Source organism: Flavobacteriales bacterium (assembly GCA_020635855.1).
In the GTDB taxonomy this organism is placed as follows: domain Bacteria; phylum Bacteroidota; class Bacteroidia; order JACJYZ01; family JACJYZ01; genus JACJYZ01.
Map to the genome: position 1 here is coordinate 1 of JACJYZ010000003.1, position 57671 is coordinate 57671.

The following is a 57671-nucleotide window of genomic DNA, read 5'->3' on the forward strand; positions in this document are numbered from 1 at the left end:
GCCGAAACCGGGGAATGCACTTGCGAACGGAATGGGGATGAACAGGAAGCCCACGGAGAAGTCCACTTCAAGGCTTCCGTCGATGGTCACATCCGACACCTGTTTGCGTTCCATGGTGATCTCCATTTCCTTTCCGGGGTATTCGTTCCGGACGTCTTCCAGGCCATACATCATGGGGACCTTTTCACCGGGTTCGAAATAGGTGAACTCCTGGGACGTGCCCAGTACCCATGATTCCGGATCATCCGGGTTACCGCCGTACGTTGCGATCAGTTTGGGCTGACCATGCATTTCGTTTAGCACAAAGCGGAAGCCCTGTGTCAACCAAACGTTGTTCACGGCGTATTGGAAAACAAGTCCCGGAACTACCAGCCAATCTTTTCGCTCGTCAAGCGGACTCATTTCAAAGGCATCGCCCAGGTTGTTTTCATAGTGTTTGTCAAATGGATAATCCTTGGCTGTGTAGAATTCGTTCACAGTGAAGCCCGGACTGGTGTTACCCTCATAAATATTCCGGGCAACCACCTTTGAATATCCGATGGATGGGGAAGGCAAAAGCGATTCACCCATGGGTCCTTCAAAATTGTCTTTGCCTTTTCCACGGATGATCTTTTCATAGAATCGTTTGGCACGGCGTTGCGCACGGTATTTGATCACCGCATTTTCTTCGCGGATGGCGTCGGGTTCCATGGTGGCCACACCGCTGCTGATTTCGTTGCCGTAGTCATCCTTTGTTTTGTAGGCGTATTCGGTTCCATAGAGGCGTGCGCTTTCGCTGCCGTCTTCACTAAAACCTTTGTCGTACAAAAGAATTCGCTTTACACGCACACCACCGCCGTCTTTGTCAATGATGGGAATGCGCAGGTACGAAAGATCGTTGTTGATGGACGGGCAGATGCGGAAATCGCTACCGAACGGGAAGGTGGTCAGTGTGTAGTATCCCGACTGTAAAAACGCGAGGATCACATCCTTCATTTTCTTTCCGGGTTTGTCGTTCACGGTATTGTCTTTGACCAGTGTGGAACAACCGTTGCGGTTGATGTTTCCGATGCGGTTTGATACCACATAGCCTACGCACGCTTTGTGCAGGGCATCGTCGTCCATGTCAAGATAGAGTTGTCCGCCGGCATCCACGCCCACGGCATCCACCTGGGCGTAGCCTTCCACATACTCCGAGTTGCAGTGGTTGTTAGACAAGCTGGCATCACCCTGGTTGTCGAGGAGTTGATACAGGAACTTGTAATAGATTTTCTCCTTTTTATTGTTCAGGAAAATGGAACGCATGTATTCGGCGATGCGCTGTTTGTCGTTCACAGGGTCCTGAAGCACTACGTCGCTGTCGATATTGAGGTAGTAGCGATTGCCGCTGTGAGAGGCGATGCTGACCATAGCCATGGCCTTTTCAGCCTGCACATAGGCATAGTCTTTCTGCTCATATTGCACATGAATCTCACCACCGGAGGGCAGTTTGATCACTTTCAGTTGCCATGCTGCGGGGTCGAAGTTTCCGGCCGGTTTTTGATTCAGCCAGGGCCTCAGGTTTTCATGTTGTTGTTTACCATCTTTTTGATAGTTACCCCAGGCGTCGAGGTTTAACGGGTTGTAAACCGGTGTTTCGTCTTTGCCGCTGCCATAATTGCTGAGTGCCGCATATGGTGACGGATAGGTAACGGTCGGGTACACGTATTCGAATTCATACGGACTGATTTTGGCAGGGATCACATTCTCATATTCGAACCACACCCTTTTCAGTGTGAGTTTGCCCCGTCCGTTGGTGCCGTTGGGAAGTCCGTCAAGCGTGGTGGCGTTGAAGTTGCCGGCCCAGGCTTCGGGTCCGTCCGAAGGTTGGTTGTTGTAATATTCAAAACGAACGGTTTTAACGAGCTGATCGGGTTCACCATTGGTGCTTCGGGCATACAGCTTGATGGCGTCGAGTCGTTTCAGTTTGTGGCTTCCTTTGGCTGTTGAGCTGGTGGAAGCTGTTTCTTCATTGTGGGATGCCTCAAGGCCGTCTTCACGATCTGAAGTTTCGAAAACAGCATAATGGGTTTTGGTTTCGATCACATCCAGGATGTACTGCTCTTTATAACCGTACATCACAGAAGCGACGTTGTCTTTCGGGTCGGAAATCTCTCCCGTCTGGTAGCTCATTCCATTATAGGGAATGCGCCACTTGTACCAATCATCCAGGTTGTCGGACGTTTTGTCGCGTGAACCTGAAATGCGTTTATAAGAGAACCTGGTATATCCGCCGAAATCGTCCGGGGTGGGTCCGTCAAGGGTTCGGTCGATGTAGTCGGATGTGTTGATTTCGGTCAGCAGGAATGCGGTTGCGTAGGGTGCTTCTCTTTCTTCGCCGATGGCGAATTTTTCACTATCGGGATCTTTGATGCCGTGATCTGAAAAGAGGATGTTGTTGCTGGAGATGTTGCCCTTTGGTTCGGGGTATTGCGCATTCAATTCCGAGCGGGAGTATACCGGCAATCCGAACACTTTGCGGGAGCCATCGGGGGCATACACGGCGAATTCACCGATTCCGTTTTGAATGGCGGAGTTGTTTTCTTCCCGGTTGATCAGTGCATCCAGGGCTGCATCCTTGCTATAGGCGTAAATGTGTGCGTTATTGATTCCAACGGTAGATGAGATCTTCTCGTTGGTGTTGTAGGCGATGTAGGAAGACCGACCGGTTCTGGTTTCGTTTACGTCGGTATTGAAGACGTCCATGGACTTGGGAATTTCGTGCATGGTCAGTTGGAAATTCTTAAGTCCGAAAGCAATTTCCGTTACATCCGAAGCACCTTGCAGGGATGCGTTGATCACGTTGTCATTGCCGAATTCCACACTGCCGCCTTTGTCGTTATTGAACCGGAAGAAATACGCTTCATCTTCATCATCGGCATCGGCGAACTTGTAGTCTGCGGATTCACCTTTGCCCACTTTACTCCAGTCCTTTACCTCTACGCTTTGTTCACCAACGCCTACTTCAGCGCCGCCCCCAAGGTTGGTTCCGATGTGGAGTTCACCGCTCAGGTTAAAGAACAGGGTGCTGCTTTCCTTGACATTGGGTACAAAGTGCCCCACGTTCTTTTGGTGGAGCCGGAATCCGCCTCCGAGGCCTTCACCGGACACGGCAAACGCATCCGCATTGCTAATGGGAATACCGATGTTCTGGTCGCGCTTGTGGAAGGTTTCTCCTTTTTCCACGAAGTAGTCCATGATGTGGTCTTCACCGGTATGCGCGGAATGCATGTATCCGTAAGCTTTGAGTCGTTGAAATTCGTCCGGCGATTGCCAGCCTACGGAACCTCGTACACCGAACTTAAGGCCGGCGGGCAGGAAAGAGGGTTCGCCATCCACGTTGAACTTGGTGTTCACCAGGTAACCTTTCATGGCGGAGGTTTCAGCTGCGCGGATGTCGTCTTTGAGAAGGGACATTCCGTATGATTTGGCAGTTTCTTTTATCGTGTTGAGCGGAACTTTTCTCAGGCTCCGGAGTTTGTCCTTGATTGCCTTGGTTGCATTTTTCTTTACCTCGGCGATGTTTTTGGCTTTGGCAAGCTTTTCGTCATTCTTGGGTGTATTGCGGTCGCCTTTGTTTTTGTTTTTCAGGCGCGACAACAGCTTCATCGGGTTCACGCTGAAGTCGAATTTTCCTTTCCCATTGCTCGCATTATAGCCAAGGGTGGCAATGCCTTTCACGCTGGCAGATATGCCCTGCACGATGGCGAAACCCTTGTAGTTGTTGTAGCGGAGGGAAGCGTTAATGCCTATATCAAGACCCAGGCCGCCCAACTTCTTGAGATCGATGCTGAATATTTCGGGGAAGCCGATATCAGTGCCGGTTGTTACGGTCAGGTTGGTCTTCACCTTGTTCCAGTACTTCACGTCTTCACCGTCATAGTCATCTGGGAAGCCGCGTTTGTTCCGGTTGATGGCGCCCGGGTTAAGGGTCCATCCGTAACCCACCCACGAAGCTTCTTCTTCCGGGGATGTGCCGCTGTGGTACGAAAGTGACAGCGGGTAACTGCTGCCATTGGGCCCAGGCACATTGATCACCGGAAGGTTGTAGGTGAAATCTCCCGTGAATTCATTCACCATGTTGGTGGTGGTTACCGGTTCGAAACTGGTGAACTCCGGTTGGGATGGTCCGCTGGTGAGGGCCCATGCGGTGGAGGGGAATAGCAATTGACCTGAGATATTCAGGGCCATTGCCAGGGCGAATGCTTTGACTGCCTTGTTCTTTCTTAAGCGTAGTATCATGTCACAATTGTTTCAAAGTGGGTATGAGATCGATGTTGGCCTTCTTGAATTCGAAGTAGTTTTTTCCCAGGCCAAAAAACGGATCGTCATATGCGATGGAGATGGATGTTGATTCGTGGAGTGGAGCGGCATGTTCATTTCCGGGGACGAATACGAGTATCACATTCCTTCCGGGTGTCAGTCCGTATACATTCTCCAGGTGTGCCAACACGGGCGTATAGGTGCCTTTGTCCGTTGAGAGGGTCACATATTCCTGCATGGAAAAGTTCATCTCAAGTGCCCGTGCATTGTATTCTTCAATCTTGCTGACGTCCCTGAACATGATATCACCTTTGGTTTTTTCTTTATCGGGTCCGAGGGTCAGCAGGAACGTGGTGCTTTTCTTATAGATGTTCAGGATGCTGTCGCATTGCGCTTTGGAATAGGTCGGGTGTTGTTCAATTTCGCGGTGAGCCAGCCAGTCAGGGGGCATGAACTTCACGCGCATTTCCACGCCGTTTACCTTTTTTGATTGTACCAATCCATTCCCTGGGTCATTCACATATTGCATGAGTTCATCCCAGGAAGCCACCTGATGCATGTGGCTGCATGAAGCATTCAGCAACAAGCATGCGCATGCGATCCATAAACCGGACATCCTGCGGGGCCATCGGCGCCGCAGCGGTAAAAACAACAAACGTTGCATCAGCTTTGACCTTTATAGGATTTGTTCAGTGCCGCCAGTACTTCATCGGTGATGTCGATGGCGTCTTTTGCGTACAGCAGGTTTCCGGAAGTGGTGGTGCCAAGGATCATGTCAAAACCTTTGTTCTGACCGAATTCCTCAACAAAACTGTTGATCTGATTCAGCACAGCCTGGGTCATTTCATTGTCTGCATCCTCCCGTTTTTGTTCGATGCTTTTCATGTACCGGGTCAGGTTCTGTTGCTGAAGTGTGATCTTTTCTTCTTCCGCTGTTTTTTCACCGGCGCTCATTTTCTTCAGGTTAGCTTTGTAGCCATCAATGGAGGCCTGCAGTTCGGATTTGAGGGTTTCGATGTTGGTATCCCAGCTTTTGGATTGGGCTTCGAATTTCTTCTGGGCTTCCTTCATGCCTTCGAATTCATAGACCAGGTCGGCAGAGCGCACATAGGCAATGTGCGGTTGTTTCCAAATGTTGTAGAGGCCAAGACCCGTGTTCAGCAGTACTGCCAGCAGGATCAAGGTAATCAGGGTGGATTTCCGGTTTTTCATGAGGTTAGGGGTTTGCCGCGAAACTACTTGACAAAACTGACCTCAACCAGATGGGCTTAATGAAATGCCCTTGCGGCTTAACGAATGGTATGATTAACCTTATAAAAGGGCATAGACCTTGTTCTCTGTAAGTGTTTGCAGGTAAATGACGGGTGAAAAGGTTAACTTTTACAACACGTTTCCGGGGGTGGGGATACGTTTGGGTTAACGCAGAACACTTATACGTTGGGTGCAGATCCGGGTGCCGGTTTGCAGTCGTACCATATAGATGCCTCCTGTTGCCGGATTAAAATCATACAAATGTGTTCCGGCGTTCTGCTCTTCATTGGAAAGTGTGACCACCTTCTTCCCAAGTATTGTGAAGACTTCAAGCACGACATGCTCGCTTTTGTTGAGGGTATAAACAAGATGGGTGCCGGCGGCGGTGGGATTGGGGAAAATATTCAGTCTTGTACCGGTATCCTCCGTCGAATATATGCCCAGCAAAGGATCTATATACAGGGTGTCATTTTGAAGGTTGAAGGGAATGTGGTTGCCTGCAGAATCAATGGCTACCGCTTCTGTGAATGACAAGGGCATGATAAAATATTCGGAAGGGGAAGGAGATACCTGGAACCGCACCGTAGCGATCTGGCCATACCCACTCTTACCGGTGTGGTTGATTCGGGACATAGCACCGTCCAACTTGTCCAACATTTCCTGAGGTACGGAAAGTGTGATAGCGTCTGTTCCCGGGGTGATGTACCATGAAGGCACATAGGATAGTTGCAAGGTTGAAGATGTCAATCGTTTGGTAGGCATGCCGAGGTCGAATGCGAGTCCATAGAGATGTTGTACCGGTACCTGGTTGTCGCCGAACAGGATCTGAGCTTCAACCCATTCTCCGGGAGCTACATTCCTTTTTATTAATTGTACCCGCAGGGTTGGATAAGATGGATTAACAACCGGAGCAGTGTTTGATTTGCTGTGCACTTTGCCATAGTTGAGTTTGATGGCAAGGGTGTCATCGGCATCAATGGTTCCCGAGCCGTCGCAATCGGCATGCTTTAAGTCAAAGCCATTGAATTGTTGTTTGCCCCAATCGGTGCATACCTGTGCGGTCCACTGGGTAGAGATCGAACTTCTGGACGGACCGGATTCGCCATAGTAGACACCGATGTTCAAAAGGTCCTTGTTGTCTGCAACAAAATCACTGTTGGCGTCACCTGGCCAAACAGATTGGCACAATGCGGAATTACAGGTTTCGTATACCACGATACGGCGGTCAACACCGATATTGCGGAGCACCTGGTGTATTCCTGAGGGCCAATTCAACAAGATAGAGTCAACACTTTCAAGGTTCTTGAATCCCAGCATCACCTCCAAGGTATTCTGGCTTCTGTAACCGGTCTGGCCGGAAACCTCCCTTGTAATGATCTGGGGTTTTCCATCGAGTGTCACATACGCAGAAACTTTGGTGCCGATGGCGGATCGGTTGCTGATCACACCCACAAGCTTCAGTTTCAACCAATGATTGCAGTTGCCTCTGTTGGCATAAATCATCGGGTAGGCATCCAATCCAACCACAATCAGATCGGGATCTCCGTCATTTTCTATATCTCCCCATGCACATGTGGTTGAAGCCCATGATTCCGCCGCAGTGGAATTAAATGCGGGGAAAAGGGTTGAGCTGAATGTGCCATCACCATTGTTGTGGTAAAGGGAATTTTTTTGTGCGAACTGTGTGTTGGGATTGGTGTAGTGATGGGTAACGAACAGATCCAAATAACCGTCGTTGTCATAGTCGGCCCAGGCACTGCTCCATGAAGGTCGTTTGCTGGTGAGTAAGTCACCGGCGTTGGACACCTGGCTAAAGGTGCCGTCACCGTTGTTGTGAAGGAGCAGGTTGTCTCCGGTGAGGGAGGTAACGAACAGGTCCATCCATCGTTGTCGTAATCTCCCCAGGAACCACCCATCAGTTGGTGGCTGGTGATGCCGTTGAAAGCGGTTGAGGAAACGTTTGTGAAAGAACCGGTGCCATCATTCTGCTGCAGCACCAGCGAATCGTCCATCAGGTATAGCCAGTCCTGGTCGCCATCGTTGTCGTAGTCGACCCAGGCCTGACCGTTGCCATGTCCTTGCGTCCATGTGCTTTCGAGGGAAAAGTCCACACCCGCATTGTTCCTGATCAGGTGATTGGTTCCTCCGGAAGGTCGTACGGTGACAAGATCCAGGTATCCGTCGGCATTGTAGTCCACCCAGGAGATGCTACCGGATTCGATGAACATATTGCTGTTCAGCAGGTCGGAACGATCCTTGAAATTCAGGCCGGAGCCCTCCTTGTGAAAAAGGTGTGTTTTTCCGTTACTGTTCTCTGCGCCGGATGCGGCATCCGTGAGTCCGTCATTGTCGTAATCACCCGTAGAGATACAAACTATGCCTCCTGAATATCCAAGGGCTGAGGAGTTGGTGAAATAGTCGAGGTTGCTGGGTTTGATGGTAAAGAAAATTCCAATGGAATCGTTTGACAGTACGAGGTCATCCCTCAGGTCACCATCAAGGTCCATCCATCCTCCGCTGAACCATTGTTGTTTCCAACTTATGGGTGGATTATTGAAGACTTTTTTACCATGTACATAAATGGTTGAATCAAAGTCGCCGTTTTTTTCAAACACCAAGATGCTGTCAGAAGAAGTGCACCCATTCGTTCCTGTGACGGTTAACTTATACAAGCCGCCTTCGGTAACGGTGATTCTGTTTTCGGTGCTTCCGTTCGACCAAAGGTAGGATACGAACAGCGGGTCGGTATATAAGGCAATGGAGTCGCCGGTACATATATGCATCAAATCGTCATCAAACCGCATACGAACAGGTGTGCCGATGAGGGTCACATGGGTGATGGCGGTGTCGTTATGAATGGTGGTGTCTGTGGTTCCGTTGGGTTTATATGTCCATGCATCAATCTTGTATACACCTGCCGTGTCAAAAGTAAAGTTGCCGAGTGTGAAAGGGGAAGAGGTTTGGCCGGGGAGCAGGTTGCCTGTCCACGCTTTGTCCGTTCTGAATTTGTCATTGATCCGCCATTTGACGGTCACATTCTTGATGGCATCCGCACCGTAGTTATGGATGGTGGCCATTACGGGTTGGTTCTCAAAGCAGATGAGTGTGTCGTCTATGATGACGGAGCTGATGCCTGCATCGGGAACGGCACGTATTTTATCCTGCGCTACTGCTTTATGGGTGGGGAATAAGAGGGCGGCTAGGATAATGAGTTTGGAGGCCAGGTATTTCATATATGTAACGGATCGGAGGTATGGTAAGCACGCTCCTCAAATATAGCAAACGCCATTCATATATGAAATTTATCAGATCCTCGCCTGATACGTATACAACCTGTGGTACCTTCCTTCTTTAGCGATAAGTTCGTCGTGGGTTCCTTGTTCTGCGATTTGCCCTTGTTCGATCACCAGGATCTGGTCGGCTTGCCTTATGGTGCTCAGGCGGTGGGCGATCACGAATGTGGTGCGCCCCTTCATGAGTTCAGCCAGGCTTTGCTGAATCATGGATTCGCTTTCGGTGTCGAGGTTGGAGGTGGCTTCATCGAGGATGAGGATTTTCGGATCGGCCAGGATGGCGCGGGCGATGGCCACACGTTGTCTTTGCCCTCCGGACAGTTTCACGCCACGTTCGCCAATTACGGTGTCGAGGCCCTTTTCGAACCGGTCGGTGAACTCGTTTACGTATGCTGCTTTGGCTGCTTCGATGATTTCCGTATCGGTGGCACCGGGCCTTGGAAAGCGGATGTTTTCACGGATGGTGCCTTCGAACAGGAAATCATCCTGCAACACCACACCCAGGTGTTTGCGGTAGCTGTCGAGGGTCATTTTGGCCAGGTCGTGTCCGTCAACGGTCACCTTACCGCTGTCGGGTTGCATGAACGACGCGGCCAGTCCGGCGATGGTACTCTTTCCTGAACCCGAGGATCCTACCAGAGCGGTCACACTTCCTTTCGGTGCTTCGATGGTAATATCATGCAGTACTTTTTTGCCCTCTTCATATGCGAATGAAACATTCTCAAATCGGATATCACCATGAACTTCGGTCAGCACATCGGTTCGTTCGGGTGCATCCTGTTCGGAATCCATGTTCATGATCTCCTCGGTGCGGTCGAGTCCGGCGAAGGCTTCGGTAAGCTGACTGCCGATGTTGCTCATCTGCACGATGGGTGCGATCATGAAGCCGAGGTAAAGGGTGAATGCAAGGAAGTCGCCGGTGGAGAGTTCGTTCCCGATCATCATATAGCCCCCGATGCCCATGATACCGGTGGATGCCAGCCCGAGAAGAAACGTAGCGGAGCTGGTTACCAGGGATGTGGAAGTGAGGCTTTTCTTGATGTTGTTGAAGAGGCGGTCCACACCGGTTGCAAATGTGTTGATCTCTTGCTCTTCAGCGTTGAAGCCTTTGATCACGCGGATGCCGTTGAGGGTTTCGGTGAGGCGGCCGGTGACCTCTGCATTGATCTTTCCCCTTTCACGGAAGATGGGGCGAATGAATCCGAATGCCTTCAGCGCCACGAATCCGAACAGGGCTACGGGGATGAGTACGTAGGCGGTCATGGTCGGACTGATGCGGATGAGCAGCACCAGGGATGCGATGGCGGTGAGGGTACCGCCCACCAACTGCACCAGGCCCGTTCCCACAAGGTTGCGCACGCCTTCCACATCTGTCATGATGCGGGACACCAGTTCGCCCGATTTGGCATTGTCGAAAAAGTTCACGGGAAGGCTCAGGATTTTTTGCTGCACCTTCACCCGGAGTTGCGAGATCAGGTGTTGGGCTTCCACGCTCAACAAGCGGGTAAGCAGAAAAGAGGTAATGGATTGAACGGTCACGGCAGCGGCAACCACCAGCAGGATCTGGTAAAGTTTACTTAGGTCTTTGTTGATCACCACATCATCCATCAGGAATTTGGAAGCACCCGGCAATACCAGGGCGGCAAACCTGCCGATGATGATCAGGATGAGGCCCAGGAAGAGGAGCTTCTTGCGGGGCCAGATGATGGTTTTGAATACGCTGCGGAGGTTGGTTTTCTGTTGACTCATGTATATACCGGTTCTTGAATGTCAGCAAAGGTATGAGTAATGGGGGATTGTTGGGGGAGGTGATGAGTCTCAAGTCGCGAGTTTCAAGTCTCAAGTCGGTGGTCGGCGGACAGCAGTCGGTGACCGGTGGTTTGTGGTCGGTGGTGGTCGGATGATTTTGACGCGGCCGGAGGACTTTATAGTTTCAAGTCTCAAGTTGCGAGTCTCAAGTTGCGAGTCTCAAGTTGTGAGTCTCAAGTTGCGAGTCGCGAGTGTCAAGTTAATGGTCAATGGTCACTAGTTTGTGGTCAATAGTCAGTGGGAAGCGGATGTCATTGACGCGACCGAAGGGAGCCAACTACGGCGCAGCCTACTTACGCGACCAACGGGAGCCATTTACCATTTACACGACCGCAGGGAGTGATCAACCGCTCAGCGTAACTCTTCACAAAAGAAAAGTGTATTCGTTCTATTTTTTTTCAATTCAGGGCATAGAAAAACCCTCCCATGGATCCCGGACCCGGGGGAGGGTTCTTCTGAGCAGGTCTGTCTAGTTGGCGAGGGCAGGTTCTTCCTGCTCTGCACCGACAGCTGCTGCATCTGCTACGGCGTATTCAGCGCGCAATGCACCTTGCGTGTCGCGCAGTTCCACCTTCGAGTTGGAGTAGTAGCCTACTTCGATGTCTTCAGTGAACTCTTTCAGGTTCTGGATGCGGGCGGAGTTCATCACACCGTTGATACCCAGCGACCAGAAGTGGTGGCCTTTATAGGTCGGGTTGTAGTTCACAGCGGTGTTTCCGATCAGGTAGGCTTTGTACCGGATGCGCACCTTCATTACACCGCGGCTGGCGGTGAGTTGTGCTTCCACCGATTCACCGGGTTCCAGTTCCACGCTTACACCCGAATCCGAACCCACGGCAATCGACTTGCTTTCCGAACCGCCTTTTCCCCATGCCTGGGAGAACGAGAAGGATGTTTCACCTCCGCCTCCCGAGCCCAGGAACCCAACCTCGTAGGAAATGGTTTGGCTCACTTCGATGGTGCTGGTTTGCGACCAGTTGCTCTCCACCGTGTTGGTCACCTGGTCGGAGATGCCGGCGTTGAAGGTGGCCTTTTGCTTCGACTTGTTTGAAAAAGTCTTGGTGGCGATGATCACCGGCTCCGATGTGATGCCTGTGATCTCCGCACTTTGCACCACCAGTACCGTTTGTACCTGTGGCCATCCGTACGTCTTGTACAAATCCTTCCAGGGGGTTGGACTGTGCAGGAACGCATCGTTGGGTTTCTTGCCGAAGTACTTCTCAACGGCATTTTTCAAGGAACCGTCGTTCAGGTTGAACGTACCTCGTTCCTTGTCGGTAATGATGTGTTGAACGCTGCCCGAAGCGTTCACGCTCGATGTGGCGACATCTTCACCTGCTTTGATTGTGATTTTGAGTCCCATGACTTTGTGTTTTTGGGTTATTACTCGGTTCGATCGGGCCACCGTCCAGATCGATGAAGGCAATCACAGGTACGCCATGCAGGGATGCGCAGGTACGATAGGTCACTTTCAGGAAAAAGACGGAGGTACAATCACTGTCCGGAAATGAACAGCACTGTTAATGTAATCAATCATGGGGCCGATGGCAAGTCATTGTTTATTTTCATGCATGTAAGTTTTGCGGGATGGAAATGGTTCTCATGCTCATCGCATGGTCATCCGGTTTTTGGTCACCTTCCCGGTGTTGTCGATCTCAATATTCACCAGGTAGAATTTCTCGCAGGGTGCCAGGTCGGGCATCATCCACATCCGGAAGTAACCGTTGAAACTGAATCCGTGGCTGACATCCATTCCGGCTTTCAACCGCAAACCGGGCTGGTCAAACCACACCATGGTATTCTTGTCGCCGTCTTTGAAATGATTTTTCACCGTGAAGTTGGTTCTTTGGATACCGGTTGGTGTGTTGGTGTCTGCGAAGCCCTCGGTCGGATGGTCATCGTAATCGTCGGTGGTCATGGAAGCGTTCCCGTTCTCGTCGGGCAGCGGTTCGTAAGGTACTTCCACTTCGCCCGTTTCCAGTTCGCTGCGGTTGGCGGTTTTCCTTTTGCGTCCTTTACGCTGGATGGTTGTGGTGCCGATTTTAACCGTGCCTGCGGCATCCTGTCCTTCATCCAGGAAATCGGGTCCGGCTTCAATCACCGCCACCACTTCGAATGAGAAGGCAACCACATAACTTTTGGTGAGTTTGTTATGGGCATCCACCGAAAGCTGGGTGCCTTCGGCGATGGAAGGCCCCAGGGTAAGATCTCCATTCAGTTTGGAAGCATTGCTGGTGATAATCTCCAGGTCGGTGCATTTGAACTTTTCCCTGGTTTTGGTTACTGCGCCGGTGAACGGGTCGTACGTCACCACATCATACACAGCGTTTTTATCATCCTTCAGTTCCAGCAGGGCCAATATGCCGTCGGATGGTGCAGTTGTGTCCAAAGTCAGCACCGGCCCGTAGGACACCAGTGTGTCGTAATACCAGGTATAGGTGAGTGGGTATCCTTCCGGATCATAGGATTCTTCCGCATGCAGGGTGATGGTATTACCCGACGGTTCGCCATAGATGTAGGTGACCGGTAACTTGTTGATGGAATAATGCATGGTCACAGGCGGATATGCATCGTCAACAAATTTGATGGTAACGGCGATGTTTGAGCTGGACTGGCATTCGGCGCAAATGACGGTTTCGGAGACCGTGCCTTCACGCCGGACGGAATTCGTATCGTTGTCCAGAATGTTCACACTCGTGTTTCCGTCGTTCACCCATACCTCAGAAACCTCCAGCGTGGTGTCGTGTTCAACAGACAGGATCTGGTGTCCCGAGATGGTGGAGAAATCCGGAGGAAAAACTGAAACGGCAGGTGGCGGGCAGTATAAGCTGAACTTGCCCAACAGCAGCAGGTAATCGGTGGCATCCACATGGCCGCTTCCGTTGATGTCTTCCGGGCAGTTGCTGCAAAAAGCGTTGAACTTTCCCAGGAACAGCAGGTAGTCGGTGGCGTCTACACGTCCGCTTCGGTTGATGTCTTCCGGACAATCTATGACTTCACGGGAAACATCCAGGTTGATCTGGTCAGCAAAAGTCCACCCCGAGGTCCATGGTGTGGTGTTCGGGTCGAAGGCACCTTTGTAATCCGCCTGGACGAAAAAGCCGTCGTTCGGCGGTTGGTTGGTGGTGCTCACATTCACTTTCGGTACCGGGTTGAAAGGATCAAGCACCACGTTTGACGGATCGATGGCGAACGTATGATCAATCACACCCGGGATCATCATGTTGTTGTTGGCCAGGAATTGTGTTTGCAGGCTATCGGGATTCACCATGCGGGCAACGGCATCGTAGGCGTTGTTGCTGATCATCAGCAGGCCGTTGTTGTATTTGTCCAATGCAGTAGGAATGCCGTTCAACACGCGCTGAGGGTCATGATCAATGCGGGCGCCGTCGTTGAAGTTGACAAAAAGTGAATTGAATACACCGCCCTCGGTGCCCTCTTTTGCATGAAAGCCTTCCTGTGTGCCACCTCCGATGAATGTGGTATTGTATACCGTGGGGTGGGAAGCGGGCAGGTTCCCGGAATCCTCATCGTCGCCGTCGCCTTCGATCCCGGTGTCTTCACCCGGAAGGTGTACGCCGAACCAGAACTGACCGCGGCCGGTCCATCCCTGGTCCCAGTCGAACGCATCATCATCGCTGAACATGCTCGAAACCCATCTGAGGTCAACGGTACCACCGAATATCTCAATGCCATCATCGCCGCAGGAAACGGTTTCCACATGTTCGATCACGGTTCCGCGACCTACGGATGCAAGGCTGAGCGCATTCATTTCTACAGAAGGCATGATTTCGCCGCCTGCGTGCCGGATGCTGATGTACCGCAATACGCCTGAGTTATCGTTGGGGTTGAAGCCCCCGTATTGGTTACGCGGATCGGAAGGGGAGAAGCCTTCGAGCACACCCACACCGTCGCCTATTGCATTGCCTCCATCGGCCAGCAACAGGTTGTTCGGGGCATACCCGAGGATTACCAGTCCGCCCCACTGCCCCTTGTTGGAGAAAGGGTATGTGCCGTCCAACGGATCATCGATCGCTGTGAAAATGATCGGGCATGTGGCGGTGCCCTGTGCGAAGATCTGCGCACCGGCACTCACCACCAGTGCTTTGTTCGGACCGGCAGCGCCCTTGATCACCGTGCCGGGTTCAATGAGCAAGTCGCCTCCGGGAGGTACATAGGTGAGCTGATCGACCACATACACGTTTGTGCAGGTAAACATGGTGTTGGGTGACAGGTTGCCGTTGAAGTCGGAAAGTGACGACAGGTTAATGATGGGCCGCGATGCAGCGGGCGGACAGCCGCAGCTTTGGGCCTGAAGGGTTGAGGGCGGGATCAGCAGGGTCATGCAAATCATCTGCACAAACATCCAAACACGCATCGCACGCACCGTGCCAGGAGTCCGCCGCAAGGATAATTTGCAAAGGCGTTTCATGGCTAGGGGTTTTGTTAAGTTGTCGGAGGTAGGAAGAACTGTTGCAAATGTTCCCTTTTTACATGAGCGGCACTTTTTGCATGGATGATGGTTGGGTTATGATATCATGAACGGATTCTGAAACGGGATAAAGCGATTGCTGAAGTCACGTGGTGGTTTCTTTTTTACCACATAGGCACATAGGGAGCATAGCGACGGGTGTCAATAAGGTTATTTACTCAACATCGGATTACCAATGTTGAAGGTAAACGGATTCCGGGTGGATGGCACATGTTTAGGAAGGTATATAATGCCTGCTGGATGGTAACTACCCGTAGGAACCATGCAAGTGATCATCTCTCCTGCCAATTCCTTACATTTAACATCCGTAACCTCATCGCTTCATGAAATACCTTTTTATCATCTTCTTTGGCATCGTTGCAATCACTGCGGGTGCCCAGCCTTTGTCGGGCGTATGGCGTCTGGAAGGCTATGTGTATACCGAAGGATCGGTGGTCGACTTCGATACGCTCCGAACGTTTGACAAGATGGTGTTGCAGCGGTCTTCGGATGAAACCCAGGACGATTTTCTGGGAGCGGTTTTCCGTTTTGAACTGGATGGTAGCTTCGACGCCTGTTTCGGTATTCATCAATCCGTCCACCGCCAGTCCGAAGCGGTGTTTGAAATGCAGGCCACAGCCACAGGATGCGGAAGTGATCAATACATTGAACTCCACTGGTCGCTTTCATCGAACGACACCCAACTGGTGATCGAACTCAAGGGAGAAAAAAAAGAAAAGCTGACCTATGCGGTGACCTGGCCGGACCGGGATCATGTTCGGCTGGAGAAAAAATAAAAGCGCATGATGTGCCCATGCGCTTAAATCAATTTCCTTTTGGTTTATCGGATCTCGATCACTTGGATGGTCGGTTGGTAACCTAGTGTGGTGTTGGTGTTTTGAGAGGCGCCTTCGGTGTGCAGTACCTGGAAGTCGATATAATCCCCTGCTGACAAGTCAATCATTAAATTGCTGTTGCTGGACTGGTACCAGTTGGTACCGCCGGAGATTTCCACCTGGCGGGTCATGGTTACACCGTTCACCTGGATGTAGCCTGCCACTTGTTCATTGTCGTCCATCACCGCGTTGCTTGTCCACGCGGCGGTGATAAAGTATTTCCCCGTTCTGCGGATTTCCACCCGGTGGTCGGTGGTGATGTCGCCGATGCCGCCGATGTCATAGTCCTCTGTGTCAAAGCTGATGTCGGTGTATGTGTTGTCGGAAATGGATTGGGCGGCGGCGCGTCTGAGCCGGCATGTGTGCGGGTGAATCTGGTCATCCACCACGTACCAGGAGGATCCGTTGCACACGATGCGCACGGCATCATATTGCACATACAGGACGAGTGTGGTGGCGCCATCAATGGTTTCTGCTCCGTTTCCATCGATGGTGATGGTGTTGGAGCTGGAGTTTGTTTTTTTGATGTAGTACATCCGGCCGGAGTTGGATGCGGCGGCAGGTAGCGTGATGGTGAAACTTCCCGAGGCATCGGATGCCTGCACGATGCCGTAGGTGGCGTCCAGTGTCGTTGCGCTGGAAATGCTGGAAATTTTCATGCCCAGGCTTCCTTGCAGGTCCAGGGTGCTCACGGGAGAGCTGGTGCCGATGCCCACCAGGCCGGCATCGTCGATGATCATGCGTTCGGAGCCTTTGGTGTCAAAGCGGATCTTGTCTTCGTCGGTGGATTCCTCCACCTGAATTTTTGTGTCGGCATCGGTGTCGCGCAGGCCGTTGGCGTTGTCGGTGAGTTCCACCCAGCGGGTGCCGTTGTAATAGTAATACGCACTTTTGTCGGTATCGAATACCACGAGTCCGGTTGCAGGCGATCCGATGGCGGTACGGTTGGCGGTGGTCATCCGGGGCGGCAGCAGTCCTTTGCCTGTGCTTTCCAGTTCCAGCAATGAAGAGGCATCAATGGTGGTCGGGTTGTCACCGATTTTCACCTGTGCCTTCACAGGCAGCTGGGCCAGCAGGAGAAGACTCAATATCCATGTGAATGCGTGTCTCATTTTATCTCATCTTTTTTCATGCTAACGGATTTCCGCTATCTGCAGAGTCGGCTGGTTACCAAGGGTTGTGTTGGTGGTTTGACTGGCTCCTTCACCTTGCCATACCACGAAATCAACATAGTCTCCTGCGCTCAATTCCAGGGTGATCGTGCAGTTGGCGGAGAGGTACCAGTTGGTGCCGCCGGAGATTTCCATACCGCGTACATACGTGGTGCCGTTTACCGCTATGTAAGCCGCCACCTGCTCGTTGTCATCCATCACCGCATTGGTGGTCCATGCCCCTGTGATCTGGTAGTAGCCATCTCTGCGTATCTCTATCCGGTGGTCGGTGGTGATGTCGCCGATGCTGCCTACGTCATAATCCTCAGCGTTGAAATCAATGTCGGTGTATGTATAGTTGCTAATGGTCTGCGCACTTGAACGCCGGAGCCGGCACATGTGCGGATGGATTTCATCGGTGACAATGAACTATTCGGACCCGTCGCACACGATGCGCACGGCATCGTATTGTACATACAACACCACGGTGGTGGCGCCGTCAATGGTTTCCGCACCGTTCCCATCAATGGTGATGGTGTTGGTACTGGAGTTGGTTTTTTTGATATAGTAGGTTCTGCCGGTGTTGGAGGCGGCAGCAGGCAGTGTGATGGTGAAACTTCCCGATGCATCGGATGCCGCCACCACGTTATAGGTGGCGTCCAGGGTAGTGGCGCTGGTGATGCTGGTGGTTTTCATGCCGATGCTTCCCTGAACATCCAGGGTACTGACCGGCGAACTTGTTTTGATGCCTACCAGTCCGGCATCGTCGATGATCATGCGTTCGGTTCCCTTTGTGTCAAAGCGGATCTTGTCTTCGTCAGTGGTTTCCTCCACCTGTATTTTGGTATCGGCATCGGTGTCGCGCAGACCGTTGGAATTGTCAGTGAGTTCCACCCATCGTGATCCATTGTAATAGTAATACGCACTTTTGTCGGTATCAAATACCACCAATCCGGTTGCGGGTGATCCGATGCCGGTTCGGTTGGCGGTAGTCATGCGGGGCGGGAGGAGCCCTTTGCCGGTGCTTTCCAGTTCCAGCAATGAAGAAGCGTCAATGGTGCCCGGATTGTCACCTGCCTTCACCTGTGCCTTTGTGGGTTGCAATGCCAGCAGGAACAGGCTCAGTGCCATGGCAAACAGGTATTTCATATGTGCGTGATGTTGTTGCATACTACCGGATTTCGCGCACCTGGATACATGGGTTTGATTGGTCGTTAGTTGTACTTGTGGTTATGCTGGATCCTTCGTTCTGCCATACCTCGAAATCGATGTAATCTCCCGCGCTCAGCTCAAGGGTGACCGAACTGGTGCTTCCCAGAATGAAGTTGGTGCCTCCTGAAGTTTCCAAACCACGTGTGTAGCGGGTACCATTGATCTGTATGTAACCGGTCACCTCTTCGTTGTCATCCATCACAGCAGTGGTGATCCAGGTGGCTGTGATCTGGTAGAGTCCGTCCCTTTGGATCTCCACCCGGTTATCGGTGGTGATGTCTCCGATGTTTCCGACGTCATAGTCTTCCGTATTGAAAGCAATGTTCGTGTAAGTGCTGTTGTTGATGGTTTGAGCGGTTGAGCGTCTCAGTTTGCACATGTGCGGATGAATCTGGTCTTCGAGGATGTACCAATTGGATCCGTTGCAGTAAATGCGGACTGCGTCGTATTGCACGTACAGTACCAGTGTGGTGGCGCCGTCAATGGTTTCTGCACCGTTGCCGTCAATGGTGATGGTGTTGGGTGTTCCATCAGTCTTCTTGATATAGTATATTCTGCCGGTATTGCTGGCTGCGGCCGGCAGTGTTACGGTGATCGGCCCGGCGACGGGGGCACAGAACACGATGTTGTGGGTTTAGTCGAGGGTGGTGTTGGCATCAATGGAAGTGACGGCCAGGCTCAGGCTCCCCTGCAGGTCGAGGTTGCTTACGGGCGAGCTGGTACCGATGCCCACCAGTCCGGCATCATCAATGATCATGCGTTCGGAACCCTTGGTGTCAAAACGGATCTTGTCTTCGTCGGTGGTTTCCTCCACCTGTATTTTTGTATCGGCATCGGTGTCGCGCAGGCCGTTGGCATTGTCGGTGATTTCCACCCATCTTGAACCGTTGTAATAGTAGTAAGCGCTTTTATCAGTATCAAAAACCAAAAGTCCGGTTGCTGGAGACCCGATGCCTGTGCGGTTGGCTGTGGTCATCCGCGGTGGCAGGAGTCCTTTGCTGGTGCTTTCCAGTTCCAGCAGCGAAGAGGCATTGATGGTGCCGGGGTTGTCACCGATCTTCACCTGGGCTTTCACCTGCCATTGGGTCAGCAGGAGAAGGCTTAATGTCGCTATGAATACTTGGTGTCTCATTGTCTTACTCTGTGTAATAGCGCCAGGTGTTATCGGATCATGAATTTCTTTTGAAAGAGATTTTGCCCGCTTTGTCCGACCAATGTATACAATCCGGGTGACAGTACCCTTTCGGGTTGGATGGCATACCGGAACCGGCCGTTCTCAAAGGCAACCGTATTGTCATATACGAGGCGTCCGCCGGCATCGAAAACGGTGATTCGCATATCGCCGCTGTGATCGGAAGCGATTTGAAGGGAGATGTTGTCGGAAGTGGCCGGGTTGGGGACGATGTCGGCGAGCTGTTCCAGGCCGATGTTTACGGGACGTATGGCGGAATAGGTATAGGTGCCGTCATAATCGGTTTGTTTGATGCGGTAGTAGGATTCGCCCTTATAAGGTTCGGGGTCTGCGGAAGCATACCGGGAAATGGTGGATGAATTTCCTTTGCCCCTGACGGTTCCGATCTCTTCGAAGAGGACGCCGTCACGTGAGCGTTCAATGGTGAAATGGTCGTTGTTGATCTCGGTAGCTGTGGTCCAGTTCAGTTTCACGTCGTGGTCCTGGTAGTAGGCGATGAAGTCGAGCCATTGAATGGGCAACGGGTTGTCTGAAGTGATGGTTCCGATGGCGAATGCCGACCCGAAAGAAGTGACTGCTGCTGCGGATGCAACGGTACCATCATCTTTGTCGCCGGTAGTGCCTCCGTTGCCTTCATCAACCCATTTGGTACCGTCCCATCGTGCTACAACCAGGTCGGGTAAATCGAGCACACCTGAGGATGTGACAAAAGACAGGGTGACGGTTACGTCGGAACTTCCGTTGGTGCGGTCCATGAGCCAGTACTCCACACGACTCACATTGTATAGGGTTCCTTCTCTGGAGGTGGCATCATAAGTTGGATCGGGGTCGCTGTAGATGTACTGTGCGGTAAAAATATCGGTGGCTACAGACGGTGCGGTGATGGTGAGTGGCATGTACCGGCCGCCGTCGCCCACCGGGAAGGTGAAGGCATCGTCGCCGGTTTTGCGCACTACACCATCCACGTGTTTATCGTCTGCCATGCCGGATACTGTGGCATTATCCAGGAAGTTCACAAATTCGGTGGCTGAATTGGCGCGGTTGGTGGTGATGATCCCGTCGGTGAAGGTGAGTGAGCCGGAGATCTGGTATTCAACATCCAGTTGGATGCCGTTGCTGTTGTTGATGATGAAGTTGTTGGCGTCGGGTGTATTGCTACCGTCGATGGTTTGAAGGGCTGATCCTACGTAGTAAATGGTGCCGCTGTTGCTTGTAAAGGTGCCGTTGTTGGTCAGGTCGCCATAAACGGCCATGTTGGCACCGCTGTGAATGCGAAGATTCCCGGAGTTACGGATTTCGTCCTGTGCATGGACCGCCGGGCTGATGGAAAGACAACAAGCCAATCCGTATACCCACGGCCTGAATGAATACAATGCCATTATAACAACTTTACTGGGTCAGAAAGCAATTACACAAATCCCACTGTATCCATCCGAAGCGGGGAGAAGCGACGGATACGTAGTGCGCATGCGTCTTTTACGCTAGGTAAGAAACAAAGGTTTCTAGGATACTAATTTACTTAATAAACTTCTTCTATCTGTTGAATGGGGCGGAACAAGATGTGATCACATTTTAGGAAGCCGGCTTTGCCTGTTCAAGGCATCCGGGTGTTGGTTTTGATGTTTTCGATGGCCTTACCTTGTTCATCGACCAGATTCGTCAGGCTTTGCATGTCGGGTTGCTGTTCCTTTTGGTAGGTCTGCATCAGTTGCAGGGCAACGAGGGTTTGCAACACCACATGGCGGTCGTGGATGTTGCCATTGTTATCTGCAATTTGCTGCATGTGCTGCCGGATCTGATCGGTTTGCTGGTGGAATCTCTTTTCACTATCGTCAAGAAAAATCATTACCTGCTTCCGTAGCAGGGTGTCGTTCACCGTTGCCAGGTACTGGTCGGCACTCCTGTAGAATTCATCGGATTTGGAGAAGAAGTTCACGAATGGGATGGTAACTTCATCTGTGTGTTCCCCGCAAGTGGTAATCTGTTGTTCTAATTGTTTCAGTGCTTCCGACCGTTCAACCGAATCCCGGTAGAGGTCGGCGATCAGGTTCCCGCGGCCCCTGAGTTCCTTTGAAAAAGACCCCCGTTGATCGGCCAGTGCATCGGGAACCTTATGCGGGGAGTCGTGGGCAACGTTGGCTTTCTTGTCTGCGCAGGAAATAACGGACAGGACGAGTAAGGGTAAGATGTATTTCATGGGTACGTGGTTTTGTTTTGTTTCAAGAACGGCACATCGGGTGGTTGTTGTCGTGTTAGTCTTTTTTAACAAAGTGGAGGGCTCGTTCGAATGTCGTCGGGCGGATGTCAGCGTACGAATAAACATATAAAATGAATGGGACTTTTATAAAATGAATGGCATGAAACATCAGTAGCTTAATTTCCTATCTTGCCCGGATGGATCACACCCATGACATACAACGCCTGCAGCAAAGGCTGGATGCGCTTCAGTTGCAGCAGGAACAACACGCCAGAGAGATCCGCGAGATCAGGGGGTTGCTCGACCAACTGAAAAAGGAACCGGAACCGGTCCCGCAGGAGCGGGTGGAGATACCTCATGTGCCGGAGCTTGTGGAAGCCGTTCGGGCATCTTCAACTCCATCCGCGCAGGAACCAATTAAGCAGCCGCACATTCCTGCCGATGCAGGTGGTCCCAAAAGACCCAAAGCCAACCGTGTTCGGGGCGATATTGAGAAGTTCATCGGAGAGAACCTGATCAGCAAGATCGGTATCATCATCACCATCTTCGGTGTGGCCATCGGTTCCAAGTATGCCATCGACCACGACCTGGTAAGTCCGGCCACCCGTATCACCCTTGGTTATGTGATTGGGGCTACCCTGATGTTCTTCGCCCTCCGCCTTAAAAAGAAATATACCGCCTACAGTGCGGTACTGCTGAGCGGCGCCATGGCGATCTTCTATTTTGTGACATATGCTGCCTACAATTTCTACGGCATGATGCCGAAGGAAGCAACGTTCGGCATCATGTTGCTGTTTACCATTTTCACGGTGGCAGCGGCACTCCGTTATGATCAGCAGGTGATTGCGCACATCGGACTGGTGGGTGCCTATGCCGTGCCGTTCCTGTTGAGCGACGGCTCCGGTCGGGTGGAGGTGCTGTTCTCATACATGACGCTCATCAACACGGGCATTGCGGTCATCGCATTCCGGAAGTACTGGAAGCCCCTCTATGTTGTGGCGTATGCGCTGACATGGCTGATCTATTCTTCCTGGTTCGTTCTCAAGTTCAACAGCGAAGAACATTTCAAGATCGGCGCAATCTTCGTCACCCTTTTCTTTGTTATTTTCTATATCACGTTCCTCGCCTACAAACTGGTGAAACAGGAACGTTTTCTGAAGTCGGATGTGGTGATGCTGCTGTCCAACGCATTCCTGTTCTATGCCTGGGGATATGCGCTGCTGGATGATCACCCGGTGGGGAAGGATCTGCTCGGCGTGTTTACCGTTGCCAATGCCCTGTTGCATGCCGCGGTGAGCCTGGTGATCTATCGCCGCAGGCTCGCCGACCGCAACCTGTTCTACCTGATGGCGGGTTTGGGACTGGTGTTCCTGACCATCGCCATACCTGTTCAACTCGACGGATCCTGGGTCACGTTGCTGTGGGCCGGAGAAGCCGCGCTATTGTTCAGGATCGGTCGCGGGCGCAAAGAGGTGATCTACGAAAGCTTGTCGTACCCCCTGATGGGGATCGCGTTCCTGAGCATGCTGCAGGACTGGTCCTACATGTATGACGGGTATGATCCTGAGATCACGGATAGCTACATCCGGCCCATCTTCAATGTACACTTTCTTTCACAAGTGTTGTTCGCGGGTGCGTTCGGATGGATATTTGCTACCCAGCGGAAGCATCCGGAAAGCCGATCGAAATCAATGGCGGTGGAAATGTTCACCTACATGGTGCCGGTGATCATGTTGCTGACGATCTATATAACATTCTGGAAGGAAATTGATTGCTACTGGGATCAAACGGAGAAAAGTCTGGACAGCCTGGGTGCATTGTTCCACCAGGTGTTCGGAGGTGCATCATCCGACACCGGACCGGATCCCATCGAACATCTCCGCTTCATAAGTTTATCTGTATACTCGATGCTCTTCATGGTAATCCTTTCGCTGGTTGGCATGAGGAAGCGGTTGCCACAAACCTTTTCCATTTTTGTTTTCCTGCTGGGTGGATTTTCCGTTTTGGCCTTCCTGACAGGTGGGTTGTTCAGCCTCAGCATACTGCGCGAAATTTACTTGGTTGATGGCGAACCGATAACTGTGGTGTACCTGGCTCGCTATGTTTCCTTATCGGTGGTTGCGCTGACTTTGTGGATATTTCATCGCACGGTAAGTGATCCTGACTTGCTTCCTGGGAAATTTCGTGTGCCCTACGGCATGGTAGTTCATGGTTCGGCATTGTGGATAGCCAGCAGTGAATTGATCCAATGGATGGACCTGGCAGGGTATGCGGGTTCCTACAAGCTCGGACTCAGCATCCTCTGGGGTATATATGCCCTGTTCCTGGTGGTGATGGGGATCAGTCGCCGGAAGAAACACCTGCGCATTGCCGGCATTGCGTGGTTTGCCGTGACGCTGGTGAAACTGTTCTTTTACGACATCGCCCACCTGAACACGATATCCAAAACCATCGTATTTGTTTCGCTGGGCGTGTTGCTGCTGGTGGTGTCATTCCTGTATAATAAATACAGGCATGTGATAGAAGAGGAGGATGGGGTTCGTCATTCCTGACTCAACGGTTTCTCAACAGGTTTCTCGTTTGTAGCTTATGGTTTGTAGTTATGCCCTTTGAAGCTACGTTGCAGATATTAGATTATACAACTCACTGTGGCGTACCTACGGCACGCAGGCTTTCCCTGTGGGCGACACATGCCACCCATGTGCTGCTCCGATGGAGCAGAGACCACGGCTGTCGGATCTATGTACATGAACGAATAGCATGTTCCGTTGGGAACGCCACCATGTTGATAAGGATTTTAGATGATAGACATTAGACATTGAACCGTTCACGTGTGTCTGGACAACCAGAAACTACAAATCGGAAACCACAAACTTATCCCGGGTGCCAACTTGAAACTTGAGACTTGCGACTCGCTTGCCCGCCGTAGCCTTGGCGAAGGAGGGCCACTTGCCACTACTTCCTCAACCATGCCAGCACACCGCTGTCATCGATGTGCCAGCGACCGTTTGCCTGTTGGAGCTTGAAGGTGGCGCGTGAAGATGCGGATGGACCGGGGTTTTGCTGGATGATCTCGACGGTGTTGTCCGTTACTGCGGATATGATGGCCACGTGGCCGTATGGGTTGAATGCATGTCCGTCGAACACGAGCAGGTCATCGGCCTGGGGTTTGCGCTGGGAAGGATTGCTACACTGCGTCAGGTTGCGTTGCTTGTTCCATTGGCCGTCTGCCAGTTTCTTGTTGAAGAAATCTTTCGCGTGCCCGTAGCTGTCGGGCATCTTGTGGTTCAGGTGTTGGTAGTAGTAGCGTTTGACAAACTCCACGCATTGGTATTTGAGTCCGAGGTTATACCCGTCTGCCGCCACATTGCGACCGCACACATGGTCGACGGAGCCGTTGTAGTACACTTTCACCCCGTTGAGGCTGTCGACCGCATCACCGACCTCATGATCGGTGAAAAGGGTGGTGCGGGTGGCGGCGATGCAAAACGAAAACACGGCCACTGCGATCAGGGATGCAATGAAGAATAATGGTTTTGAACGTTGCACGGCAGATGTATAGAATTGGTGAATAAACCGACAGGTCGGGTATAAACGGTTCATGAATGTCCTTCCACATGTTTTCCTTCCAGGATGGTCAGCAGCAGTCCCATCAGCAACAGGGCGTTCCAGTCATCAAGAAAGGAATAACGTTTGTTGATCTTGCCGGGGTCTTCCTTTGAGCAAAGCACGAAGTAATGGGTATAGGTGCGAACCTCCGCCTGCTCCATCGGAATCACGTAGGATTTAGGTCCGGTCAGTAAATCGGACGAGATGATGATGCCATCCTGTGAAACCGGGGTATTGCAGAGCTCGATGACTTCCCCATCTGTGAAGCGTTTCAGGAGTTTGGGTATCCTTGGGACAAAATAAAAATTCCAGAACCCGTCCAGGATTTGTGCATACAGTTCGTGGTATTCTTTTCGGTGTATGCCATACAGCGATAAGAAGCAAATCTTCAATACCTGCTTGTTCCCATATTGAATTTCCACTTGATACTCCCTGCCGATGTTGAATGCATATCCTTGTAGCCATCGGATACCATATCGGAATGCGGTGATGTCTTCTGCCTGTACTTCGGTGAAAGATTTACTATGCGGATCTTTGCCTTCGTAGCGGATAAACTTTTTTGTCAGGATGAGCTGCCGGGTATGTTTGGATAACAGCCCACGCCGGATGTTGAATTGAAGCGTTTGGGGTTGCGATTCGGTCATGTGCTGCAGGTTGAAGGATGGGGTTATTTGCTAGGAGGTGGTGGAGGAGGCAATGGCAAATATTCGTACTTGTTCATTGAAATCCGAATCGGATAGATATCCATCAATTCATCCCATTCTTCTCTGGATAGTTTTTCAAGGGCTTTGCCAAAAAGAACTGGCGATTGCTCTGAACGCAACTCCCGGAATATTTTCACGACCTGATGCAAGGTGTTCAGGACGGTATCGCATGGGGTATTGATATCCCAGTCCACGGCAATGAAATGTTTGCATTTGTATTTCCGTGATGAATGCGTGTAGTTGGAGTCCTGGCATTCCGGAAAGGTATCGTTGTTGCGGTCCCCGATCAGGTAGGGTTTGAGTAAGTCACTCAAAACAGCCTTGGATACAGGTTGTCCTTCAGCCAGCATTTGGCCCTGCGCATTAAGAAGGATACTGAAGAAATTACACGTTTTCAGTTTGATCGCATAATCTTCATCATCATATTCTGGTATAAGGTTTACATCCAGCCAGAACGTATCGCCACATGAAATCAAAAGTTCATCCATCCTGGCGAAGTATCTATACCCTTTGTGCGCATAGGCGTTCAGTAACCGAAAATACTTCTCCACATCTTTCCCTTCCGGCCGGTGTATCACATACCACAGTGCCGGGCCGATATCGGTGGCGGAGTCCTTGTCAGCCATGCGCACTTCCACCATGGCGGAATCGGCTTCTTCTGCATGTATGCTTTCCGGGAAGCGGTGGGTGAAGCAGAAGAAATCTTCCCAGGATGCACTGTGTTTTACTTTTTCCCATGCCTGCTCGTCGGGTGGTGAGGTGCATGCGGTGAGGGTCAACATGCACACACCGGCAAGGTATATGAAGGCGTGTTTCATACCTGTTTCTTCTTTTTCGGCAACAGGGGTGTGATGAGCTGACCCAGGTATGATTTCGGGAAGGGTTCACGAATGCCGAACTGCTCGGGTTCTTGGTCCGGACAAGTATATGTGCCGAAGATCACATCCATCAGGGGAGAGATGTTGGCGTAGTTACCGGCATCGCGGTTGAGGTCGTGGTGCCAGTGGTGCAGTTCCGGTGCGCCGATGAGCACCCGCAGCGGTCCGATGGGGAAGCGCACGTTCGAGTGGAGGTAGATGGCCCAGATGCCGCGGAAGGCGATCAGTCCGGCGATGGTCTCCAGGGGAAAGCCCAGGATGAATGCAGGTAGGTTGATGAGGCCGATGGTATAGATTGAGTCGAGCGGATGTTCGCGGTGTGCCGCCAGCCAGTCGAGATGTTCGGCGCTGTGATGCACCTTGTGAAAGCGCCAGAGGAAGTCGACCCGGTGCTGCAGCCGGTGCCCCCAGTAGATCAGCAGATCACTCAGTGCTACCACTTCGAAGGCTTGAAGCCACCAGGGTTGGGCGGCCACCTGGTGCCTGAAGGTTCTGGGTACGATGTCATCCAGCAGGTAACTGAAATGCTGCAGCGCCCACGTTACCGCGAAGCCCCACAAAAGATATTGGCCAAGAAAAAAGAAGAGGTCTGTCAGCCAGCGCGGCCGGAAATATTTTTGTCCGGCCTTGGCAGGAAAGGCACGTTCAACCGGCACGAATACGATCGACAAAAAAACCAGGCTGAGCCCGGTGGAGAGAAAGATATTGGCGAAAGGAATGGTCACGGCTTCTTGCGTCGGTGGGCACGTTTGTCTTTGGCCATTTCAGCGCTGTCGGTTTCGTCATTGATCTGGATGACCCTGAAGTCTGACTTGGAGCTGCCCATGAATACCTTTCTGTCCATATGGGTTGAATCCGTATCCAATTTTGTTTTTATGTCTTTCGGGTCGAAAATAAGCGCCGACTTGGAAGTGTGCATCATGTCATTCCGATCGATGTGTATACTGTCCGGTTGGGCTTTGGACGTGTCGTCGGTGATGCTGTCATGACCGGGCACAGAATTGGGGAACATGTTGTTGGTCGTTTGTGTTTCGCCGGGCGGTTCTTGTAGGAAGGCACCACTTCTGTACATGACAAATCCCGAGATCAGCGTCAGGAACAACACGAGGGACAGGTAGCGGAGCGGTGAACGGTAGGTCATAGCTGTTAAACGGATGGTTTTGTATTTAGTATATAATGCAGAAACCTTTCGGAAGATACTTGAATCGTGGTGGTTTTGCAATATGGAAAGAGCAGGTATCTATATTGGTTGACGAATTTATAACAGGTGCACGCAACCGCCGAACCCCTTTGCCCGCCGCTCAGTCGAAATACCCTTCCGTTCGCTCAAACCAGGTGGTAACGGAAGATTTGCGAACGTACATTGAAGCAAACAATCAAACTCACTGCGCCATGAAAACCTTCGTCACTTTTTGTCTCCTGATCGTCTCACTCGCGACGTATTCGCAATCCAACTACAGATTGAAAGGTAAAGTATATGATAAAGCTACCGGTGATGAGGTCATCGGTGCCGTTGTATTGGTTACTGATACTACCGGGACGGAGACGAGCACCCTGTCGGATGTGGGCGGCATGTTTGCCATCAATCTCAAACACCAGGGGCCCTTTCGCATCAGGGTATCATTTATTGGATACAAACAGATAGATATAGAGGGTGTGATGCTCACCGCGGTTAAAACCAAAGAACTTGAAATAAGCCTGGAGGAGGAAAGTGTTCAACTGGATGCGGTGTGTATCACCGTGGAAAAAAAGCCTCTCGCGAAGCAGTGTGTTTCCGTTTGCTATTCAACCGTGGCCGGTGTTTCGGGCAGGAGAAGGAGAGCCGGAAAAGACAAGTCCCAGGCTTACGGTTATAGCTACCAACCGCCAGCCGGTCTCCCTGTGAACACGGAATCCTACAGCAAGATCCGCGACAACAAGTTCCAGTCGGTGCAATCTGATCCCCTGTCTACCTTCTCCATCGATGTGGACAATGCCTCGTATTCCAACGTCCGTCGCATGATCAACCACGGCGAGAAACCGGACCCGGATGCGGGGCGCATCGAAGAAATGATCAATTACTTTCCCTACGATTATCCGATGCCTGAAGACGGAAGTCCGTTCAGTATCACCACCGAATACGGCGCATGCCCGTGGGATGAAGACCACCATTTGCTACGCGTCGGCATCCAGGCGACCCGGAAACTTGAAAAGGACAACATGAACAGCAACCTGGTCTTCCTGGTGGATGTGTCGGGTTCCATGAACGATCCGGATAAACTTCCGCTTGTGGTGCGGTCGTTGCAATTGCTTACCGACCAGCTGAAGAACAATGACCGCGTGGCCATCGTGGTATATGCCGGAGCAGCTGGTGTTGTGCTGCCGTCTACACCCGCACGCAAAAAGGAGCAGATCATGGATGCGCTCAACCAGCTGTCGGCCGGTGGTTCCACGGCCGGTGGTGAAGGCATCGAAATGGCGTATGAGATCGCTTCTCAGAACTTCATCAAAAATGGAAACAACCGCGTGATCCTGGCCACCGACGGCGACTTCAACGTAGGCGTTTCATCCACCGATGAGCTGACGAAGCTGATTGAAAAGAAACGCGACAAGGGCATCTACCTCACCATTTGCGGATATGGAATGGGCAACTATAAAGATGACAGGATGGAAGCCATCAGCAATGCGGGCAACGGCAACTATTTCTACATCGACAATTTCAATGAAGCGCGGAAGGTGTTTTCCACGGATGTGTTGGCCAACCTGTATACCGTGGCGAAAGATGTGAAGATCCAGGTGGAGTTCAACCCGGCGAATGTGCAGTCTTACCGGCTGATCGGTTACGTGAACCGGTTGTTGGAAGATGAGGATTTCAATGACGATACCAAGGATGCGGGTGAGGTGGGGGCAGGCCACCGGGTCACCGCCTTGTATGAGATTGTTCCGGCCGGAAGCAAAAGCAAGGCGGGAAAGAACCTGGTCGACAGCCTGAAATACCAGCGCACTTCGGATGTGTCGGTTTTCGGAAATGAGATCGCCACACTCAAGCTGCGGTACAAAAAGCCTGATGAAAATGAAAGTCGGCTGCTGGTGCATCCCGTGAGCTCCGACCCGGCTGTCGCCAGTCAGGATTACACGTTCAGCGTGGCTGTGGCTGCTTTCGGCATGCTGTTGCGCGATTCAAAGGACAAGGGGAAACTCACATACGACGACGTGCTGCGGATGGCGAAAGAGGGCAAAGGAAAAGACGATGAAGGTTATCGTGCGGAGTTTATCAGCATGGTGAAAATGGCGGAGAAGTTTTGATGTTTTTACCACATAGACACATAGTCCCTGGAGAGCTATCTTGAGAGCCTCTTGTGATCTATGTGTCTATGTGGTTCAGGGTCTTTTTTCCGTCTACATCTTGCTCTTCGGTTTCAGGAACGCGGCGTTCCTTTCAAGGAAGTTGAACCCGATGTCAACGGTCACCACATCCCCGGTTTGCATGTGAAATGTATAATACCTTCCGTCGGTTTCTACCCTGGGTTCTTTTTGATCGGGGTGCTCCCACCAGGATGGCGACATGCGGGGATCGTTCACGCGTAACTCCCATGTAGCCTCATAAGACCCGGTGGTAAGGGCGCCTTTGCGGAGGTAGTCCCACAGCAGGAATCGCTCCGCTTCCGTGAGTGTGATGTATAAACGGTTCTGTTCGAAGGATACCGGTAGAAGGCGGGTGTATGCGGGTAATGACGAGGTGTTTAAGGGTTCCGGAAACACATCCTGGATCAAATATTTCAAGTGCGGGTAGGCCATATACAATGCATGTGTTCCTTGCGCCCCGATATCCTCAATGGATTGAATGATGGAATCGTGATGAAGAAATACCGTTATGATGCTTGAGTTATCAGTTGCTCCGTCGTCATACACCGAATCAAGATGAATGACATCTGCCTTTTCAAATCTGCTTGCAACCTCACGAAAAATCCCGGGAGAAACATGTGTTTCAAACAAACCGCTATCGGCAGCATACATCTTCCCATTGTAAATGAATGTGCCCTGCGCATCAATCATCATGTCAGCAACGGGACAATATCCCTCACATCCTGTGCTTGATAGTACGATTTTATCGAAATGAAAGGTTGTATCCGGTGCTGCTTTTATACGGCAAAACCGGACCGAATCCTGTCCGTCCATTTCCAGTTCCAATAGGTCGGATGTGATTTCGCGTATGCCCGCAAAGTACGTCCAGGTTGAATCCGCCAGGTTGAGATACAGAATGGAATCCTGCCTGATCCGGTACCGGGTAGTATAGCCACAGTAGCGCAAATGATCTTTGGTAGGGATTCTCCGGTACATGTGGAAAGGCATCTCCATGATGCTGTCGTTGATGAAGGCAATGTTCAGACTCCATGGGACAGATTGATAGGTGGTGACGGAGTCGGTGCCATTCCATTGCTTCACGGGCCAGCATGTTTTCCAAGAACCGATCAGTTGCGCGCGCCGGTCATCCGGTTTGCATCCGGCCATGCATAGGAGGATGGCAAAAATGAATAGGAATCGTTTCATATGTACAAGATATGAAATGTGGGATGGTTCGTGGTTCGATGTTCGTTGTTTCGAAAGAAGCTTGAGATGTGAGACAATAGACAATAGATGTCAGAGGCCACAGGGCATGCGAATGCCTGTAACTTGAGACTTGAGACTCGCCACTTGCGACTCATTGTAGCGTACCTACGGCACGCCTGACTTCCTTCCAACGATACATGCCACCAACGTGCTGCTCCGATGGAGCAGAGACCACCATTGTTGGATCTATATAAGCAGGCGAATGCCATGTTCCGTCAGGAACATCCCATTGGTGGCAAACTGCGTGGATGAACTTCAAAGCGTTCCATCGGAACGCCACAAGGTTGTGGTTGATGATTGACTTGAGACATTAGACATTTGATGTTACCTGGCACACGTTTGTCGGAACAACTTGAAACTTGCTACTATTGACTTATGACTAATGACTATTTTATACCTTAGGCTACTTATCAACCCATACAACATGCCACTGCAATCCGAAGCATCACCAGACGAAGAAAGTTCACCATTTTACCAGGAGAACAAGCGTGTATGCACCAAATGGGAGTCATTCATTTTGTCGCATGGCGGTAGGGCAACCGGCAAATACAATGCATGGGCGTTGATCTTTCATGGCGAGTTCAAGGTGGGTCATGTATGGAGGATAGGTTTGAAGAAGTCGACCGTTGATCATGGAAGCATACTGCTCTCGTCAAAGAAAAACCTGCTGATGCGTACCTGGATCCGAACAACCCATCCGCAGCTGTCAAGAGAGGATGTTGTTGTCAGGAAGCGCAGGCGATCAGATGGTCTGGTTGGAAAGATCGGCGGGCGGTTGTATCAACTGGAGGGATACCCCCGCTACACCCTGCAAATTGCTTCCGATGCACGAAATCCGCTTGCATCCGTTTGTCAACTGCTGGGGGCGTACCTGTCAAGGGAAGAGATCGAACAGGTGAAGTACAACCAGGGAACGGGTGAGTTGATGATCGAATTCAATATCCTTTTTATAGACTTCGGCATGATGAAATCCCTTCTTGAGAATTTATAATAACTTCTTCTCGTATGAGCAGACACCCAATTGTTCATCACTTGAAATCCTTATGGGTCTTTGTTATGGGCCTGATGTGTTTCATGGGATGTTCCACCGATCCTGCATCCGAACTTCAGCAAAGCATGAAGCTTTACCCCGACGATCCTTTCAGCAATGCCATGGTGCAAAGCGAAACCTTTCATCTTTCTGGAAAGGAAAGCAAGGTGTTTGAAAGCAGCAAGGGAGTGACGGTGTCCGTCCCCGAAGGCGCTTTTCTTGATGAGAACGGGGAGGTGTTCCGGGGAGATATCAATGTGGAGGTGGCGTCGGCCTACACGGCAGATGAGCTGATCTCATCCCACCTGATGCCTGAGGTGAACAACGGCACCCTTCGTAACAACCACATGGTGTTTGTGAATGCAACGGGAGAAGGAAGGCCTTTGCGGGTAAATCCTGAAAACCCGATGTATGTGGAGGTGCCTTCCGATAAGGATCAACAGGGTGAAATGACTATTTTTAAAGGACAGCGTGACAGGCAAGGCAACATGACATGGGAAAGACGGAATCCCAGAACCTTCCTGATCCCGGTGGACATGGAAGAACTGGATTTTTACCCGGATGGATTTGAGCGAACGGTGATCGAAGGCATGCCTTTCAGGGGACATGACATGGCCGACAGGGCGTTGATCGACAGTTTGTATTATGCCTTGTCGGGTTTGGTGTTTGAGGGCATGGGAGATGGCATCTCGCAGCACTTAAAAAATGGTGTTCGTTGCGGCATTGATCCTGCGTCTGTCCAAACCATCCGGGGCAGAAAATTTCAGAACACCCTGATCTCCACCCATGCGTTCGAACAACGCATGCACGACATCCATCTTACATGTAATCAAAAAGTGCTGGAGGTGTATGCGAACAATCTCAACAAAGACCTGTGCCAGCTCGACAGCATGGCGGCCGTCGTGTTGAAGGATCATCCGCTGCACCACCGGTTCGTGGAATACGCCGCACAGAAACTCACCAACGTGAAGGATGCCCCGGTATCAGCCCGGATGCTGAGCGACTACTACTCGCGCAAACTGAAACAGAACAGGGAAAAGCTGGAGGCGGAATCTGCGAAGTATCGAAAAGAACTGGAATGGAAGAGCAAGGTGGCTAAAAAGCAGCGGGAGAAATTCAGGGCCCTGCTGGATGAACGCCAGGAATACCGCACGCGCAAGTTCGGCTTTGAGGTGACCGAGACCGGCTGGTACAATGCGGCGGTAGAACTGTCGGTGGACGACCTGAAGAAATTTAGATTGCACGTTCATATAGAGAATGGAGAAGATTTCGACCGGGTACATGTATATGTGCTGAACAGCATCATTAAAAGTTTGTTTGCCATGGAGGGTGAGAGCAAGTCGGATTACCGCAGGGGATTCGGTGAAGATTCGCAGCTGCTTCTTTGGGACATGCAATGGGCAACTGTTATCGCCGTCGGATACAAGGGAGACAGTATTGCCTTTGCCGCAGATAACTTCAGTGAAAAGGAGGAAATAGAACTATCCCTTACCCTTGGGTGGACCGACAACCTGCGCAAAGATCTAAGAGCATACACATGGGGGCTCGACAGAGTCAACAATATTCAGCTCGATCTTGAGTACCAGGCGCGCTTCGCCAGGGAACAGGAAAGGCAAAAACGCCTTGCGGATGAACGGCTATTCAAACTTGCACTGGCGGAAAAAGCACTTGCCTGCTGCTTTGATGATGAAGCATATGAAACCGGTGAAAGTTTGTTCAGTACCCATTGCACATCCTGTCATTCAATCGGTCGCGGAAGGGTCATCGGCCCTGACCTGAAAGGCATCATGGACAGAGCGCCGTCTCTGAACTGGCTCATTAAGTGGAATCGGAACTCCCAGTTACTCATCGCATCGGGAGATGCATACGCCAACAAAGTGTTTGAAGAAAACAATAAGGTAATTGAGCCTCCCCGGGGTTTGTCAGAAAAACAGCTGAAGAAAATCTACACATTCATCGAAAGCTTTGGACCCTCAACCGAATGACCATGAACATGCGATCCGGTAACCGGAAACGATGGCGCACCCTCGGTACTGTGCTGTTCCTGGTAATAGTATGCACTCGCCTTATCGCGGAAGTTTTTGTGCATCCCGTCTGGTTTCCGGGCAAAGAAGAGAACCGCATTCATGCCGATACCACACGACTGCGCGCGGATGTGGCCTTTCTGACCGGCCTGGATACACCACGCAACTACCTTCATGCATCCGTCCTGGAACAGGTGGAAGCATATATTCACGATTCGTTCATAAACAGCGGCGGCAGGGTGGAACGACAACCGGTGCCGGTTGGTGAAACCGAGTACGCGAATGTCATTTGCTTTTTTGGTCCGGATACCGGCACCCGGATCATCGTGGGTGCACATTATGATGTGTGCGACAACCTGCCCGGTGCCGATGACAATGCCAGCGGCGTGGCAGGTTTGCTGGAACTGGCGCGTCACATGAAAGCACATGAAGCAGAACTGAAGTATCGGATAGACCTGGTGGCATACACATTGGAGGAACCGCCTTTTTTCCGCTCGGAATATATGGGCAGCGCGGTGCATGCACGCTCACTACACGAGAACGGTGTGAAAGTGAAAGGCATGATCTGCCTGGAAATGATCGGTTATTTCAGCGATGCACCCGCGTCACAATCTTACCCGATAGGGTTGTTGAAGTGGATATATCCCGCCAAAGGAGATTTTATCATGGTCGTCGGAAAGGTATTCGGAGGCAGCCTGCTCAGGCATGTGAAGAAAAGCATGATGCGCGGTTCCGATGTGGATGTGAGGTCCATCTCCGCACCCACCTCCATTCCCGGCATCGATTTTTCGGATCACCTCAATTACTGGAAGTACCACTACCCGGCGGTGTTGATCACCAATACCGCCTTCTATCGCAACCATGCTTACCATACGGAAGAAGATACCTCCGATCGACTCGACTATGCCCGCATGGCCGAAGTGGTGAGCGGTGTGTTCAATGCGGTGTTGGATTTGGGGGGAGATTAGATGCCAGATGCTCCTCACACCAAACCAACCGACTCACCTGCTAAAGCCTAAGCGCAGAAGGGCCAACTTGAGACTCGCGACTTGCTTGCCCGCCGCAGCCTTGGCGAAGGCGGGCCAACTTGAAACTCTCAACTTGAAATTCGAAACTCCCCTCTGAATGCGTAAGATCTTCCTTCAATCTGCATTGCCACTCCCCATATGATGTATTATCTATGCATGGATCCGGATCCATTTTGGCTTCATTGATTCAAACGAATCAGATGGGTCACATTCAATAAAGTGCGTATGTGAATCTTCGGACTCGGAATGGAGATGTGAAGGTTAGGTGTTTTGACGGATGTTTGGTGATGCCTGATTTTTCAGGTGTTCCGGAAGATTTAACAAAAAAGTAGCGTCAGGATATTGACTCATTCACAAACGTGAAGTAAGTTCGAACTACCTCCGAAAATAAACAACAGGGTAACTGTGTGCGATCACGCAGATATGTGATGATGGGCACGCCGCACAGGTGACCATTACTAGTATTAGTTACACCTTAATCCTAACATTATGAAAAATCTGTTCGCCTGGAAACGAATGTGCACCGGGCTGTTCTCTCTACTCATTCTGGGATTCGGCTTCATGGCCCATGCCCAGAACCCCGATAAAGCCTGTAAGCTTAAAGCCAGGTTTGATTTCAAAGTCGACAGCTGCAAAGTAACCTTTGCCGACCTCAGCCTCGCCGGTGCAGGTACCACCATCACCAACTGGTATTGGGATTTCGGCGATGGTACCACATCCCTGCTGCAGAACCCCACCCACGTGTATACATTCTCAGGCGCCTACAACGTGTGTCTGACCATCGTAGGTGTGAATGCCGCAGGCGAGCGATGCAAAGATCAGTTCTGTGCACGCGTGCAGGTCAACGGTTGTGGATTCAACCTGCCCTGTAAACTCAAGGCCCGCTTCGGAGTCAAAGACAGTTGCCTGACGGCGAATTTTACCGATTTCAGCCTGTCAGGTCTCGGAACCACCATCACCGCCTGGTATTGGGATTTTGGTGATGGCGGCACATCCACCCTGCAGAATCCGACACACGTGTACGGCGCAACAGGTGTGTACAACGTGTGCCTGACCATTGTGGGTGTGAACCCCAACGGACAGCAATGTAAAGATCAGTATTGTGCCAAGGTCAAGGTGAAGGATTGCGGACAAACCGAACCCTGCCGCCTGCTGTCGCGCTTTAAATTCCGCGACAGTTGCCTCACCGTGAATTTCCTGGATGCAAGCCTTGCCGGTGCCGGCACCACCATCACCAGCTGGTACTGGAACTTCGGTGACGGCGGTACATCTACCCTGCAAAACCCAACCCATACCTACCCGGGAACCGGCGTGTACAACGTTTGTCTCACCATTGTAGGTGTGAATGCAGCCGGACAGTATTGCAGAGATCAATACTGCGTTAATGTGAAAGTGAAAGATTGCGGTCAGAACGAACCGTGTGTGGTGTTCCCGAGATTTAAACTCATTGATAGCTGTCTGACCGTGAACTTCTATGACGGAAGCACAGCCGGCACAGGCACTACCATCACCAACTGGTACTGGAACTTCGGCGACGGCGGTACATCCACCCTGCAAAACCCGATGCATACCTACGGCGCGGCAGGTGTATACAATGTATGCCTGACCATTGTCGGTGTGAACGTAGACGGTACCCAATGCAAAGATCAGATCTGCATTCCGGTGACGGTGAAAGATTGCGGCAAACCGTGTGAAGTGTATCCAAGGTTCCAGTGGGCTGATAGCTGTCTCACAGTGAACTTCCTTGACTTCAGCGCAGCGGGTGCCGGCACCACCATTACCAACTGGTATTGGAATTTCGGTGATGGCGGTACATCCACCCTGCAAAATCCGGTGCATACGTTCCCGGCAGCGGGTACCTATAACGTGTGTCTCATCGTGGTGGGCATGAATGCCGACAGCGTGAGATGCAAGAACGAACTCTGCCTGGATGTAACCGTGAAAGATTGTGGCAACGAACCCTGTGCGGTATATCCCAAGTTCGACTGGCGCGATAGCTGCCTGACGGTGAATTTCCTTGACTTCAGCGCAGCGGGTATCGGCACTACCATCACCAGCTGGTTCTGGGATTTCGGCGACGGCGGTACATCCACTTTGCAGAACCCGATGCATACGTTCCCGGTAGCGGGCACATATACGGTATGCCTGACCGTTGTGGGTACCAATCCCCTCACCGCCACTGAATGCAAAGACAGACTTTGTCTGCAGGTGACAGTAAAAGATTGTGGCAACGAACCCTGTGCGGTATATCCGAGGTTCGACTGGCGTGATAGCTGTCTGACGGTGAATTTCCTCGACTTCAGTGCGGCCGGTGCCGGCACCACCATCACCAACTGGTACTGGAACTTTGGCGATGGCGGTACATCCACTTTGCAGAACCCGATGCATACTTTCCCGGCAGCAGGCACATATACGGTATGCCTGACCGTTGTGGGCACCAATCCGCAGACCGCTACCGAATGCAAAAACCAACTTTGTCTGCAGGTAACGGTGAAAGACTGCGGCAACCCACCCTGTGAAGTATACCCGAGGTTCCAGTGGGCCGACAGCTGCCTCACGGTGAATTTCCTCGACTTCAGTGCGGCCGGTCCGGGTACCACCATCACCGACTGGTACTGGAACTTTGGCGACGGCGGTACATCCACCCTGCAAAATCCGATGCATACATTCCCTGCCGCGGGTACTTATAAGGTATGCCTCACGGTTGTGGGTATCAACGCCGACAGCGTGAGATGCAAGAATGAACTTTGCCTGGATGTGACTGTGAAGGATTGTAGCAATGATTGCGTGGTACACGCCAGGTTTGCCTATGGGGCACATTGCCTCACGGTGAACTTTACCGATAACAGCGCAGCCGATCCGGGTACCGTGATCACCAGCTGGTTCTGGGATTTCGGTGACGGAAATACATCCACCCTCCAAAATCCGTCTCATACCTATGCGGCTGGTGGAACGTATACCGTATGTCTGAAGGTTGCAGGTGTGAGCGCAGACGGCTCTCAGTGTGAAGACAAGATCTGCGGTACGATTCTCGTGCAACCGTGTGACCAGGATACATGTGCCGTGTACCCTCGTTTCGACTGGCAGGATAGCTGCCTGACGGTGAACTTCACCGACTACAGCGTCACCGGACCGGGTACCGGAATCACCAACTGGTACTGGAGTTTCGGGGATGGCAGCACATCCACCTTGCAGAACCCGACGCATACCTTCCCTGCAGCCGGCACCTATAAAGTATGCCTGGCAGTTGTAGGCATGAATGCCGACAGCATGCAATGCAAGAACGAACTCTGCATGGATGTGACCGTGAAGGATTGCGGCAACGAACCCTGCACGCTGATGCCGAAGTTCGACTGGAAAGACAGTTGCCTGATGGTACTGTTCGTTGATGGAAGCTTGTCAGGCCCTGGCACCACCATCACCAGCTGGAACTGGAGCTTTGGCGATGGCGGTACGTCATCTCTGCAGAATCCGACACATGTATATGCAGTTGCGGGTACCTACAAGGTATGCCTGGGGATTGCCGGTGTGAGCACCGATGGTACCCAATGCCGTGACGAAGTGTGTATGGAAGTGACGGTGAAAGATTGCGGCAATGAGCCTTGCTCGTTGGTGCCCAGGTTCGATTGGAAAGACAGCTGCCAGACGGTGAGCTTCATCGATCTAAGTGCATTCGGTGTCGGAACGGTCATCACCAACTGGTATTGGGACTTCGGAGACGGCGGTACATCGACCTTGCAAAACCCGACCCATGCCTATGTTTCGCCCGGCGTATACGTGGTATGCCTGACCATCGTGGGTGTAACAGCCGATGGCAACCAGTGCAAAGACCAGGTATGCACGCAGGTGGTGGTGAACCCCTGTGACAACGGAGGATGCATCGTAGTGCCGAAGTTTGGGCTGAAGCGCGATAGTTGTACGGTGTCCTTTGTGGACCTGAGCACCACAGCTCCCGGAACCATCATTGGTTCATGGAATTGGGACTTCGGTGATGGTGGTACATCAAATGTGCAGAACCCCACCCATACCTATGCGGCCTCCGGTACGTATGTTGTATGCCTTGAAGTATCTGGTGTAACGGCAGACGGTACCCAATGCAGGGATAAGATCTGTGAAGCAATCACTGTCCTGTGTGATAGTGCAGATCCGCAGATCAGACCCATACGGAAGATGAACCTGTCATCCCTGGAAGTGTTCCCGAACCCGGCTACCAACCAGGCGCAGGTACGGTTCCTGGTCGCTGAAGAAGGTGCGGTTAACATCACCGTGTATGACATGCAGGGAAGGGTACTTGATGTGTTGCAGAATGGCAACATGACGGCCGGTGCACATAGCATTGATTGGAAAGTAAGTGTACCTCCCGGAGTATACATGGTAACCGTCAGAACCGAAGTTTCCATTGAAAGGAAACAGGTTGTGATCCGGTAAACCGTTAAATAAATTCATGAATCGGGGCTGCCTGGATAAGGCAGCCCCTTTTTGTTGGCGCCCGTTACCACTGAGATGCTGGTTGGATCATGGTGGTTCGTATTCATTGCATGATACAATCTTACATCTTCCGGCGCCGGATGGGCTGACAAAAGTCACCGTCAGGGCTGGAGCTACATCATCGCATTCCAAAAGGATTCGCCATTCCTTTGACAAAAAAACCGGATGATCGGATGGATCGCTTTGGGACTTGTGCTGGGAGGAATGGTATTCCTGATGGTAACGCCGATGGTGTTTCATGTGGATACCCGGCAGGAGACCGTATGGCTGGCATGGAAAGGGGTGATGCGGGCGAGCCTGGTTCACGCCGAAGACAACCGCCTCCTGATGCGCTTCCGGTTCCTGTTCTTTACATACACAAAAGATGTTCATTCGCTGGCTGGGGGAAAGCAGAAAGCGCCTGAAGCAAAGGATAAAAAGAAGCGGAAGCCATCCGGAAAAAAACGAAGCATCCGGAAAATGCTGCGAAAGGCAATCAGGGTGATGCGCACCTTCCGGGTGACCCAATGGGAAATGGATGTGGACACGGGTGATTACGTGTGGAATGCATGGTTGTATCCCGTGGGACATTGGATGAGTAAGGGTAACCGCCACATCCGGGTGAATTTCAGGGGAGAAAACGAGTGGTTACTGACCGTTGAAAACCGACTTTACAGAATTGTTTACGCTTTGATCAGATGATTATAAAAACCCTTTAATACCAATCGACATGGAAATGAAATTTGATGAAATGCTGGGTAAGGTCACAGACTTTATCAAGTCGGAAGCCAACACCGATACGGTAATTGGCAAACAATTCACCCTGGGAGAATTCACCTGCGTGCCCGTGATCAAAATAGGCATGGGTTTCGGTTCGGGTGGTGGAGAAGGCGAAGATCCGAAGAAGGGAAAAGGAGAAGGCGGAGGCGCTGGTGCCGGTATCGGCATTGAGCCCGTAGGATTCCTGGTGAGCAGGAAGGAAGAGATCTCGTTCATAGGTGCGGGCAAAACGAAAGGACTGGCGGCTGCCTTTGAAAAGGTGCCCGGATTGATCGAAAAGTTCATGGATAAGAAAGAAGGTGCACACGCATAGGTGTAGTGCTTAAACAAGAAACGAAAAAGGGGCCAATATGCCGGCCCCCTTTTCATTTGCCGAATTCTGATCCAAGGTTGGTATTCATGCACTGAAAAGCGCCGTTCGTGAAATGCTGGTTTGGGTTTTATGGAATATTACTTCCCTTTGAACCTTGAGCGTAACATTTTGTTCGTAGCTACTCACTTAAAAAAATGAAACATGAAAAGGAAATTGTTGGTTGCAGGTTTGGCATGCCTTGCATGGGTGCAGGGATCACAAGCACAGACTGTATTTACAGTAAAACCCGGCCTGAACCTCAATGGTGTCAATGTTGGATATAAGACGGGCATCGTGGAACCGTTTGTCGGACTTCAATTTGCAAACATCATGGCCAAGAGTACATACACCAACACAAGTGAGGATGTGATCAAAGCACATCTGTACATGCCCAGTGTAGGTGCAAGGGTATTCGTCCTGGATCAGGGCCCGTTGAAGGGTGCTTTCAGTGCAAGTTTTTTCAAGCCCGTCATCTCGGGTGAATCAACCACGGATACCACTTTTCAGGAAGACATCAAGCATGTTTCCGTGTGGGGTTGTGAGTTGGGTTTCGGAATGGAATACTTCTTTGACGAGCATTTCAGTGTGGGTGGCGAGTATGGTTACCGCGCCGGTTTCTTCCGTCATACCTATTCCACCAACAGCAATGAAGATATCCTGCATGTGAACATGTCGTATGTGTCTGTATCGCTGAATTTCTATATCAATTGCGGTCAGGCGGAAAAGAAGGAAAAGGAATAAAGGGCGGCAAACGCCCATTGAAGCAATAAAGCAAAAGAGCCGGAACGTTCCGGCTCTTTTGCTTTTGATAGGTTTTATCGGATCAGTGGTTTGTACTTTGCATAGTCTTCAACAATCGCCCATACCTCAATGGCCGTCATCACCAGCGGCATGCCTAGCGTAGCTGGATCCACCGTTGCATGTAACGAGAGGATGCCCGCCAGCAAAGGGAGACAAACCAACGCCCCCAAAGCCCTGAAGCGGGGGATCATGAAAAGAAGGCCGCCGATGATCTCAAAGGTGGCGGTTAACGGCATCACCCATTTCATTTGCATCATGGCAATCACCTGTTGCATCATGCCTTCCGGCATGTCTTCCGGCATGGGCATGTACTGGAAGAAAATGTTAAGTCCGGCATTGACCATGACAAGTCCGAACAGTGCTGCCAACACGGCAAGGATTTTTTTTCTCATACAGGAGAGGAGTTGGTTTTCTCAAAGGTAGAATAAAAGTGACGTCTTTTTACATGGCATCATTCCCATAAATGAAACATGTATGGGCCAACAAAAATCCCCCTGCTCACGCTTGTGAACAGGGGGAGATGCGGGAGGGGAATCTCCTCAAATTACTGCAAGATCATTTTATGGGCATTCACCTCACCTTTTTACATCAGCAATGGGGTACTCATGGTCAGCGTCATGGAGAGTCCGGCTGCCGGGGCACCCGGGTGAGCGGTGTATCTTATACGCACGTGACAGGTTATGAAGGTGTAACCCAATCGCAAAGCGTATGACCTTCCGCAAAAGCATAACAGGCAAACTCGCAGCTGCTAGCGTATGTGCAGGCATTGCTGCCTGGGCATGGCAACCATCACCCCATCATGTCACACCCGTCGCAATCGTTCATGTACCGAACGCAGTGTCGCCTCCTCTGAAGGGTGTAAGCATCCCTTTTGAGCGCTTTGAAGTGGATGCATCAAAGGAACAAACCATCCGCACCGCTTCCGGCAATACCATACATGTTCCCGCGAACGCAATTAAAGATGATTCCGGGAAAACCGTAACCGGGAACATCACCCTGCTCTACCGGCAATTCAATGATGCGGTCGACTATTTCATCGCCGGTATCCCTATGACATATGACTCCGCAGGTACCCAATATCATTTTGAGTCGGCAGGCATGTTCGAGCTGAAGGCCGGTGATTCATCTCTTTCGTTGCAATCCCCCGTGACCGTGACCTACCTGTCCGCCAATCCCGACGACCGCTTCAACCTGTATCGCCTGGATGAGACCAGCGGTCGTTGGGATTACCTCGGGCACAGCGATGTGGTGCAACCCGATGTTCCCGAGATGCTGGCTTCCGCAAATGAAGGCATCCTTCCCGGAACACTTCCTGAACAACTGCCGCCACCCACAGCCGGTCGTTTCCGCATCAAACTGGATGTGCTGGAAAGTGAGTTCCCGGAAATCGCCGCATATGGAGATGTGAGTTTTGAAGTTGTCGATGACAGTAAGGCTGATCCTTCGCTCGCTCAACGTGACTGGGATCATGCGGAGATCACCAGGCTGCCGTCAGGGAATTACCGGTTGCACCTGGAAGACAACCGCGAGGTGTTTGAGTTCGAAGCCCGGCCGGTCATGAATGCCCCCGATACTGAGCAGGCCCGCATCCGCATGGAAGAAAAGTACGGGGAGGCTGAGAAAATAAAAGCAAACAAACGATCGGAGTCGAACAAAATGCAGGCGGAGAAAACCGAGCGTTTTGTGCAACAGAAAAACAACCAGTCGCGAAGCCTGAATAATTACCGGGTGGGTCAGATGTATGCCAACGGTGTGGCTGCATCCGGTGAAATGGCTGTGCGCCTGTTTACGGTGGATGGTTTCGGGATCTACAACTCGGATTGTCCGCGCAACCTGCCTCAGGGAATGATGGTGAACGCAAAACTGAAAGACAAAATGCTGAAGGTGTCTGACACCACGAAGCTCGCGTTCTTGAAACTCTACCTGGTGGAGAAAGACAGTAAAATGTTATACACATATTATTCAGACTGGGCTTCCCGTTTCGCTTTCAATCCTGATAAGGAGAACTGCATGTGGACGGTAACGGACGACAACCGCCTGGCCAAATTCACCGTCGAACAATTCAGGGATGTTTCGGTGCGGAAGCAGGGAGATGTATATTGTTTCCGGATGGAAGTGTCGGAGCGCCCGTTGGATTCGCCAGAAGATGTCCGCGAATTCCTGAACATGGACAAATGATGAAGTGGTTATGGACCGGCTTGTGTATGTGGCCCTTTTGTGTGGTGGGGCAGGAAACATCCATGCTGAACATCAGGGTGCGATACCCTGTGTCTGTTGTTACGGTGGACATGCCGGACACCGTACTTTATACCGACCATGTCAACCCGGTGAAAGTAGAGATCACGGGAAAAGATCATTTGGCTTCGGTGCAGCTCCTGGGTGGGGAAATGCATGGCGCCAAGGGAACATATACCGCCTTCGTAAAAGAAGGAACGGAAGCGGTTTTGCTGGTTACCAGCCGGAAACCCAACGGTAAATTGCAGGTGGCGTATTCAAAAAACCTCCCCATTGTTCACCTGGCTGATCCGGTACCGATGATCGGCGGGGTGAAGCACGATTCCATCATCAGGAGGGAAGATATGTTGGCAACAGGCAAGCTTTACGCCAAACTCAACCGGTTCGGTACAACCAATGTCCTGCAAATTCTTTCATTCGATATGCTGGCCTTCAACGGGGTGAGCTTCGATACATTGTCATCCGCATCGGAACGACTGACACCGGAGATGCGGCGAACACTCTACTACCTGAAAGACGGCAACCCGGTGTATTTTGAGAACATCAGTTGTCGCATGCCGGATGGTGAAACACGCCGACTGAAATCCATGCGCATTTTTGTGGACTGCCGCAACAGGTGGCCGGGTGTTACCGAGTGACGCCTGTATGGCCTTGGTCGGTATGATTACTTCGACTTCGTGCGCGGATCTGGAAAAAACTTCCGGCTGTGCATCCCATTTATAGGAATTAGGACCTGTACAATGAATGGAATCGGTTTACACAACCTGGGCAGGCGCATTCCTGACATCATCGTAAAACTTGGCCATGGTGATATGCACGTAAGGGATCAACCACAGGAGGCCGATAAACAGAGTCAGTACGCAAAGGATGCCCAACAGGAAAAAACGCAGGCACAAAGTGAACATCTTCATTTTGTATCCGTCCATCATCTGCTTGCTTTTATTCAGTGCGTCGGATGGTTTGATGTCGGGTTCATCCGCGATGATGTAAAACACCAGCGAGTATCCGAGGCCGGCAATGATACCGGGAATGATCAACAGCAGGGACCACAGGAAAATGTACAGCACCATCAGCAGGTAGGTCACGAGGGCATTCGAAAAGTTCTGGAAGCCCTGGAAAATGTCATCTAGTTTTGCCTCCCTTTCCCTGGATATGTTCAGCGAAAAGATGGCTGCTCCCAGGGTGAATGGTCCGCCCAGGATCAATGAAAGAAAGGGAATACTCCCGGCGGCTACTTCCAGGATTCCCAGGAGAAGGATGGTTCCGATGGCCAGGCCCCACTTTCCGTTGAGGGATGCGCGGGACAGGCTAAGAAGTTCTGAGTTTGATTTGCTCATGTGGTGGTGGTATTGGTGATCTGGATTTTATGATTGCGAATCAATATATGAGTGGCAAAATAAGATACCCCGGTTTGGTAAGCAATATATTTTTTCCACAATTGATAGAGGGGTTTGCAGACGCATGATTACGGGTGTTTCCGCAATGAAATGCAGCAGGGATAGATTGTGTGGAATGCCCCATTGGTAAAACATATATGGTGTATGATGTTTTGAAACCATGCAAAATTCTTATGTGGCGTGAAATCGCGATTGCGGTCACCTTCTCCGCTTTTTCACTACATTCGGATCAACCAAGTAAACATCCACGTATGAACACCCTGAACCTCCGAATGGCGGCTGTCCGCAAAAGAGCCATGCACGCTGCACTGATGATTGCCATGTGTTTTCCCACGGTGTTTGCCATGGCACAGGACACCTTTGAAGGGCACATCGAGTATGCCATCAAATACGTTGAAATGCCGGAGGAGATGAAAGGGTTTGAAAGCATGCTGCCTTCCACCATGCACATGCGCATCAAAGGAAAGAAAGCGCGGATCGAGCAAGATGTATTGGGTGGAAGCCAGGTGGTGGTTGCGGATGATGACAACAAAACGGGCTTTGTGCTGATGGACATGATGGGACAAAAGATCGCCGTTCAACTGTCCAAAGAAGAGTTTGAGGCGGAGGAAGAGCAAAAGGAAAAACCCCAGATCAAATACCTGGAGGAAACCAAAACCGTGGCTGGTTATACATGCCACAAAGCCATGGTTACCGATGCCAATGGCACCACCACGCTCTGGTATACCAAAGAGCTGGGCATGTTCAAACACAAAGACTATGAGACATTAGACGGCTTTCCCCTCGAATATGAAACCGCCCAGAACAACATGCACCTGAACATGCAGGCCACCGTGGTAGAGAAAGGCAGCGTGGCCGACAACCTCTTCACCATCCCGGATGGATATCAGGTGATGTCCATGGATGACTTGAAAGGGATGATGGGGGAGTGAATACAGCATACAGCAACAGCATACAGCATACAGGGGCATCCTGCAAACCCGGGGTGTTGGATGAGGATGGTGCATGTGTCTTTCTGTCCTGTGTCAACCTTCGCGCGTAAGTTTTCGAGTCAGGAACCGCAGCAACCGGGAAATCTAACAATAAATGATTTGAACAAAGGAAAATCTGCGAGCAAATATGTATGGATGCAGGTGTGGATGTGTTTTCTGGCTTGCACATATCCACGGGTGGGTGAAAACGAAATTGTAAGAATCGGGAACCTGATCTGCCTGAAAAGTGACAGTACGCCATATACGGGAGAACTGGTTGAGCATTTCAGCAATGGTGAGGTATCTTCTTCTTTTCATTACAAGGATGGAATGCAGTCCGGTACCTGGAGAATATACGGGTTCCAGGGTGAGGTGATTCAGGAAGGCGAATATGTACGTGATCCCGAAGTAGCATCCATACTAAAAAACCACGTCGCTTTTGATACATATTCTTTGTCGCGATGGAAGGAAGGTGATGTGAACTTTGTTACCTTGGATATCCATATAAAGCGCAATGATGAATTGCCATTTGACAGCCTGTCAAATACCATTTACATGGAAGTGAGGGATCGGTTGGAGACCGGGAATGTGGAAATACTTTTCAGTGGGGGAGATTCGATATTATATGCTTTCAGGAATTGGTGATGGCGGAAAGGTTATAAATTCAACTGACGCTTTTCGTTTTTCGAATCATTAAAATAGCATATGCCACAGGGAAAGAAGTTGGACCCAGTTACAGTATAGCTTGGTGTCAATGAAGGTGGACGGTTAGGCGAAGGTTGCACCTTCGTCATTATCCCTGAGCACAGATTCCCATTTCGTTTTCCCTTTCAACGCGATACAGCTTTGGTTGGAAAAATGCGTGCGGTTGGGAACGATAGGGTGTGCGGCATAGCGCGATGGCGCCGTGCCGGATGGGCTTGTGCAGGGACGGTCCTGTGCGGCAAACATCCGGCGAAGGGCATCTATCGTTCTTGATTTTTTGGTTCTTTTTCATCAAGGAAAAACGAACAAAAAGCACTGTTACATGGTAGCTTGTCGCCAATGAAGGTAGGCGTTGGGCGAAGGTTGTACCTTCGTCTTTCTATCCTGTAGCATCCGCTACGTGATTGTTTCCGCAAATCAGAAACCAACCAAGCAGCCAAAGCGGCAGCCACAAAAAATATTAAAAAAATATGCGCAACCGAATAGTTGCATGTATATTTGCAACCGAATGGTTTCTTAATTCATTCGCTCATATCATGCGTTCAATGGCCATATTAATCCTTTTAACCACTAAGTCACAAAGACACAAAGGTCTGTTATGATATGAACAAACACCACGGAATTCCTTGGTGCCTTGGTGGCGATCTTTTGAATACTTGGCCTGCCGATCCTTCCTGAGGGTGGGTGGCTTTATACCGAAGTACATGAGAAGAGACATTTACCAGGCCATAGCGGACCCCACACGGCGCGCCATCCTCAGCCTCATCGCCCTGCAGGCCATGACGCCGAATGCATTGGCCGAACAATTCGACACCACGCGCCAGGCGGTATCCAAACACCTCCGCATCCTTACGGAGTGTGACCTTGTTCGCCAGGAACAACGCGGACGTGAGATCTATTACCAGCTGCAGGTTGAGAAAATGAAAGAGATCGATCAATGGATCGACCAGTTCAGAAAAATATGGGAAACCAAATTCGATCAGCTCGACGACGTACTATCCACCCTTAAAAAGAAAAAGAAATGAACAAGCAACTGATTTCGGAATTCCTTGTCGACAAAGACAAGAAAACCATCACCATCGAACGCGAATTCGATGCGGAACTGCCACTGGTATGGAATGCCTATACCCAACCCGAACTGCTCGCACGCTGGTGGGCGCCCAAACCCTGGCAGGTCAAAACCCGCATCATGGATTTCCGCGACGGCGGATCCTGGCATTATGCCATGGTGTCACCAGAAGGGCAGGAACACTGGTGCAGGATAAACTATCAAAAAATCGTTCCGCAGGTCAGCTACACTGCCACCGATTGTTTTACCGATGCCGAAGGAAATGAAAACCACGAGATGCCCAGCTCCAACTGGTACATTACTTTCCACAATCAAGGAGCCACCACCCTGGTAAGGAAACTCCTGTCGTTCGATGACCTCGCACAACTGGAGAACATCATTAAGATGGGCTTCAAGGAAGGCATCACCATGACCATGGATGCGTTGAACGCGATGTTGCCGGAGTGGAAGAAGAAGGCCTGAGGTTTGTCCTGATTTCTTCCTTTGTATAAAAACATGAGTGGAAAATCCGTATCTTTTGACGAGGTGGGTATTTCCGCTCATGTTATATTGGATGTATGAAGCAAGCAAAGTGGGTACTCGGGTTATGTGCTTTGGCAACAAATGTCTGCGGACAAACCCAGCAGCTGAAAGAGGCGGGATTGCAATTCGAACTGCCGAACGAGAAGTGGGAGGCCACGCCGGTGCAGGAGGATCATGGCATCACCGCATACATCTACAAGCGTGAGGCAATCACCGACCCCGACGGGTTGCAGGTTATTCCCAACATTGCGTTTGTGATCGAGTCAGTGCCGGATTCCACGGACGTGATCGTGTACTCCATGCAAAAGCGCATGAACATGCCTTTTGAAGTGAAGGAGGTGTTCTCGCACGACGACAAAAAAGCCAAACTCAAATACGATTTCGCGGTCGGTTATAAAGGGGTTTATAAAGATTCGCATGAACTCTTGCACACGATTTACGTGGTGCATCTCATCAATGGCAACAGCGGCGTGCAGGTGATCATGGATGCCACCAGCGAATTGTTCGATCAGTGCGACAAAGAATTCATCAAGGCTTTAAGGTCGATCGAGGCGGTCGGGAAATAGTCCGGGACTACAAATCCGAACGAAGCCTATCCCTGTATGCTGTTGCCGTATGCTCTTGCTGTATGCTGTATGCTGTTGCTGTATGCCGTTGCTGTATTACTCTTCCACCTGCAACATCACCAGTCGTTTGTTATCCATATCCATCCGGATGAAATACACATCATGCAGGATCAGCGATTTCAGCTCGATGACGTCGGTCACCATGTCCAGCACCACATCGCCGGACGGATCCATGACCTGTACCTGTGCCTTTCGTGTAAGCGCAACCCGACTTTCTTTCATGGACACTTTGTTGACCGTACCAGACTGAAAAGTAAAGGGTAGGGTATCGCTTTCAATGCCCAAGTTGGTTCGTGTGTGGACCACAAAAACCTGTGAAGTGTCCGTTTCCTGTGCAAGTGCGGATGTGCCGATCAAAGCCATCAGCAGCAGTGCCCGGAACGATCTTGTTATATTGAAGGATGCCATCTCTTGCTCTTGCTGTATGCAGTTGCTGTATGCTCTTGCTGTATACAGTTGCCGCATCCTCACCCCGCCAGGTGATCCTTCGCCATTTCCTCCATTTTCTTCCTCAGCGACAAGGGCCGCATATCGGTCCACACTTCTTCGATGTAATCCAGGCATTCCTGTTTGGTGCCTTGTTTGCCGGCGGCATTCCACCCGAGGGGGACTTCCCGGTCGGCCGGCCAGATGTTGTATTGTTCTTCTGCATTCACGACAACCTGGTATTGGATGCCGTCGTCTTCAGGATCTTCCCATGACATGGCGATGAGGTTTTGGTTTGGAGGGAAAGGTAGGGGAAAATTGGAAGGGATGTGTCATATGGTCATGCAATGGGTGTCGGTAGAATGACACACAACATTGTAAAGGAATATCTACTCCTTCACCCACCTTACACACTTCACTCCGTCCATACCTTCAATCATCACGTTGTACAATCCGGCCGGAAGATTTTCCGTGGGGAGGGTTGTGTGAAGATCGCCGGATGATCCGACCTGCAAGGTCTGTTCATGCACCACCTGTCCGACCGAATTGATCATCCGTGCACGGTATATGCAATCACCCGCACTCTGCACATGCAACGTTGGATTGACATGATCACCGGCCGGGTTGGGGTAGAGCGTGGCGGTGAAGGCTTGCTGATCTTTTTGAGGAAGGGTGGTGGCCACCTGGTATACGCGCACGTAATCCACGAACATCGTATCCGGGAAAACAGTGGTGCCGTCGGGGTATCCGGGCCAGTTGCCGCCTACAGCCATATTCAGGATGATGAACTGGGGACTATGAAACTCTTCGGTGCTGTTGATGTTGTTGGAGATGTTGCCCTCCCAGTATTGGGTGCCATCCAGGAACCAGCGGATGGCGGTGTTGTCCCACTCGATACCATACACGTGGTAGTCAGTGGCTGTGCAGGTGGTGTTGCCTCCGTACTGGGCATGGCCGTTGTTGTCCCAATGCATGGTACCGTACGTTTTCGTTTCGGTGTTGATGTGTTCCATGATGTCGATCTCCCCACACTTGGGCCAGCCCACCTGGGTGATGTTCTCGCCCAGCATCCAGAAGGCGGGCCAGATGCCTTTGCTTTGCTGCAGTTTGATGCGTGCCTCCACCTTGCCATAGGTCCAGTTCTGAAGGCCCTGCGTTTTCATTCGTGCAGAAGTGTAGTCGCTTCCTTTGTACGATTCTTTCCTGGCGATGATGAGCAGGTTGCCGTTGTGGGTGACGGCGTTCTCGGGGCGGTTGGAGTAGTATTCCCATTCGTTGTTACCCCATCCGCCGGCACCGGTTTCGAAAACCCAGTTGGCGGCATTGATGCTGTCGATGTCGAACTCATCCGACCAGACGAGTGACCAGGATTGGGCTTGTACGTTCGGGGCAATGAGCATCAGTGCAAACGACAGGACACGGACCAGAGGTCCGCGCCAGCGGGTGGGAAGGTGGTGTGGCATGCTGCCAATGTAAGATGAAAAGGCACGGATTACAAATCTGAACCTATAACCGGAGCCGGGAGAGGCGGTTCAGCAATTCACCCTTTTTGCGGCGGGAAACCTCCACATGGTTTCCGTCGCTCATCAATACATAACCGCCATCACCCTTTACATATTTAACCACATGGTTCAGGTTGATCAGGTAAGAGTTATGGATGCGAAAAAAATTCAGGTCAGACAGCAATTCCTCGTATTCCTTCAGGATGCGTGAAACAACCAGCCTGCTTCCGTTGGTCAGCGAGATCTCGGTGCAGCTTTCCATGGCTGTGCATCTGACAATCTCATCGGTATGTACCATCTGCAATCCGTCGAATGTGGGCACCGCAATCTTGGCCGATTTTCCCTTGGCTTGCAGGTTGGCCAGGAGAAGTTCAAGGTCGGATGAACGGAAGGAGGCGGAAGCTTGCTTTTGCTTCATCTTTTCCACCGCGGCGATGAGTTCATCGGGATCCACGGGCTTCAGGATGTAATCCAGCGCACTGTACTTGATGGCCTTGATCGCATAGTGATCGTAAGCAGTGACAAACACCACGCCGAATGTGGGCTCCTTTATTTTTTCGAACAACGTGAACCCATTCTGGAAGGGCATTTCAATATCCAGGAATATCAGGTCCGGGTTATGTTCTTCAATGGCTTTCAAGGTGCTGCTCACCGAATCGCAGTGTGCGGTTACTTTCACGTCAGCGCAATAGGTGGAGATGAGATGATCCAGGGTGATCCTGCTTTTCTCTTCGTCGTCAACAATCAGTGTTTTTAGCATAAGGCGTATTCAAAATATCAGTATCCGTTTGTCATTCCTTGTGTGCTTCATGACAGTGGAATGTGCAATTCAACGCGGGTTCCTATGGGGAAACCTTCCGCATCGGTCAGGTCAATTATTTCAACGCTCAATGCCCCTTTCCGGTGCTCATTCAAAATATCGAGTCGTTCTTTGGTGATCGACATTCCCATGGATTTGTGTTGTTTTGTTCTCGACCCGACATTGATCTCGGCGGACTTTTGTCTGCCTATTCCATTGTCTTCAATCACGCACAGCAGGTTGTTTTGCTCCATGCGGATGTCAATGATTAATTTTCCTTTTTCCGTTTTGTGCATCAGGCCATGCCAGATGGCATTTTCCACATAGGGTTGGATCAGCATCGATGGGATATTGGTGTGGTTTACGTCCACATCCTCGTGTACGATAACATGGTATTCGAACCGGTTTCCGAAACGCAATGATTCCAGGTCGAGGTAGAGGTTCAATGCTTCGAGTTCTTTCTCCAACGGGATCAGCGATGGCTTTGAATTGTCGATCACATAGCGGATCAGCCTGGCGAATTTGGACAAGTACTTTTGGGAAGACTTGGGATCATTACCGGTGATGAAGTATTGAACGGAGTTGATCGTGTTGAAGATGAAATGCGGGTTCATTTGCGCACGCAACGCTTTGAGTTCGGCCACGGACATCCGGGTTTTTCGGATCATCCTCAACCGCTCCTGCCTTTGAATCACTTTCAATCTGTAGCGGAAGGCAAGGCCGATCAAAAGGCCGATCACGCCCATACCAATGAGCCTCACCGTCCACGTATTCCACCAGGCCGGCCGGATGGTGAATTCGAGTGTGGCGGGCGTAGCGCTAAGAAAACCATCGCTGTTCATGGCATACACCACGAACCGGTAGGTGCCTTCAGGAAGTGTTTGGTATTTTACGGAAGTGTTGGTGCCATAGGTCCAATTGCTGTCGAGTCCTTCCAGCATGTACTTGTATTCCAACTGTCCCGGATTTTTGTATGAAAGGCCGATGTAGCGGATGGTGACATCATTCTGGTTGTGCATGAGGGCCGTCATACGGGTGGAGCTGTCGGGCAGGTTCCCATTGATCAGCACCTTGTTGATATATATGGGAGGTGGGGTTCGGTCGTTTTTGATGTTGTCGGGATCAAATACGGTGATGCCGTTGTTGTGTGCGAGCCAGAGACGATCTTCCCTGGGAACGATGAAGTTCACTTCGTTGGTAAGCAGCCCGTTCCCTGCATTGTATGTTTCAACCGTATACTGAAAAGGTGTGTAGCTGCTGACAGTTATTTTGTTCAATCCGTTGTTGGTTCCCACCCAAACATGTTGGTCGCCATCAACATACAACGTGCGGCACATATTGCTTGACAGGCCATCGCTCCGGCGGATACGTAGGTAGCGCTTGTTCAGCCTCACCAGGATACCTTCACCCCGGGTGGCCATCCAAAGCGCATCATGGGCTCCTTCCGCAAATTCCACGATTCTGGCGGCGAGCTCACCATTGCCTTTGTTGCCTTCATACCGAAGGGCATGTTGTTCGTTCAGGGTATATATCCCGTTGATCGTGCAGATCCAGATGGTTCCATCGTGATCTTCATAAAGGTTGTCGGCATAATAGGGGATGGTATCAACCAGCAGTTTTTCATGTTGCAGGTTGGAGTCTGCTTTTAGCACGGCGCGGTATTTCAGCATGAGGATGTGGCCATCCCGCAGCTGGATAATTTTTTTTATGCCTTTTTCATCTGATCTCCGGAATTCATTTGTTGACGGAAGGAAGGTGAAGCCGGCATTCCCCGTTTCAATGTGCAGGTAGCGGTCACGGTCGTTCCACATATCGGTGATCTCATTCCATCCTGTGGGCAGAATCCGGCCCCAGTCGGGTTTGATTGTTTGAACACCATGTTGGTTGAGAAAGCTTACCTCCCCGCTCAGGTGTCCGGTGACGATGTTGTTCCGGAACCGGCGCATGCAGGTGATGCCGCTTTGGGTCAGGCCGTCATCGGGGGTGAAGTACCTCAGGTTGCGATGAGGTATGCAATAGATGCCATGCCCTTTGGTACATATCCAAAGATTGTTTTCGGTATCACGGCAGACACTGGTGATGATCTTTTCCTCCAGTTTCCCGAAAAGTTCCGGCGATTCGGCATCGTAGTCCCCGAAGATCCGAATGCCACGATAGGTACCCACATAGGTAATGTGTGGGGTGTCTGCCAGCAGAGAGATCACGATGTCGTCGAAATGCTTCATGCTGATCAGGCCATCCCGATTGAACGTAAAAACAACGTTGTTCACCGATGCCAGGTAGTGGTCATCCATGCGGTGAACGATGCAGCGCCCGGGGCCTGACAGGTTGCTTTGGCCGGTGTTGATGGTATACGGAGGCTGGTTCTGTGTGTACACGTTCAGAAGCAGTTGTTTGCCGGAAGCGCCGCCATATACCTGCCCGCCCGATTGGGTTTGGTAGAGGTAGGAGCCTTTCCTTGGCAGCGTGATTGTATCCACGGCGGCATTTGAACCGGGCGAGACCCTGATCAGGTAGTAGGAGGAGGTGCCCAGCCAGATGGTATCTTTAGGGCCAATGTACATGGAGGTGATGACGTCCCTTTGAATGGTCCGGGTAAGCGTTTCGTTCGCAGCAATGGTGTGAATTTTCCCATCCGTATAGCTGAAATAGGAGAGTTTACCCAGGGAAGACTGGAACCAGATGTTGTGGTTTCGATCTTCATAAACGCCAAAAATGGTGTTGTCTGTCAGTCCGTTTTCGGTGGTGAAGTTCGTGAAATGATAACCATCGAACCAGCTTACCCCCATGTCTGTGGCAAACCACATATACCCTTTCGAATCCTGCAGCATGCCATACACCTCGGAGGAAGGCAGCCCGTCTTTCACATTGAAATTCCGGAACTGGTAGAATTGCGCAGCACCCGGGAGCGACCAGGCAAGAAAAACAACAAACCATAGGGCTATGAATGGCCTTCGATGGTTTGTCGCTAGATGTTTTACCCCCCTCGAATGGTCTGGCATGAAGGTGAATGATAAGCGATTTTGTCTGTACTTATGGTAGGGGGGCATCCCCTTGCGTCAGATCAAAATTACCGTTTTTATGAATAGAAATGTGTGTGACGGATGCTACTTGATAGCCCGGATGAAGGAGCAACCTTCGCCCACCGCATTCCAACATCAGGTATGATGATAAAAGGCACGGATTGCAAATCCGCACCAGCTACACGAACGTGAACGTACCCACCGGCAGGATATTTATTTGGATGAATGCCTGCCCAACATCCAACCGATCCCGAAGGTCAGGCGGTTCGGCTCGGACAGTTTGGCACCGCTTCCGGGAGAAAGTACCAACCCTTCGTAATGAGCATACAACATAAGCCGGTGAATGCGAAGTGCCGGTCCGACCTTATAACCGACCCCGTCTTTGCGAATGGAAAGGTTGTTGTTCAGGTCGTGGTCAACGGCGAATATGCGGTTGTAGGTGGGGCCGCCTTCAACGGACAGCGGTCCGAGCAGGTGAAGGCCTACCATCACCGGGAACTGAATACGGTGCAGGGTGATGTGGGCGTTGTTGTCGTTGTTCACCGTACCGGTACGGAACAGGTACAGGGCTTCGGGTTGCAGGTAAATGCCGTTCATGTCGAGCCGGTAGAACAGTCCGGCTTCCATGCCGGTGATCTGGTTGCCGCTGATGAAATCTTTGAACGAATCATATTGGAGGCGGATGTTTCCGTTGCCGGCACCGGCTTTGATGCCCAGGCCCGATTGGGCATTCACTGCAGTGAATGTGCCCAGCAACAGGATGAGGGATATATATCGGATTTGTCTCATGATACCATGCTTTTGTATATCCTAACGAAAAAATCGTTCCAATCTGTGTGAACGGGAGATGAAGAATGAAGGGTGGGATAGAAAGCGGTGTCGGATCCGGTGAGGTGTGGCGGATGCTTCGGGATGACCGGGCGAAGGTGAAACCTTTGCCCAACGCATTGCCGGATCAAACGTGGCGATGAAAAGGCACGGATTACAAATCCGCGCCAGCGGCTGGAATTGTCACATGATGTTGGTTTATATTCTTGTTATTGAAGCACAATGCCCTGTAGGACGATTTGTGTGCGGTTGGGAACGATATGGTGGGCAGCGTGGCGCGAAGGTGCCGTGCCTGATGGGATCGGGCAGGGCTGGCTGGTGCGGCAAACATCAGGCGCAGGGCATATATCGTTCTTGATTTTTTGGTTCTTTTTCATCAAGGAAAAACGAACAAAAAGAACAGAAGTGACATCGATCTGCCACCTGTCACTTAGCCGGTGGGTGAAAGTGGTGTGAGGTAGCGGATGCTACGGGATAGCCGGACGAAGGTACAACCTTCGCCCAACGGTTTGCTGAATCAGATGTGACGATGTAAGGCACGAATTGCAAATCCGCGCCAGCGCCACTAACATAAAACCGGCGACAACGACCCGCCACCTGCCCTCTAGCCGGGATAGCAGTGGAAAGGCACGCCTTGGCAGGGGTGGTGGCGATGGAGGCGGGACTTGCAACGGATAGCCCGACGGCAGTTGGAGAGAACGATAACCCGTCCGCTTCAGAAAGAATAGGAATAACTCACCCCGGTGATGAAAGACGTCCAGGGGTTCTTCACCTGCACTTCTTTGTTGATCATGTAAAACAGTTCTATGCTGCTGAACTTGTTCAACTCATAGTCGACTCCGCCGCGAAAGCGCACCTTGGTGACCCACTCGTCCATGCGGTAGAAGATTTCCGATTCGAGGTAGGGCGTGTACTTCTTTTCCAGGTTGTATTTCAGGGTGAGGCGGCTGCGCAGGTAGTTCTTTGCAACATCGCCTTTTTCGCGGCGGTTGATGTCGTTGTAGCTCGACTGGTACCTTTCTCTCAGGACCAGGCTGAGGGGTTTGAACTTGATCTTGTAGGACAGGTCAATGTAATAGCGATGACGTTGGCTGTAGTGGTTGTCGGGTTCCCGTTCCTGCCCGAAACGATAGAAAGCGGAAGCCTCCAGGCGGCGCATGAGCTTGTATGAGCCGCCGATTTCGGTGAAGGCAGATCCCAGTTCGGATACATTCTCGTTCCAGCGGAGGGCCTGGCCAAGCTCAACGGAAAACGATTGTGTGAGCTTCTTTTTCGCTGAAGCTTGTAACCAGAGTCCGGCGTCTTTCACCTGCGCATGGCAGATGACGGGGAGGACCAGCAGGCCGATAAAACAGGTTGCCAGCCGCCTATACCTCATAGTAATAAATGCGGATGACAGCGGTGTCCCGGAGAAAGTCGACGCGGTGCAGGGTGATGCGGTTGATCTTGAGTCCGGTCCGTTGTTCCAGGTCTTTGATGAGTTCTTCGCGGTGTTCGGGTTTGATCATGTCTATGTTCTCATACTGGATGACCTTGGACGCTTCCTTCTTGA

At 51.2% G+C, this 57671-nt stretch carries 47 protein-coding genes (1 of these 47 running past the window's edge); 17 read left to right on the forward strand and 30 right to left on the reverse strand.

From position 1 onward, the window contains the following. The 7 genes from H6585_08305 to H6585_08335 form a co-directional block, all read right to left on the reverse strand. Positions 1–4260: hypothetical protein (locus H6585_08305; GenBank protein ID MCB9448330.1), on the reverse strand; the 4260-nt coding region annotated here is incomplete at its 3' end. 1 nt (position 4261) lies between these two features. Beyond that, a complete protein-coding gene (locus tag H6585_08310) occupies positions 4262–4897 on the reverse strand; it encodes a hypothetical protein (GenBank protein MCB9448331.1) in 636 nt (211 codons plus the stop codon). A gap of 47 nt (positions 4898–4944) precedes the next feature. Further along, the gene (locus H6585_08315; GenBank protein MCB9448332.1) at positions 4945–5493 is read right to left on the reverse strand and encodes an OmpH family outer membrane protein; all 549 of its coding nucleotides are present in this window, start codon (positions 5491–5493) and stop codon (positions 4945–4947) included. Positions 5494–5697: 204 nt separating this feature from the next. Then, positions 5698–7413: a VCBS repeat-containing protein gene (locus H6585_08320; GenBank protein ID MCB9448333.1), complete on the reverse strand. Its 1716-nt coding sequence runs from the start codon at positions 7411–7413 to the stop codon at positions 5698–5700. 1424 nt (positions 7414–8837) lie between these two features. Further along, the gene (locus tag H6585_08325) at positions 8838–10574 is read right to left on the reverse strand and encodes an ABC transporter ATP-binding protein (GenBank protein ID MCB9448334.1); all 1737 of its coding nucleotides are present in this window, start codon (positions 10572–10574) and stop codon (positions 8838–8840) included. A 529-nt stretch (positions 10575–11103) separates the two neighbouring features. Next, entirely contained in the window at positions 11104–11997 is an 894-nt protein-coding gene (locus tag H6585_08330; protein ID MCB9448335.1) for a follicular epithelium yolk protein subunit, read from the reverse strand. 243 nt (positions 11998–12240) lie between these two features. Next, positions 12241–15066 (reverse strand): hypothetical protein, encoded by a 2826-nt coding sequence (locus H6585_08335; GenBank protein ID MCB9448336.1) that lies wholly within the window; start codon positions 15064–15066, stop codon positions 12241–12243. A gap of 383 nt (positions 15067–15449) precedes the next feature. Between H6585_08335 and H6585_08340 the strand changes: the two genes are divergently transcribed. After that, on the forward strand, positions 15450–15902 hold the full coding sequence (locus tag H6585_08340) for a hypothetical protein (protein MCB9448337.1): 453 nt from the start codon (positions 15450–15452) through the stop codon (positions 15900–15902). A gap of 44 nt (positions 15903–15946) precedes the next feature. Here H6585_08340 and H6585_08345 read toward each other — a convergent pair whose 3' ends face one another. The 7 genes from H6585_08345 to H6585_08375 all read right to left on the reverse strand — a co-directional run bounded on the left by H6585_08345 (position 15947) and on the right by H6585_08375 (position 21753). Continuing rightward, a complete protein-coding gene (locus tag H6585_08345) occupies positions 15947–17113 on the reverse strand; it encodes a hypothetical protein (GenBank protein MCB9448338.1) in 1167 nt (388 codons plus the stop codon). A 21-nt stretch (positions 17114–17134) separates the two neighbouring features. Next, entirely contained in the window at positions 17135–17551 is a 417-nt protein-coding gene (locus H6585_08350; GenBank protein ID MCB9448339.1) for a hypothetical protein, read from the reverse strand. A gap of 30 nt (positions 17552–17581) precedes the next feature. Further along, a complete protein-coding gene (locus tag H6585_08355; protein MCB9448340.1) occupies positions 17582–18301 on the reverse strand; it encodes a hypothetical protein in 720 nt (239 codons plus the stop codon). Between the two features lie 22 nt (positions 18302–18323). Continuing rightward, positions 18324–18986 carry a hypothetical protein gene (locus H6585_08360; GenBank protein ID MCB9448341.1) on the reverse strand — a complete coding sequence of 221 codons (663 nt, stop codon included), beginning with the start codon at positions 18984–18986 and terminating at the stop codon, positions 18324–18326. Positions 18987–18998: 12 nt separating this feature from the next. Continuing rightward, complete coding sequence (locus H6585_08365) at positions 18999–19496, reverse strand: hypothetical protein (protein MCB9448342.1); 498 nt, start codon at positions 19494–19496, stop codon at positions 18999–19001. A 29-nt stretch (positions 19497–19525) separates the two neighbouring features. Then, a complete protein-coding gene (locus tag H6585_08370; protein ID MCB9448343.1) occupies positions 19526–20935 on the reverse strand; it encodes a T9SS type A sorting domain-containing protein in 1410 nt (469 codons plus the stop codon). Positions 20936–21150: 215 nt separating this feature from the next. Then, positions 21151–21753 carry a hypothetical protein gene (locus H6585_08375; GenBank protein ID MCB9448344.1) on the reverse strand — a complete coding sequence of 201 codons (603 nt, stop codon included), beginning with the start codon at positions 21751–21753 and terminating at the stop codon, positions 21151–21153. Between the two features lie 197 nt (positions 21754–21950). On the opposite strand from H6585_08375, the gene H6585_08380 reads away from it, so the two are divergent. Then, entirely contained in the window at positions 21951–24305 is a 2355-nt protein-coding gene (locus H6585_08380; protein ID MCB9448345.1) for a DUF2339 domain-containing protein, read from the forward strand. A gap of 403 nt (positions 24306–24708) precedes the next feature. Here the strand turns inward: H6585_08380 and H6585_08385 are convergent, their stop codons facing one another. Genes H6585_08385 through H6585_08405 form a run of 5 tightly spaced genes read right to left on the reverse strand, consistent with a single transcriptional unit; the run spans position 24709 to position 28085 of the window. Further along, the gene (locus tag H6585_08385) at positions 24709–25356 is read right to left on the reverse strand and encodes a CHAP domain-containing protein (GenBank protein ID MCB9448346.1); all 648 of its coding nucleotides are present in this window, start codon (positions 25354–25356) and stop codon (positions 24709–24711) included. Beyond that, positions 25353–26006, reverse strand: a complete 654-nt coding sequence (locus tag H6585_08390; protein MCB9448347.1) for a hypothetical protein — start codon at positions 26004–26006, stop codon at positions 25353–25355. The genes H6585_08385 and H6585_08390 overlap by 4 nt, the downstream gene beginning before the upstream one ends. Positions 26007–26029: 23 nt before the next feature. After that, positions 26030–26884 carry a hypothetical protein gene (locus H6585_08395; GenBank protein ID MCB9448348.1) on the reverse strand — a complete coding sequence of 285 codons (855 nt, stop codon included), beginning with the start codon at positions 26882–26884 and terminating at the stop codon, positions 26030–26032. After that, positions 26881–27663 (reverse strand): sterol desaturase family protein, encoded by a 783-nt coding sequence (locus H6585_08400; protein MCB9448349.1) that lies wholly within the window; start codon positions 27661–27663, stop codon positions 26881–26883. Before H6585_08400 ends, H6585_08395 begins: the two co-directional genes overlap by 4 nt. A 2-nt stretch (positions 27664–27665) precedes the next feature. Beyond that, positions 27666–28085, reverse strand: coding sequence for a hypothetical protein (locus tag H6585_08405; GenBank protein ID MCB9448350.1), 420 nt, complete (start codon positions 28083–28085; stop codon positions 27666–27668). 251 nt (positions 28086–28336) lie between these two features. Here H6585_08405 and H6585_08410 point away from each other — a divergent pair, with 251 nt between their 5' ends. Further along, positions 28337–30229 (forward strand): von Willebrand factor type A domain-containing protein, encoded by a 1893-nt coding sequence (locus tag H6585_08410; protein MCB9448351.1) that lies wholly within the window; start codon positions 28337–28339, stop codon positions 30227–30229. A gap of 93 nt (positions 30230–30322) precedes the next feature. Here H6585_08410 and H6585_08415 read toward each other — a convergent pair whose 3' ends face one another. Beyond that, a complete protein-coding gene (locus tag H6585_08415; GenBank protein MCB9448352.1) occupies positions 30323–31474 on the reverse strand; it encodes a hypothetical protein in 1152 nt (383 codons plus the stop codon). Positions 31475–31958: 484 nt separating this feature from the next. On the opposite strand from H6585_08415, the gene H6585_08420 reads away from it, so the two are divergent. The 7 genes from H6585_08420 to H6585_08450 all read left to right on the forward strand — a co-directional run bounded on the left by H6585_08420 (position 31959) and on the right by H6585_08450 (position 41956). After that, complete coding sequence (locus H6585_08420; GenBank protein ID MCB9448353.1) at positions 31959–32525, forward strand: hypothetical protein; 567 nt, start codon at positions 31959–31961, stop codon at positions 32523–32525. A gap of 65 nt (positions 32526–32590) precedes the next feature. Then, complete coding sequence (locus H6585_08425) at positions 32591–34549, forward strand: cytochrome c (protein ID MCB9448354.1); 1959 nt, start codon at positions 32591–32593, stop codon at positions 34547–34549. An 8-nt stretch (positions 34550–34557) separates the two neighbouring features. Beyond that, the gene (locus H6585_08430; protein ID MCB9448355.1) at positions 34558–35556 is read left to right on the forward strand and encodes a M28 family peptidase; all 999 of its coding nucleotides are present in this window, start codon (positions 34558–34560) and stop codon (positions 35554–35556) included. A gap of 549 nt (positions 35557–36105) precedes the next feature. Then, positions 36106–40044: a PKD domain-containing protein gene (locus tag H6585_08435; protein ID MCB9448356.1), complete on the forward strand. Its 3939-nt coding sequence runs from the start codon at positions 36106–36108 to the stop codon at positions 40042–40044. Between the two features lie 225 nt (positions 40045–40269). Further along, positions 40270–40785, forward strand: a complete 516-nt coding sequence (locus H6585_08440; GenBank protein MCB9448357.1) for a hypothetical protein — start codon at positions 40270–40272, stop codon at positions 40783–40785. A 28-nt stretch (positions 40786–40813) separates the two neighbouring features. Beyond that, positions 40814–41176 carry a sporulation protein gene (locus H6585_08445; protein MCB9448358.1) on the forward strand — a complete coding sequence of 121 codons (363 nt, stop codon included), beginning with the start codon at positions 40814–40816 and terminating at the stop codon, positions 41174–41176. 201 nt (positions 41177–41377) lie between these two features. Continuing rightward, a complete protein-coding gene (locus tag H6585_08450; protein MCB9448359.1) occupies positions 41378–41956 on the forward strand; it encodes a hypothetical protein in 579 nt (192 codons plus the stop codon). A 74-nt stretch (positions 41957–42030) separates the two neighbouring features. Here H6585_08450 and H6585_08455 read toward each other — a convergent pair whose 3' ends face one another. After that, complete coding sequence (locus H6585_08455) at positions 42031–42408, reverse strand: DoxX family protein (protein MCB9448360.1); 378 nt, start codon at positions 42406–42408, stop codon at positions 42031–42033. 316 nt (positions 42409–42724) lie between these two features. On the opposite strand from H6585_08455, the gene H6585_08460 reads away from it, so the two are divergent. Together H6585_08460 and H6585_08465 are read left to right on the forward strand one after the other, a co-directional pair. Next, positions 42725–44194: a hypothetical protein gene (locus H6585_08460; GenBank protein ID MCB9448361.1), complete on the forward strand. Its 1470-nt coding sequence runs from the start codon at positions 42725–42727 to the stop codon at positions 44192–44194. Further along, the gene (locus tag H6585_08465) at positions 44191–44889 is read left to right on the forward strand and encodes a hypothetical protein (protein MCB9448362.1); all 699 of its coding nucleotides are present in this window, start codon (positions 44191–44193) and stop codon (positions 44887–44889) included. Before H6585_08460 ends, H6585_08465 begins: the two co-directional genes overlap by 4 nt. Before the next feature lie 117 nt (positions 44890–45006). Here H6585_08465 and H6585_08470 read toward each other — a convergent pair whose 3' ends face one another. Continuing rightward, positions 45007–45588, reverse strand: coding sequence for a DUF975 family protein (locus tag H6585_08470; protein MCB9448363.1), 582 nt, complete (start codon positions 45586–45588; stop codon positions 45007–45009). Positions 45589–45899: 311 nt separating this feature from the next. Between H6585_08470 and H6585_08475 the strand changes: the two genes are divergently transcribed. The 5 genes from H6585_08475 to H6585_08495 all read left to right on the forward strand — a co-directional run bounded on the left by H6585_08475 (position 45900) and on the right by H6585_08495 (position 49481). Further along, a complete protein-coding gene (locus H6585_08475; GenBank protein ID MCB9448364.1) occupies positions 45900–46580 on the forward strand; it encodes a DUF4412 domain-containing protein in 681 nt (226 codons plus the stop codon). A gap of 159 nt (positions 46581–46739) precedes the next feature. After that, positions 46740–47264, forward strand: a complete 525-nt coding sequence (locus H6585_08480) for a hypothetical protein (protein MCB9448365.1) — start codon at positions 46740–46742, stop codon at positions 47262–47264. 764 nt (positions 47265–48028) lie between these two features. Continuing rightward, entirely contained in the window at positions 48029–48349 is a 321-nt protein-coding gene (locus H6585_08485) for a winged helix-turn-helix transcriptional regulator (protein ID MCB9448366.1), read from the forward strand. Then, positions 48346–48855: an SRPBCC domain-containing protein gene (locus H6585_08490; GenBank protein ID MCB9448367.1), complete on the forward strand. Its 510-nt coding sequence runs from the start codon at positions 48346–48348 to the stop codon at positions 48853–48855. Before H6585_08485 ends, H6585_08490 begins: the two co-directional genes overlap by 4 nt. Positions 48856–48950: 95 nt before the next feature. Then, entirely contained in the window at positions 48951–49481 is a 531-nt protein-coding gene (locus H6585_08495) for a hypothetical protein (protein ID MCB9448368.1), read from the forward strand. A gap of 96 nt (positions 49482–49577) precedes the next feature. Here H6585_08495 and H6585_08500 read toward each other — a convergent pair whose 3' ends face one another. The 8 genes from H6585_08500 to H6585_08535 all read right to left on the reverse strand — a co-directional run. Further along, positions 49578–49949, reverse strand: coding sequence for a hypothetical protein (locus H6585_08500; GenBank protein MCB9448369.1), 372 nt, complete (start codon positions 49947–49949; stop codon positions 49578–49580). Positions 49950–50008: 59 nt separating this feature from the next. Next, positions 50009–50245 carry an MbtH family NRPS accessory protein gene (locus H6585_08505; protein MCB9448370.1) on the reverse strand — a complete coding sequence of 79 codons (237 nt, stop codon included), beginning with the start codon at positions 50243–50245 and terminating at the stop codon, positions 50009–50011. 111 nt (positions 50246–50356) lie between these two features. Continuing rightward, on the reverse strand, positions 50357–51430 hold the full coding sequence (locus tag H6585_08510; GenBank protein ID MCB9448371.1) for a family 16 glycosylhydrolase: 1074 nt from the start codon (positions 51428–51430) through the stop codon (positions 50357–50359). A gap of 43 nt (positions 51431–51473) precedes the next feature. After that, the gene (locus H6585_08515; GenBank protein ID MCB9448372.1) at positions 51474–52229 is read right to left on the reverse strand and encodes a response regulator transcription factor; all 756 of its coding nucleotides are present in this window, start codon (positions 52227–52229) and stop codon (positions 51474–51476) included. Between the two features lie 47 nt (positions 52230–52276). Further along, positions 52277–55270, reverse strand: a complete 2994-nt coding sequence (locus H6585_08520) for a histidine kinase (protein MCB9448373.1) — start codon at positions 55268–55270, stop codon at positions 52277–52279. 234 nt (positions 55271–55504) lie between these two features. Further along, positions 55505–56080 (reverse strand): outer membrane beta-barrel protein, encoded by a 576-nt coding sequence (locus H6585_08525; protein MCB9448374.1) that lies wholly within the window; start codon positions 56078–56080, stop codon positions 55505–55507. Positions 56081–56834: 754 nt separating this feature from the next. Continuing rightward, positions 56835–57497, reverse strand: coding sequence for a DUF2490 domain-containing protein (locus H6585_08530; protein ID MCB9448375.1), 663 nt, complete (start codon positions 57495–57497; stop codon positions 56835–56837). After that, on the reverse strand, positions 57487–57671 hold the 3' end of the coding sequence (locus H6585_08535) for a DUF4956 domain-containing protein (protein MCB9448376.1). It continues 439 nt past the right edge of the window; the window shows 185 of its 624 coding nt (coding positions 440–624); its start codon lies off the right edge, out of view; it ends in the stop codon at positions 57487–57489. Before H6585_08535 ends, H6585_08530 begins: the two co-directional genes overlap by 11 nt.

Excerpts from the sequence above, each read along its gene's own strand:
- H6585_08530 (MCB9448375.1), bottom strand. The coding sequence starts at position 57,497 with ATGAGGTATAGGCGGCTGGCAACCTGTTTTATCGGCCTGCTGGTCCTC.
- H6585_08310 (MCB9448331.1), bottom strand. The coding sequence starts at position 4,897 with ATGTCCGGTTTATGGATCGCATGCGCATGCTTGTTGCTGAATGCTTCA.
- H6585_08465 (MCB9448362.1), top strand. The coding sequence starts at position 44,191 with ATGATGAAGTGGTTATGGACCGGCTTGTGTATGTGGCCCTTTTGTGTG.
- H6585_08350 (MCB9448339.1), bottom strand. The coding sequence starts at position 17,551 with ATGTGCCGGCTCCGGCGTTCAAGTGCGCAGACCATTAGCAACTATACA.
- H6585_08335 (MCB9448336.1), bottom strand. The coding sequence starts at position 15,066 with ATGAAACGCCTTTGCAAATTATCCTTGCGGCGGACTCCTGGCACGGTG.
- H6585_08520 (MCB9448373.1), bottom strand. The coding sequence starts at position 55,270 with ATGCCAGACCATTCGAGGGGGGTAAAACATCTAGCGACAAACCATCGA.
- H6585_08370 (MCB9448343.1), bottom strand. The coding sequence starts at position 20,935 with ATGGCATTGTATTCATTCAGGCCGTGGGTATACGGATTGGCTTGTTGT.
- H6585_08375 (MCB9448344.1), bottom strand. The coding sequence starts at position 21,753 with ATGAAATACATCTTACCCTTACTCGTCCTGTCCGTTATTTCCTGCGCA.
- H6585_08380 (MCB9448345.1), top strand. The coding sequence starts at position 21,951 with ATGGATCACACCCATGACATACAACGCCTGCAGCAAAGGCTGGATGCG.
- H6585_08320 (MCB9448333.1), bottom strand. The coding sequence starts at position 7,413 with ATGGACCTGTTCGTTACCTCCCTCACCGGAGACAACCTGCTCCTTCAC.
- H6585_08470 (MCB9448363.1), bottom strand. The coding sequence starts at position 45,588 with ATGAGCAAATCAAACTCAGAACTTCTTAGCCTGTCCCGCGCATCCCTC.
- H6585_08525 (MCB9448374.1), bottom strand. The coding sequence starts at position 56,080 with ATGAGACAAATCCGATATATATCCCTCATCCTGTTGCTGGGCACATTC.
- H6585_08515 (MCB9448372.1), bottom strand. The coding sequence starts at position 52,229 with ATGCTAAAAACACTGATTGTTGACGACGAAGAGAAAAGCAGGATCACC.
- H6585_08425 (MCB9448354.1), top strand. The coding sequence starts at position 32,591 with ATGGGCCTGATGTGTTTCATGGGATGTTCCACCGATCCTGCATCCGAA.
- H6585_08440 (MCB9448357.1), top strand. The coding sequence starts at position 40,270 with ATGATCGGATGGATCGCTTTGGGACTTGTGCTGGGAGGAATGGTATTC.
- H6585_08435 (MCB9448356.1), top strand. The coding sequence starts at position 36,106 with ATGAAAAATCTGTTCGCCTGGAAACGAATGTGCACCGGGCTGTTCTCT.
- H6585_08455 (MCB9448360.1), bottom strand. The coding sequence starts at position 42,408 with ATGAGAAAAAAAATCCTTGCCGTGTTGGCAGCACTGTTCGGACTTGTC.
- H6585_08505 (MCB9448370.1), bottom strand. The coding sequence starts at position 50,245 with ATGTCATGGGAAGATCCTGAAGACGACGGCATCCAATACCAGGTTGTC.
- H6585_08405 (MCB9448350.1), bottom strand. The coding sequence starts at position 28,085 with ATGACCTACCGTTCACCGCTCCGCTACCTGTCCCTCGTGTTGTTCCTG.
- H6585_08490 (MCB9448367.1), top strand. The coding sequence starts at position 48,346 with ATGAACAAGCAACTGATTTCGGAATTCCTTGTCGACAAAGACAAGAAA.
- H6585_08445 (MCB9448358.1), top strand. The coding sequence starts at position 40,814 with ATGGAAATGAAATTTGATGAAATGCTGGGTAAGGTCACAGACTTTATC.
- H6585_08385 (MCB9448346.1), bottom strand. The coding sequence starts at position 25,356 with ATGAACCGTTTATACCCGACCTGTCGGTTTATTCACCAATTCTATACA.
- H6585_08500 (MCB9448369.1), bottom strand. The coding sequence starts at position 49,949 with ATGGCATCCTTCAATATAACAAGATCGTTCCGGGCACTGCTGCTGATG.
- H6585_08355 (MCB9448340.1), bottom strand. The coding sequence starts at position 18,301 with ATGAAATACCTGTTTGCCATGGCACTGAGCCTGTTCCTGCTGGCATTG.
- H6585_08450 (MCB9448359.1), top strand. The coding sequence starts at position 41,378 with ATGAAAAGGAAATTGTTGGTTGCAGGTTTGGCATGCCTTGCATGGGTG.
- H6585_08325 (MCB9448334.1), bottom strand. The coding sequence starts at position 10,574 with ATGAGTCAACAGAAAACCAACCTCCGCAGCGTATTCAAAACCATCATC.
- H6585_08395 (MCB9448348.1), bottom strand. The coding sequence starts at position 26,884 with ATGAAACACGCCTTCATATACCTTGCCGGTGTGTGCATGTTGACCCTC.
- H6585_08390 (MCB9448347.1), bottom strand. The coding sequence starts at position 26,006 with ATGACCGAATCGCAACCCCAAACGCTTCAATTCAACATCCGGCGTGGG.
- H6585_08475 (MCB9448364.1), top strand. The coding sequence starts at position 45,900 with ATGAACACCCTGAACCTCCGAATGGCGGCTGTCCGCAAAAGAGCCATG.
- H6585_08460 (MCB9448361.1), top strand. The coding sequence starts at position 42,725 with ATGACCTTCCGCAAAAGCATAACAGGCAAACTCGCAGCTGCTAGCGTA.
- H6585_08410 (MCB9448351.1), top strand. The coding sequence starts at position 28,337 with ATGAAAACCTTCGTCACTTTTTGTCTCCTGATCGTCTCACTCGCGACG.
- H6585_08315 (MCB9448332.1), bottom strand. The coding sequence starts at position 5,493 with ATGAAAAACCGGAAATCCACCCTGATTACCTTGATCCTGCTGGCAGTA.
- H6585_08485 (MCB9448366.1), top strand. The coding sequence starts at position 48,029 with ATGAGAAGAGACATTTACCAGGCCATAGCGGACCCCACACGGCGCGCC.
- H6585_08495 (MCB9448368.1), top strand. The coding sequence starts at position 48,951 with ATGAAGCAAGCAAAGTGGGTACTCGGGTTATGTGCTTTGGCAACAAAT.
- H6585_08430 (MCB9448355.1), top strand. The coding sequence starts at position 34,558 with ATGCGATCCGGTAACCGGAAACGATGGCGCACCCTCGGTACTGTGCTG.
- H6585_08510 (MCB9448371.1), bottom strand. The coding sequence starts at position 51,430 with ATGCCACACCACCTTCCCACCCGCTGGCGCGGACCTCTGGTCCGTGTC.
- H6585_08415 (MCB9448352.1), bottom strand. The coding sequence starts at position 31,474 with ATGAAACGATTCCTATTCATTTTTGCCATCCTCCTATGCATGGCCGGA.
- H6585_08365 (MCB9448342.1), bottom strand. The coding sequence starts at position 19,496 with ATGAGACACCAAGTATTCATAGCGACATTAAGCCTTCTCCTGCTGACC.
- H6585_08345 (MCB9448338.1), bottom strand. The coding sequence starts at position 17,113 with ATGAGACACGCATTCACATGGATATTGAGTCTTCTCCTGCTGGCCCAG.
- H6585_08420 (MCB9448353.1), top strand. The coding sequence starts at position 31,959 with ATGCCACTGCAATCCGAAGCATCACCAGACGAAGAAAGTTCACCATTT.
- H6585_08330 (MCB9448335.1), bottom strand. The coding sequence starts at position 11,997 with ATGGGACTCAAAATCACAATCAAAGCAGGTGAAGATGTCGCCACATCG.
- H6585_08340 (MCB9448337.1), top strand. The coding sequence starts at position 15,450 with ATGAAATACCTTTTTATCATCTTCTTTGGCATCGTTGCAATCACTGCG.